At 36.8% G+C, this 57,671-nt stretch carries 34 protein-coding genes (2 of these 34 cut by a window edge); 26 read left to right on the forward strand and 8 right to left on the reverse strand.

Translation table 11 applies throughout. From position 1 onward, the window contains the following. From SLH52_RS01235 to SLH52_RS01250, 4 genes are all read left to right on the forward strand, one after another. On the forward strand, positions 1-1,091 hold the 3' end of the coding sequence (locus SLH52_RS01235) for an S-layer homology domain-containing protein (RefSeq protein ID WP_320207485.1). Its footprint begins 2,557 nt before the window's first position; the window shows 1,091 of its 3,648 coding nt (coding positions 2,558-3,648); the start codon falls outside the window, past its left edge; it ends in the stop codon at positions 1,089-1,091. 305 nt (positions 1,092-1,396) lie between these two features. Further along, positions 1,397-1,780: a hypothetical protein gene (locus SLH52_RS01240; protein WP_320207486.1), complete on the forward strand. Its 384-nt coding sequence runs from the start codon at positions 1,397-1,399 to the stop codon at positions 1,778-1,780. Positions 1,781-2,101: 321 nt separating this feature from the next. Next, a complete protein-coding gene (locus SLH52_RS01245) occupies positions 2,102-2,950 on the forward strand; it encodes a hypothetical protein (protein WP_320207487.1) in 849 nt (282 codons plus the stop codon). A gap of 236 nt (positions 2,951-3,186) precedes the next feature. Next, the gene (locus SLH52_RS01250; RefSeq protein WP_320207488.1) at positions 3,187-3,528 is read left to right on the forward strand and encodes a hypothetical protein; all 342 of its coding nucleotides are present in this window, start codon (positions 3,187-3,189) and stop codon (positions 3,526-3,528) included. Positions 3,529-3,981: 453 nt separating this feature from the next. Here SLH52_RS01250 and SLH52_RS01255 read toward each other — a convergent pair whose 3' ends face one another. The 3 genes from SLH52_RS01255 to SLH52_RS01265 form a co-directional block, all read right to left on the reverse strand. After that, entirely contained in the window at positions 3,982-7,176 is a 3,195-nt protein-coding gene (locus SLH52_RS01255) for an S-layer homology domain-containing protein (protein ID WP_320207489.1), read from the reverse strand. A gap of 123 nt (positions 7,177-7,299) precedes the next feature. Continuing rightward, positions 7,300-7,797: a competence protein ComK gene (locus tag SLH52_RS01260; protein WP_320207490.1), complete on the reverse strand. Its 498-nt coding sequence runs from the start codon at positions 7,795-7,797 to the stop codon at positions 7,300-7,302. An 85-nt stretch (positions 7,798-7,882) separates the two neighbouring features. Continuing rightward, positions 7,883-8,140: a helix-turn-helix transcriptional regulator gene (locus SLH52_RS01265; protein WP_320207491.1), complete on the reverse strand. Its 258-nt coding sequence runs from the start codon at positions 8,138-8,140 to the stop codon at positions 7,883-7,885. Between the two features lie 592 nt (positions 8,141-8,732). Here SLH52_RS01265 and SLH52_RS01270 point away from each other — a divergent pair. The 5 genes from SLH52_RS01270 to SLH52_RS01290 all read left to right on the forward strand — a co-directional run bounded on the left by SLH52_RS01270 (position 8,733) and on the right by SLH52_RS01290 (position 17,826). Continuing rightward, the gene (locus SLH52_RS01270) at positions 8,733-10,013 is read left to right on the forward strand and encodes an MFS transporter (RefSeq protein ID WP_320207492.1); all 1,281 of its coding nucleotides are present in this window, start codon (positions 8,733-8,735) and stop codon (positions 10,011-10,013) included. After that, entirely contained in the window at positions 9,970-10,587 is a 618-nt protein-coding gene (locus SLH52_RS01275; protein WP_320207493.1) for a TetR family transcriptional regulator, read from the forward strand. Before SLH52_RS01270 ends, SLH52_RS01275 begins: the two co-directional genes overlap by 44 nt. Before the next feature lie 270 nt (positions 10,588-10,857). Continuing rightward, positions 10,858-11,355, forward strand: a complete 498-nt coding sequence (locus SLH52_RS01280) for a hypothetical protein (RefSeq protein WP_320207494.1) — start codon at positions 10,858-10,860, stop codon at positions 11,353-11,355. A gap of 656 nt (positions 11,356-12,011) precedes the next feature. Then, a complete protein-coding gene (locus tag SLH52_RS01285) occupies positions 12,012-14,732 on the forward strand; it encodes a M4 family metallopeptidase (protein ID WP_320207495.1) in 2,721 nt (906 codons plus the stop codon). A gap of 1,039 nt (positions 14,733-15,771) precedes the next feature. Continuing rightward, positions 15,772-17,826 (forward strand): M4 family metallopeptidase, encoded by a 2,055-nt coding sequence (locus tag SLH52_RS01290; protein ID WP_320207496.1) that lies wholly within the window; start codon positions 15,772-15,774, stop codon positions 17,824-17,826. Between the two features lie 99 nt (positions 17,827-17,925). Here SLH52_RS01290 and SLH52_RS01295 read toward each other — a convergent pair whose 3' ends face one another. Together SLH52_RS01295 and SLH52_RS01300 are read right to left on the reverse strand one after the other, a co-directional pair. After that, on the reverse strand, positions 17,926-18,333 hold the full coding sequence (locus SLH52_RS01295) for a hotdog fold thioesterase (protein ID WP_320207497.1): 408 nt from the start codon (positions 18,331-18,333) through the stop codon (positions 17,926-17,928). A 248-nt stretch (positions 18,334-18,581) separates the two neighbouring features. Then, positions 18,582-20,315, reverse strand: coding sequence for an ABC transporter substrate-binding protein (locus SLH52_RS01300; RefSeq protein WP_320207498.1), 1,734 nt, complete (start codon positions 20,313-20,315; stop codon positions 18,582-18,584). 123 nt (positions 20,316-20,438) lie between these two features. On the opposite strand from SLH52_RS01300, the gene SLH52_RS01305 reads away from it, so the two are divergent. The 6 genes from SLH52_RS01305 (at position 20,439) to ssb (ending at position 28,272) form a co-directional block, all read left to right on the forward strand. Beyond that, positions 20,439-21,344, forward strand: coding sequence for a DMT family transporter (locus SLH52_RS01305; protein WP_320207499.1), 906 nt, complete (start codon positions 20,439-20,441; stop codon positions 21,342-21,344). A 140-nt stretch (positions 21,345-21,484) separates the two neighbouring features. Beyond that, a complete protein-coding gene (locus tag SLH52_RS01310; protein ID WP_320207500.1) occupies positions 21,485-22,375 on the forward strand; it encodes a GNAT family N-acetyltransferase in 891 nt (296 codons plus the stop codon). Between the two features lie 535 nt (positions 22,376-22,910). After that, positions 22,911-23,591, forward strand: a complete 681-nt coding sequence (locus SLH52_RS01315) for a response regulator transcription factor (RefSeq protein WP_320207501.1) — start codon at positions 22,911-22,913, stop codon at positions 23,589-23,591. Next, the gene (locus SLH52_RS01320) at positions 23,584-25,050 is read left to right on the forward strand and encodes a HAMP domain-containing sensor histidine kinase (RefSeq protein WP_320207644.1); all 1,467 of its coding nucleotides are present in this window, start codon (positions 23,584-23,586) and stop codon (positions 25,048-25,050) included. The genes SLH52_RS01315 and SLH52_RS01320 overlap by 8 nt, the downstream gene beginning before the upstream one ends. Positions 25,051-26,010: 960 nt before the next feature. After that, a complete protein-coding gene (locus tag SLH52_RS01325; protein ID WP_320207502.1) occupies positions 26,011-27,429 on the forward strand; it encodes a LysM peptidoglycan-binding domain-containing protein in 1,419 nt (472 codons plus the stop codon). A gap of 501 nt (positions 27,430-27,930) precedes the next feature. Then, positions 27,931-28,272, forward strand: coding sequence for a single-stranded DNA-binding protein (ssb, locus tag SLH52_RS01330; RefSeq protein WP_320207503.1), 342 nt, complete (start codon positions 27,931-27,933; stop codon positions 28,270-28,272). A gap of 276 nt (positions 28,273-28,548) precedes the next feature. Here the strand turns inward: ssb and SLH52_RS01335 are convergent, their stop codons facing one another. Further along, positions 28,549-29,823 carry a glycosyl hydrolase family 18 protein gene (locus tag SLH52_RS01335; RefSeq protein WP_320207504.1) on the reverse strand — a complete coding sequence of 425 codons (1,275 nt, stop codon included), beginning with the start codon at positions 29,821-29,823 and terminating at the stop codon, positions 28,549-28,551. A gap of 483 nt (positions 29,824-30,306) precedes the next feature. On the opposite strand from SLH52_RS01335, the gene SLH52_RS01340 reads away from it, so the two are divergent. Next, complete coding sequence (locus tag SLH52_RS01340) at positions 30,307-32,043, forward strand: ABC transporter ATP-binding protein (RefSeq protein WP_320207505.1); 1,737 nt, start codon at positions 30,307-30,309, stop codon at positions 32,041-32,043. Between the two features lie 1,174 nt (positions 32,044-33,217). Next, positions 33,218-36,976: a S8 family serine peptidase gene (locus SLH52_RS01345; protein WP_320207506.1), complete on the forward strand. Its 3,759-nt coding sequence runs from the start codon at positions 33,218-33,220 to the stop codon at positions 36,974-36,976. Between the two features lie 297 nt (positions 36,977-37,273). Here the strand turns inward: SLH52_RS01345 and SLH52_RS01350 are convergent, their stop codons facing one another. Continuing rightward, a complete protein-coding gene (locus SLH52_RS01350) occupies positions 37,274-39,148 on the reverse strand; it encodes a bifunctional metallophosphatase/5'-nucleotidase (protein ID WP_320207507.1) in 1,875 nt (624 codons plus the stop codon). A 254-nt stretch (positions 39,149-39,402) separates the two neighbouring features. Here SLH52_RS01350 and SLH52_RS01355 point away from each other — a divergent pair, with 254 nt between their 5' ends. From SLH52_RS01355 to SLH52_RS01395, 9 genes are all read left to right on the forward strand, one after another. After that, positions 39,403-41,478, forward strand: coding sequence for a 5'-nucleotidase C-terminal domain-containing protein (locus SLH52_RS01355; RefSeq protein WP_320207508.1), 2,076 nt, complete (start codon positions 39,403-39,405; stop codon positions 41,476-41,478). Positions 41,479-42,407: 929 nt separating this feature from the next. Further along, positions 42,408-44,702, forward strand: a complete 2,295-nt coding sequence (locus SLH52_RS01360; protein WP_320207509.1) for a S8 family peptidase — start codon at positions 42,408-42,410, stop codon at positions 44,700-44,702. 296 nt (positions 44,703-44,998) lie between these two features. After that, the gene (locus SLH52_RS01365; RefSeq protein ID WP_320207510.1) at positions 44,999-46,450 is read left to right on the forward strand and encodes an O-antigen ligase family protein; all 1,452 of its coding nucleotides are present in this window, start codon (positions 44,999-45,001) and stop codon (positions 46,448-46,450) included. 735 nt (positions 46,451-47,185) lie between these two features. Continuing rightward, on the forward strand, positions 47,186-49,954 hold the full coding sequence (locus SLH52_RS01370; protein WP_320207511.1) for an S-layer homology domain-containing protein: 2,769 nt from the start codon (positions 47,186-47,188) through the stop codon (positions 49,952-49,954). A gap of 261 nt (positions 49,955-50,215) precedes the next feature. After that, positions 50,216-52,066 carry an N-acetylmuramoyl-L-alanine amidase gene (locus SLH52_RS01375; protein WP_320207512.1) on the forward strand — a complete coding sequence of 617 codons (1,851 nt, stop codon included), beginning with the start codon at positions 50,216-50,218 and terminating at the stop codon, positions 52,064-52,066. 463 nt (positions 52,067-52,529) lie between these two features. Then, a complete protein-coding gene (locus SLH52_RS01380) occupies positions 52,530-53,684 on the forward strand; it encodes a polysaccharide pyruvyl transferase family protein (RefSeq protein ID WP_320207513.1) in 1,155 nt (384 codons plus the stop codon). Position 53,685: 1 nt separating this feature from the next. Next, positions 53,686-54,777 carry a glycosyltransferase family 4 protein gene (locus SLH52_RS01385; protein WP_320207514.1) on the forward strand — a complete coding sequence of 364 codons (1,092 nt, stop codon included), beginning with the start codon at positions 53,686-53,688 and terminating at the stop codon, positions 54,775-54,777. Between the two features lie 5 nt (positions 54,778-54,782). Then, entirely contained in the window at positions 54,783-56,315 is a 1,533-nt protein-coding gene (gene murJ, locus SLH52_RS01390; protein ID WP_320207515.1) for a murein biosynthesis integral membrane protein MurJ, read from the forward strand. 23 nt (positions 56,316-56,338) lie between these two features. Continuing rightward, the gene (locus SLH52_RS01395; protein ID WP_320207516.1) at positions 56,339-57,112 is read left to right on the forward strand and encodes an S-layer homology domain-containing protein; all 774 of its coding nucleotides are present in this window, start codon (positions 56,339-56,341) and stop codon (positions 57,110-57,112) included. A 137-nt stretch (positions 57,113-57,249) separates the two neighbouring features. Here the strand turns inward: SLH52_RS01395 and SLH52_RS01400 are convergent, their stop codons facing one another. Beyond that, positions 57,250-57,671 carry the 3' portion of a SpoIID/LytB domain-containing protein gene (locus SLH52_RS01400; protein ID WP_320207517.1) on the reverse strand. The gene runs 946 nt beyond the window's last position, so the window shows 422 of its 1,368 coding nt (coding positions 947-1,368); its start codon lies beyond the right edge, outside the window; the stop codon is at positions 57,250-57,252.

A 57,671-nucleotide genomic window follows, 5' to 3' on the forward strand; every position in this document is an offset into this window, starting at 1 on the left:
AGCGCCTTCTTGATGACGAGCCAGAAATCTCAGTAACTAGCGATGATGAAGGTAACTTAACATTTAACATTGTTGACTTAGATGTTACTCCTATCGCTCTACCAGATGCTGACGATGTAGTTGATGACTTTGTAGATGCTGATGCTGATGCTGGCGAATTACAAGGTGACATCACATTCACAACGCTTGATGGCGTAGCTTATGATGTAACTGTTGGAACATTTAATACTAATTTCACTGGAAACGGAAACGAAAGAACTGTAGCAGTACCAGCTGATACAGTTGCTGATTCAGTAGAAATCACTGTTTCAAATGGTGAAGGATATGAATTCACAGCTTCTTATGATTTATCTGAAAAAGATAATGATGACAATGTTGCTGCAGATGAACTAGTTCGTCTAGCATTAGAAGCAATTAATGAAGCAGCTTACGAAGGAAAATGGGATGGAGTAGACTTCAATACTTTTGGAACAGCTGAAATTACAGATGTAACAGCAGCTAATGAAGGTGATGTAAAAGAAGCTCTTGAACCAATTCGTCAAAGAGGTGGAGAGTTAACTGCTGCTGAAATCCAAGATGTAGTAGATGGAATAGTAGCACAACCAGTTATCGACGCAATTGCTGCATTAGATAACACTTCTGATCAAGCAACTGTAGATGCAGTAAGAGCTGATTATAATTTATTATCTTCAGCACAACAAGCATTAGTTGATGATACTGAATTAGTAGCACAAGAAAACAGATTAGCAGCAGATGCAACAGCTGTTTCAGATGACGCTTTAGCTCTAACAGCTCCTGCGTTCAATGTTGGTGCTGATCAACAAGCTCCATCATTTACACTTGTTGCAGCAGGTGCAAATGGAACTACAATTACATGGAGTGCTGGTGGTTCTGCTTTCTTAACAGATGCTGGTGTAGTTACTCGTGATACAGCTGGTAACGGAGATCAAACTGTTACTCTAACAGCAACTATCACAAGAGGTTTATCTACTGAAGATGTAACATTTGAAGTAGTAATTCCTGACCTTACAGATATTGATCTAGCAACTGGTGGAGATCAATATGCTCTTGTAACTGTAACTAAAAACTAATAGCTTTTTAATTAATAGCTAATTTTAAAAAACAGAGAGTCTAAGCTCTCTGTTTTTTCTTTTTATATATTTAGCCACACCCACTTCTAAAAAAGTAGTAACTCTCTTCTGTGGTATCATTCAGATATCCTAATATATATACCTCAATCCAAGTTGACTTAAAAAATAAAAATGTATAATATATTGTTCTTATATCAAATTAATAATGATGTATGTAATATTTATGTACATCCTTCCTAACTTTCCTGTAAAATTTTAATGCTACAATCTTAAAAATAACTACCATTGTTAAGGAGCGAAATCCATTGAATTCTAAACCTATTCTAATTATAGCTATTTTTGTTGTAATGTTATCCATTCTCACAGCATGCTCAGGAAATAGTACTAATGATAAGCTAGAAGGTGTAGATAAAACAGTTAAAGAAATGCTTTTGAACCATACAACATCAAATGGTGAAAATTTGCTTGATCTTTTTGATAAAAACTTTACTACTGTATCAGCAGAGCAAGCAAATGAAGAAGCTACTGTTTGGCGCCTGACTGGAAACTATGAAGGAACAGATTATCAATTTGTAGTAAGTGATGAAGAGCTCAAATTAGAAAAAAGTAAAGATGAACAGGCTGAGGCTTGGAGTCCAGCAACAGAAGAAGACTATAATCTCTTGTTAAATCAATTTACATCAAAATAACTCCATCACAAGAAGGAAGCCAGAGGGTGAAAACTCTCTGTGTTTTTTATGCTGACTAGGTCAATAAACCTAACGATCATGCCTTTTGTCTCAATTTACTCCATATAGATTGCCATCATAGGAAAACTTTGCTACTCTATTAATATTGGAGTGGACTCTTTTAATTAATCTACTCTACTTTATTACATGAGCAAATCTTTAGTATAAAGTATATTTTTCATATTTAGAAAAAATAGATTAACAATAGATAGTAGCTTAAATATACATATCTTAACTAGTAAAATCATATAGTTACTGTATTTCGATAGGGGGAATAACTAGATGGTCATGTTTTCATCAGCACCTATAGATGGTGTCATTTCTAATAATGGAATGTACGTAAGCAGCAATGAAAACGGTACAGAGCAAACAGAATGGAAGCAAGTCTTTGATGATGAGGCACGAAAGATTAATCCGCTGTTTGATGTAAAGGTGCAGCGTAATGATTTAATACTAGATTCTATTCAAAATAACGATTGGTCTAAGTACCACGATTTCCAAGCAAAGCAGCACCCAGCTTGGTACGAAACAGTAAACGGACAAGCTACACCAAATAAAGTGTATTATGGCATGCTTATAGAAAATAATTTACAAACGATAAAGGAAGCTGAATTAGCTGGGGATAGAGAAAAGGCTGTAAATTTTCAAAAGAATTTAGAAGAAAATATTGAGAAGTTTAATAACGCACCAGGCGTTGTGCCATACATCGTAGGTTTAAACAGCTCAAGCTCATTCGCTTCAAAATACGGTGTATCGGAGCCAAGTAGTGATTTCTTTGATAGCAAATGGAATTCTCCGCTCGTCGTTTCACAAGGTAAGTTTGAACAAAATATGTGGTATGATAATGCGTATATTGCTGAGAATTCTGAAATGAAAAATCATCTAGAAACATTGGTTGCAGGATCATTTCCTACAAGCCAAGATATTTCCGAGCCAACAGAAATTATTGCAGCTAGTGTGAAGGAAACAGACGTAGATAACTCTCAGCCTGTTGAAGATGATGTAGAAGTATCAAATCAAGATGTCGAAGATACGACTGAAGAGGTAGTGTTACAAAACCTATTACAACAAAAGCTACAATACAAGCCGAGCTTTGATTACGTCAAGGAACTTTACGAGCAAGGAATATAGTATAATCACTTTTAATAAATTGAATATGAATATGGAAAGATAGAGGGATTCTGCCTTCTATCTTTTTTTACTATAAATACTACTTATAAGCAAGGGTGTGTACTATGTGCTTTTATTACTAGCGAATAGTCTGAAAGTAACTTGAAATTCCATTAATATGAATAAATTGTAAAAAAAGCACTACAAAAACTCTAAAATATGGTAAATTATATATATACTATATAAGGAGGTAAACGATGAGTAGATTAACTGAAATGATTTTAGGTATTCTTGGTGGGTTACTAGGGTTTGGCGGTGCATTTTTAGCTTTGTTTATTGGAACAGTAGATGAAGTAGTTTCTGGATCTAGTGAAATTAGTAGTTTAGGTGTTAGTGCATTTTTGTTTAGTGCTCTTGCAATTATTGGCGCAATTGTCGTTAAATTTAAAGCAAAATTGGGCGGAGGCCTCATGTTAATTAGTGGAATTGCAATTTTAGTTTCTATTAGTTTATTTGGAGTTATTCCAGCTTTATTTCTTATTCCTGCAGGCTTAATGGGTATTTTAAGAAAATCAAAAAATCCAAATGTAGCTGTATAAGATACATACAATTAACAAACTATTATTAACATCCCAAAAGTTTTTCCTTCAATCTTAGAATCTACATAAAACTCTCCTATGTTTCAACAACTTAGACTCCGTTTCTATATCTAATGAGTGTTCTAATTCTTTCAAAGTAAGTACTTAATATTATATATACAAGGCAAATTCTCTATGCATAGAATTATTTGTTTAAAGGTCCTCTATTAATGTGTCCGTATTGGTTCAAATCCAGCAAAAGTTATGGGATTTGGATAATGATACGAAAAATATTGATTGATGAGACCTTTTTCTTGTGAAAAAATGTCGATTTTAGCGATATTAGTATTCTATCATTTTGAAAGTCGCAAATTGTTAAGAGAAGGTTGTATTCAAAGTTTATTAATATATGAAAAACACCCTAGAATAAGGCTTAACCTCGCATACTAGGGTGTTGCTCATTATCAACGAATATTAAGAAATGTCGTCCGTATCCTTCGAACCTTTCTCATCTTCAATCTTTACTTCGATATTATTTACTGTGTTATTATTTTTATCAGTGACTGAGTTTAATTGTTCGACATATTCACCGACAAGATCCTCAGGGTCGTCTCCGTCTAAGTCAACAACGAGATAAACAACTTCGTCAACGACTGAAGCTGACTCAACATCGTATGTTCCTCCCCCAACTTCAAACGATAGCCTAGATAGTGTATCTTCGTCCATGTTCTCGGTGAAGGTGATACTAATGATAGCTTTGTCATCATGATCTTTATGTTTATGAACATACACTTCTGCTTCATCATCATCAAATGCTATTTCAGGTGATATGCGATCTTCAACGAGCTCATCATTAATTTCTATCGTTTGTCCGAAACGGTTTGATGTGTATGGATCATCAATAGTTGTAATATAGATTTTGTCATCATTAATTTTAGCATCATGATCTAACTCATCATCATCATCTAAAATAATCGTTAACACCGTTTCATCATCTTCCATCTCGATGTCGTAATCATCGATTTCAAGAATTTCGCGTGCATCAGCATTGCGATCTCCATCCTCATCTACATACACTTCAAAGTCATCAATGTCAAAGTCATAGAGTGGTTCATCAAATGTCACTTGAATCGTATCTGTCTCTAGCGCAACAATCTCTTCACTACCAATAGCAAAGCTTTCTTCGGAATCCAGCTCAATATCGTTTGTTAAGCGTGCTGTACGCACACCATTATTATTTGCGACCATGGCAACGGATAACGTAATATCATCGACATCGCTATCTTCAATATCGTCAAAGATGTCATCTAAAAAGTCTTCATACGCTTCTGACAATATCCCTGTTCTTTTGATTACAATTTCAAGCATTTTGCCACCATCATATGGGTTTGTGCTTATTCTTACATTCTGTTCGTCATCTAGATCCTCCAATAGCACGGAATCATTTTTGTACGCTAACTCGTATTTGTCTAAATCTTCAATTGAATATTGCCCAGTTGTAGCCATTTTTTCATTGAAGTCAATGACGAAATATAGCGCATCATCATCTACGAATACATTTGCTGTAAAGTCTTCTGGTGGCACTTCACTGCCAGCCTCAAACGTATATTTGTTTTCATCTAATTCGTTTTCAAATAAATCTTCAATATCGTAAGCCTTTAACGTATATTCAGCTTTTGGTAATTCTCCGTAGCGTGTATCTAACGTAATGATAAACGTTTGATCATCATAAGCGTCTTCTTCTATTTCAACCCTCTTAATAAATAAATCATTGTCATCATCATCGTAAATTGAGAAGTTCTCCTCGTCTAAAGCAGTGTCGGTATTCACTGGTTCAGAGAACGTTACGAGCAGCTGGACATAGCTAGTAGAAGCATCCTCTTCGCTAATCATTTGTACATTCTCGATAATAGGTGATGTTTCATCATCGCTTAATGAAATAGATTCAACAATAGAACCATTCGGATTGCCCCATAAGTCAAAAATGGCATATGAATCAACGAAGATTTCTGTGTCACCTTCCATTAAATCATTCTGTCCGAAGATGACGACGATTTCTCTTTCATTCTTTTGATAGACTGTTTGTGCTTCGTGTGAACGATTCGTATGGTAGAAGCTTTCTTCGAAGTCTCTGTCTTCATCATCAAGCTGGATGTCTTTGTTAAAGACAAGTGTAAATTGGTTAGGCTGAATATTCGTCACTCGCTCTAATGTAGGGTCCGTATTGTCATAATCAACGTCAAATTCAAATGTAGAGCTTTTTACTTGATATTTTCCATAATCAAATAATTGATCAACTAGTGTTAACGTATGATCGCCTTCTTTAATCGTTGAATATAGCTCGATATTGACAGCTTTACCGTGATCAGTAACGGTCATCGATTTTATTGAATATTTGTCATCGTCGATTTCAAATGCTGATTTGATGTCTCTGTTAGTAATCTCTTCTCCGTGCAATGCATCAAAATCCATTGCTTCAGAGAAGCTGACTTTAATGTTTCGTTTGCTGATGGCGCTCACGTCAACAACTTCAGGTACCGTTGTGTCTAGGAATTCAACACTTTCTCCATAATCCTCTCCTGTAATCGTTTCATCAACAGTGACGTAAACGTCTGAGTTATTTTGTTGTACCTCTTCAAGCGTAATAATAATTTTGTCTTTATCAGCTCGAATTTGAGCGATCTCAATGTTATCATCCCGGTCATCAACGATGTCGTAATAACGCATATTTTCCACGATGTCACTATTATATCGATCATGATTTAAATCGATTTCTATTTGGCGTAAATTCGGTGCAGTAATATCTTTAATTGCTAACGGACCATCTTCAATAACAACCGTTGTATAGACCTTTTTATCGACGCCTGCAACTGAACCAATTAGTTCGTAGACTCCTGGTTTCGTAAAGTCAAAGTCTTGGTCATTCCAACTAACTGCTGCTTCTTCTGTTCTACCGTCGTAGTATGAAACTTGAACAGTGTCTGGTAAGACTACCTCTTCACTAATATCAAACGTCATGTCAGGTACATCTTCTACAGACTCTATTCTGAACATGGAACGATACATAAATGCTGCAAATTGTCCGCGTTTAACGGCTTCCGCAGGAGCGTATCTACCATCATCTTTACCTGTCGTAATGCCATTTTGGAACAGCACTTTAACAGCGTCAACGTATTCTGAACCGACTGTATGTAAATCTGTTAACGTAACATTGACATCAGGATTTGGCTTTAAATTAAACGCCTTCACAAGCCACATCGCCATAACATCTCTCGTTAGAGGTGCGCCTGCGTTAAATACGTTATCTCCATCCTCTTTTAAGAGGTTAGCACTTTTCATGGCTGCGACATAATCTGCGAATTCAGAGCCTGGCTGAATATCTGTATAGTCTGCGATGAGCTCGTCAACATTATTAGGAATATCGATGTCGAGCGCTCGGGTAAAGAGCTTTGCTGCTTGGCCTCTCGATAACGATTGATATGGCTTAAATGTGCCATCAGGATAGCCTGTAATGATTCCCTTTTCGACAAATGTTTGGACTTCTGTGTAAAAGGTTTCTCCTGCTTTTAAATCAGTAAAGTTTGTTTTTGCATGTATAGCAGCTGGAGTCGCTACACTTGCGACAAGGGCAGCAGAAATAGCTGAAGCGAGAAATTTCTTATTGTTCAAATGGAAATACCTCCTTATTTTTCGTTATAAACTATTAATTACCAATTTAAGAATACTATAAATCTAGCATGAATAAAAGGAATCTCATAGGTTTTTAGACAAAATTCTAGTGCTTTTTAGCCGTTAAAAATGTCGCATGCTGTCACGTTGCTGACTAGTGAATTGAAAAATACACATGGCTGTTCGATGCATTTGTTTTTCTAGTATATAATGTGACTCTTTCATCTGTAGCTGCTGGTCATACGTAAACGTAATAATCGACTGAATATCAGTGTTTGTGGATGATGTATAAGGTTGGATTTGTTTGATGTGGTGGTGAAAAATCCAGCTGTTTTCAAAGCGTTGTGGGGATTGCGTAGGAAAAGCGAAGATATGCTGTTGAGGGTTAATAGGAATGGGAACCTTCTGTCTTGAGCCAGTTAAGTGTGTCACAGCGGCACGCCTTCCTTCATAAGTAGCACCTCCGTCTAAGCAGGCTGCTTTGACGAGCTGTAACGGTGTTTTAGCGATAACTATTTGTCGCTGTTGCTCGTAAACAATGGTGTCATAGTCACAATGAGTAGCTGGTAATAGTACCATTGTACTTTGATTGATCTCATAATCTAGCAATACTTTTTCCATAGGAAATGACACTCCTTTATTGAGGGTAATAGCGGATAGGGGAAAATGCACGAATTTAATCATGTGAGCAGTGGGGGGTAAGGGGCTACTTGTTATTTTTATTTAATGCTTTTAGTTCTTCTGTAACTTGTTCAAAAAGGCTGTCAACACTCATATCTAGACCTTTATGAAGCTTATAAAGGGTAAATGTCGTCGGAATCTTTTCGCCACGTTCTATTTTTCCTAGATTTTTATCATCAAGGTCTGTAATTTCTGCTAGATCCTCTAGCGTTAACTTCTTACTAAATCTTCTTAACCTAACATACTTACCAACAGCTTTTCCGAAAATCTCTCGTTCTTCCAAGTGCTTCTCTCCTTTTTTAAAACTATTATCAAATGGAAAAATGAGAGAGAACACGTCCTATAGGACTCTAAATGTAAATAACTAGTAAAATTAGAGAAACTTTTTTATCAAGGTTGTTTTTGCATTGCTGGTTGTTACTCGTATGAAGAAGAATGCACGTATAGCGTTCACGACATACATCCATTCTCCTGAAAACATACAGTACAAAATTTAGTAACAATAGCTTTACGAAAAAAGCCTTTATAAAAGCTGTTTTCGCTTACTTGTTTTCCTAAAAAACCTAATCACAAATCTTTTCTTCTCTAAGACTATGACAGTCATATAAAACACCACAGGTACTTATATGAAAGTGAAGTAAGCAACAAAGTTTACGAAATGAGCCTTCATAAAAGATTGAACGGCTCCTCGTAAATACGTACCAAAACAAGGTTTAAAGCCATTTTCAGCGTTTTAACATATGTCTGAGTAAAAAATAACAAAAAATTGAAAAAAACACTTGAAAGTGACGATGTTGTCACTTATAATAAATGACAAGGTTGTCACTTAGTGACGATGTTGTCACTTTATAATAAATATGAGGGGGATTTTAACAATGGAAGCTACGAAGCAAAACAGTTTGTTAAAAAATAAGCAATACGTATATTTGATTGCGTCACAGCTCGTATCAAGCTTTGGGGACTGGTTAGACGTTCTTGCGTTAATGGCTTTAGTCGGATTGAAGTGGGAGGTATCACCATTACAAATGGCTGGTGTCATGCTCAGTATGGCATTGCCGATGATCTTGTTCGGTCCATTAGCTGGTGTGTTCGCAGATCGTTTTGACCGCAAGAAAATGATGATAATATCAGATATCGTTCGCTGTCTCGTTGTCATTGGTTTCGTCTTCGTTACAAGTCTTTGGCAAGTATATGTTTTATTATTTATTAAAGGGGCTTTCAGTAGTTTATTTGTACCAGCGAAAAACGGTAAGCTGAAGGAAATTGTTGATGATGAACAAATGCAGCAGGCGATGGGAATAAGTGGCATGATTGATAATGGAAGTAAAATTGTAGGACCGATGATCAGTGGTGTTCTTGTGTCAACGGCTGGTATCTACTGGGCATTTTATATTGATGCGGCAACATTTATTGTATCTGCATTATTACTTATCGGAATCAAAAGAAGTACTTACGAGAAGGTTGAAGCTAAGCCTGCTGAACAAAAGGTTGCTTTTTTCAGCCAACTGAAGGAAGGTTTCCAATTTCTAAAAGGTTTTCCGAGTTTGTTATTTGGTCTAATCGTGCTAAGTCTGTCACTATTCGTGCTACAAATTGCAGATTCGCAGCTCGTCATTTTATTTCGCGATATAGATGGCAATACGATTGATCTACTAGGCTATTGTATGGCTGCGAGTGGAGCGGGCATGTTCATCGTATCAGCGATTCTTACGCGGAGAAAGAAGTCACTACCAATCAATTTTGCGATTGCAGTAGGTGCGACTATTCTGGGCTTATGCTTTGCAGTGCTTCCGTTACTCATTCATTTACCAGCATCAATGATTATGGTTATCTTTCCAATCTTATTTTTTATTGCGGGTACATCAGCAGGAATCATTATCATTTCATTTAACGTTGGCGCTCAAAAAGCGACTCCTGTACAATTAAGTGGTAGAGTGTTCGGAACGATTAATAGTATGACGACGTTTGCCGCACTCATCGGTATGGCTATGGGTGGGCTGTTAGCTGAAGCATTTGGTGTAGTAAGTGCAATTCTTCTGTCAGGAAGCCTATTAACAGTTGTAGGAATCGCGACATTTATCATAACAAGATTTTTAGAAAGAGGGGATCGAGTTGCCAAAGGTCACGGACGATTACAAGGAGAAACGACGTCGTGAAATATTGGACGTAGCAGAAAAGGTATTTTGTGAAAAAGGATTTGGGTCAACGACGATGACTGATATCGTTAATGAGACAGAATTTAGTCGCGGAGGAGTATATAAATATTTTTCGAGCACAGATGAAATGTTCCAAGCCATTATGGACGACAGAGATAAGAAATTTAGCACATACTTTAATCAACTTGCAAGTGACTACGAAACGATATGGCAAGCCCTTTGCTATTATTTAGATGAGTTCGAAGGCAATTTGAAAAGCCTTAAAAGCGAATTCGGCATAGTTCAATCAGAGTATTTTATTATGAGCTCAAGATACAAGGAAAGAGGACCATTTTTACAGTTAAGAGTGGATAGAAATATGAAGGTCTTAGAAGACTTTTTACAAATAGGTGTCGACACAGGTGAGTTCAAGCCAATACAACCGTTAGAGGCTATTGTGCTCTTTCTTAGCAATATTACAGACGGCTTATACTTAAATACACATATGGTTGGCTATGAAAGAGCACATATCGTTGAGCAATTTGAAGGCTTGAAAATGTATCTTACACAAGCGTTAGGAGTTGCGAAGAACTAGTTTGGTTACTGGGAAGTGTTATTGCCGCTAACCGAGGAGATTGAATAAGTAGAATATTACGGGAATACATGAAGAAAATGCTATAAATAGTTAAGCTAAGAGCAATGCGAATAGGCATATGCTCTTTTTCGTGTGTTCTACTGAATGGTGGTTAAATAAAGGTATGTGTGGTAATTGTTAATATGCATAAACTGGTAAAAACTGTTTATATATGTGTGAAACTAATCTATATTCTTGACGTCTAATCATTGTAGATAGGGAGTGAATGATGTGCGGAAATTACTTGTTTCTGGAATATTGATGTTATTGTCATTCGGCTGCAACAACATAGAGGATGGCATGAACGTGATAGCAAGTGAAAAGGTTTTACCAACAAATTTTCAAGAAATTGCTTTTGAGAGACAAGAAACGCCATACAGGGATTATTTAGTGAGCAAAGTTGTTAATGAATCAGACTTTGAAGAAGCATGGAATTTATTCAACTTTGAGGATGATATGCCACTTGTAGACTTTAACGAGAAGGCGGTTTTTTTCATTGGACTTGCTGAGTCTGGTTCTTGTCCATACAACATAAAAAGTATGAAACAAAGCTCTAATAACAAATCGATCACAGTTTCTTTATCCTCAACGATGGGCCCTTGTACAGATGATGCAACACGAAGAACATTTGTTATTGAAATTAATAAAGAAATGGGCAAAGAAATAGAGAGTGTTGTTATTGATGAGGGTAGAGTTGAAACAAGCGTACCATTAGCAAAAAACTTATAAAAAAAATGATTTTATGACCGTAAAGAAGCGTAGTGCTTTTTCACTGGCTATAAGTCTATTATCACACATCCATTATGTTGAAATAATAGTTTGTGGAAATTCAAGCAATGTGTTCACATCATTTTGCTACAATCAAAAGGATGCTACATAAATAGATAAAATTCTTCACGAAACGACAAAAAACTTCAACAAGGTCGTTCATTGACGAGAGCAGTGCTATGATGGCGATTGCTCTTTTTTTTGTTCACTTTGTGAAACTACTGTCGTACTTTTGTGTATTAACGCCTCAATGCTAAAAACGAGGGAAAGGTGTATTGATATACAAAAGTAGAGTACGTTAACCGCTTAGTTTATGCCACTAAAACTGATGTCCAGTATGTCTATTATATATCTAGTATCAAACTAAATGACTATAAAAACAATGTAGAAATATGTCGAAAAATGTCTTTATAGGAGGAATTATTCAATTATGGCAAAATGTATTGAACAAATATTTTGAATTTTGTAAAGTTTACATGTGGGCTGATAATGTAAGTATTTATACATTTTCGGTAGTTCCAAAAATTATTACAGGTGTTATTCTTATTTTTCACATTTGAATACTTTGTAAAATCCTTTGAAGGGGCTCACTAATAAAAAGAGAAAAGAGGAGAAAAATGAAAAAGAACAGAAAAATTGTTTCATCAGCACTAGCAACAGGGTTAGCACTAAGCACAATACTCGTTCCTACAACAGGCACTTTATCAGTAGAGGCAAAATCAGAAAAAGTGTCTAAAGAAGAGAAGAAGGAGTCAAAGCAGAAAGAGAAACTAGACAAGATGCGTGAAAAAACCAAAAAGAAAAATGGAAAATTTAAGGTGTCATGGGATGAAGAAAAAGACGTTCCACGCCTCGTATCTGGTAAACTATCAGATGCTAATGTAGATATTACAACCTTCCTTGAAGAGAGTAAGGATATATTTAATATTGATGATGGGGAGTTTGATGTAAATAGTGTAGAAACAGATGAGCTAGGTATGTCTCATTATCGTACACAGCTTACTGTTGACGGAATTCCTGTATATGGTGCAGAGCTTCTCGTTCATACCGATGCTAATGGTATCGTTACAGCAGTGAATGGGCAAGTAGAACCGAAGCTAGGGAAGAAAAAATGGAGTAAGTCTGTCAAGCTATCACAAAGAGATGCGATTGAGGTGGCTGAATCAAACTTAAGCTTCACACCTGATGCAAATACGTATACGACTGAGCCGGTTTCCGACCTTTATGTGTATGAGCATGAAAACAAATGGATGCCAGTTTATATCGTTGAATTACAATTCCTAGAGCCATATTTTGGCCGTGAATTTTTCTTCATTGATGCGAAGAAAGGTGATGTATTGAGGTCGTTTAACCAACTTCAACATGCTGAAGCGACTGGAACAGGAACAGGTGTATTAGGTGATACGAAAACGATTAATACGTTTGAACAGAATGGAACATATTATCTATCTGATCGCACGAAGGCAAGTGGCAGAATTGAAACGTTTGATGCTGGTGATCAATGGGCGACTGGTTCACTTGTATCAGATAGTGATAATAACTTCAACTCTTCTCGTCACAAAGCAGCAGTAGATGCACATTATTATGCTGGTGTCGTCTATGATTACTTTAAGAATGAGCATAACCGTAACAGCTACGATGATCAAGGTAGTGATGTTATTTCAAGTGTTCACGTTCGTGACCCAGATGCATTAAATCGACCATGGAATAATGCGGCATGGGTTGGTACTCAAATGGTGTACGGTGATGGAGACGGCACAACATTTACAGCGCTGTCAGGATCATTAGATGTTGTTGCTCATGAGTTAACACATGCTGTCACTGATTTTTCAGCTGATTTAGTTTACGAGTTTGAGCCTGGTGCATTAAATGAATCATTCTCTGATGTGTTTGGTATTATTGTAGAAGCTGATTATGAAGGCTCAGCAGATTGGTTATTAGGTGAGGATGTATATACGCCTAATATAAGTGGTGATGCGTTAAGAAGTGTTTCAAATCCTACTCAATACAACCAGCCTGCTCACTATGATGATTTCGTCGTTTTACCAAATACTCGTGAAGGTGACTGGGGTGGCGTTCATATCAATAGTGGAATCCCTAACAAAGCCTTCTATAATATTGCGACAACGATTGGCCTTGATAAATCAGGGGATATTTATTACCGTGCGTTAACAAGATATTTAACGTCACAATCTCAGTTTATTGATGCGCGTAACGCATTGTTACAATCAGCTGCAGATTTATTCGGTGAAGATGGTACTGAGTATAACGCAGTTGCTGATGGCTTTGACGCAGTTGGAATCGGTGGCGATATTATCGTAGATCCTGATGATACGTTTGAACCAAATGATTCATTAAGCGAAGCATATAGTGTAACAAGTGGCGACAGATATACTTCTTACATTTCTTCATCAACTGACGAAGATTTCTATACGTTCACAACTGGTGGTGCTGGAGAAATCACTGTTGATTTAACGAATGTACCACAAGATTATGATCTATTCTTGCTTGACGAAAATGGCTCGACTTTGGATAAATCTGAAAACGCAAGAACGTCTGACGAATCAATTACTTTCTCTGCGTCTGGAGAGGATACATTCTATGTAAAAGTTATTGGTTATAACGGAGCAAATAGCTCAAGTCCGTATTCATTAACTGTGTCGTTCCCAGAAGAACCGACAACAGAAGGTGAATGGTACTATGAAGAAGCAAGCTATGATACACCACATCCATATTCAAACAACTTCACTGATACATTTACGTATCAAAAAGCGGGTGCTGAACAAGTAGCTATCCATTTCTCAGCATTTGAAACAGAGGCAAACTATGACTTTGTTCATATTACAGACGGAAATGGTGCAACAGTAGCATCATATGATGGTACACAAGATGCATTTTGGGTTGTAGTTGATGGTGATGAAATTAATGCGACATTAGATACTGATTTCAGTATTACAGCGTATGGCTATACAATTGATCAAGTTGGCTACTTTAGCGATACACCACTAGTACAAGGAGTCGACCAAGGTGAAGCAAAAGAAGCATTTTATGATGAAATAGAAGAAGCAGATAAGCCTGATCCAGACGCTTATGTTGCGCCAGTACGTGAGGAAAAAGAAGAAATAAGTGAAGGCGAAGAAAGTGGCGAGGATACTGGTGAAGAGAGCAGTGAAGAAGTAGGTAACGAAGAGGAAGAGGAAAGTAGTGAAGAAGTAGGTAACGAAGAGGAAGAGGAAAGCAGTGAAGAAGTAGGCAACGAAGAAGAAGAAGGTAAAGAGGAGGAAGAGGAAGAAGGAGCAGGTGAAGGCGAAGGAGAAGGAACTGGCGGAGGAAACTAAGGTTAATAAAATTGAGCTAGGTATACACCTTTTCTACTATGACAGCTTGAATAAGTTGGCGGTTGGTAAGCCGTTTATTCTGACCTACAAGTACGTTACGTACTTGTAGGTTTTTTACGTAAAGGGCTTCTAATAAGCTTTTACTGTATAAGTACATCAAGGCACAATTTAATGTAAATTCTCTGCTTGCGCAGGCGAAATAATACGCCAAGAAGTAAGACTCTTATTATTGAAAATGTTACTACATGAGAATACTAGAAACTGTTTGTGTGTACGGGCATCTATATGATCTTTACTATGAACAATAGGAAGTGGCTGTCTGATAATTATCATTCTAATGAAGAAAAGCAGTCATTAACGTTATTGGCAAGTGTATGAGATAACTAGTATGAATAATAACAATTGATAAGAAAACAGCCTACATAGCTATTGTTACTAAATGAGAACAGCTAGAAGGTGGTTAGGTAAAAACAGCCAGCTCTATTTAAAGAGAAGTTGCCAACATCATCTACTAGATAAGCAGAAATCAGTGTGAAAGTATTGTGGCGTAATCAACGCATTGAATGAGTAAAAATACTATATTACTTTATAAATATAACTATAAATATATTTATATAAGTCGTCAAAATAGTAAGAAAAATAAAGTAATCGTTATAGATAGTGCATATTTTGACGAATCATGACAAATTATCAGATTTTTTGTCGTGTATATTATTGTGATAATATATATATCCCGGGACCTATTTTTGAACAATATCTTTTATGTGAATGTTTATTTCCACGTAAAACGTTCCGTAATAGGTTTAAGAAAAATTGCTAGTTAACTAGAACTAAATGATGATTTTCAACTAATTCAGTTTAAGTATTTAACATGAGTATTATTGTGATAGGGGTTAATAGTGCACATTGATTATTTGCTTCAACATTGAGATATAAATAGGTATCGTTTTATATCCTAGTAATCACATAAATACTCTTGAAATTGACAATAAGTCAATGCAAGCAAGTACAGAGAAAATATACTGAGAGGAAGAAATCTATGAAAAAGAGGAAAGTTGTTTCAACCGTTCTAGCAGCTTCATTAGCACTTGGTACTTTGTTAGTTCCAACTACAGGGACTGTTGATGCAAAATCACTTACAGAAAAATCGACAAAGAAAATCGATAAAAAAATAAAACAGCTAGAGAAGCTGGAGAAAATGAAAGACAAATCAAACGGTAAATTCCGAGTTTCTTGGGATGAGAAGAAAGGTATTCCACGCTATGTCTCTGGTAAACTATCAGAACAAAATGTGGATGTGTTAGCATTCCTAGATGAGAATAGACAAGTATTTGACTTAGATGCTGGAGATTTTACGATTAAGCAAACAGTTACTGATGATCTTGGTATGACGCAATATCGTACACAGCTGACTGTTGATGGCATTCCAGTTTATGGATCAGAAATGCTCATTCAAGTTGATGGTGATGGTATCATCACTTCCATGATTGGTCAAGTAGAGCCAAAGCTTGAACAGAAGAAATGGCGTAATTTTGTGAAGCTATCTGCAGAGGATGCAATTCAGGTCGCTGAAAGCAAGTTAACTTTTACACCAGAAGCAGACACGTATACGAAAGATCCAGCTTCTGACCTTTATCTTTATAAGCATGAAAATAAATGGATGCCCGTTTATATTGTTGAATTGCAATTCCATGCACCATACATTGGTCGTGAATTCTTTTATATTGATGCAAAAAAAGGAGAAGTACTACGATCATTTAATAGAATTGAACATGCTGCTGAAGTAGGGACTGGAACAGGCGTGCTTGGGGATGAAAAAATAGTGAACACGTTTGAACAAGACGGGACATATTATTTATACGATACTTCGAAGTCTATGAATGGTGTTATCGCAACATATGATGCCGAAAATACTTTTAGCCCGTTGTTAAGAGTTAATCCATCACCAGGTGTATATGTAACGGATGATGATAACGTCTTTGATTCAGCTACTCAACGCGCAGGTGTTGATGCCCACGTATACGCTGGAGTTGTATATGATTATTTCTTAAATAACCATAATCGTGACAGCTATGATAATCAAGGTGGCAATATTATTTCTAGTGTACACGTTGGCACGAACTATAACAATGCTGCTTGGACTGGAACACAAATGGCGTACGGTGACGGTGATGGGTCACTATTTACATCATTATCCGGCTCATTAGACGTTGTTGCACATGAGCTTACACATGCGGTTACGGACACATCCGCTAATCTCATATATGAATATGAATCTGGGGCACTGAATGAATCATTTTCTGACGTGTTCGGTGTACTCGTAGAAGCAGAACAAGACGGAGCAGCTGACTGGCTGTTAGGTGAGGATGTGTATACACCTGCTATAGCGGGAGATGCATTAAGAAGTGTTGCAAACCCGACATTATATGGACAACCGGATCATATGGACGATTTCCTCGTGAAAAACGATGAAAACGCACTTGATTGGGATTTTGGAGGGGTTCACACAAATAGTGGAATTCCGAATAAAGCATTTTACAATATTGCATCTGCAATTGGTCTTGAAAAAGCTGGCGATATTTATTACCGTGCTTTAACAACTCATTTAACATCACAAGCGCAATTTATTGATGCACGAAATGCTTTATTGCAATCTGCAGAAGATTTATACGGAGCAGATGGGACTGAATATCAGGCAATAGAAAGTGGTTTTACAGCTGTAGGAATTGATGATACACAAGCAGCTTCTAGTGACAATTTTGAGCCAAATGATACATTAAGCACTGCACACGCTGTAGAAAGTGGAGAAATATATACATCTTATATCTCTTCTGCTGATGATTTAGATGTATATACATTCACTGCCGGAGCTAGAGGTCAAGTGACTGTAGATTTAACAAATGTACCAGATGATTATGACCTATATTTATTAAATCGTCGCGGAGAAACAATAACCGCATCACAAAATGTAAACACACTTGCGGAATCACTTACTTATACGGCAGCTGCTGGTGAAAAATTATATGTAGCAGTCGTCGGTTATGATGGTGTATTTAGTACAAGCCCATACACACTAACTGTTACTTATCCATAAAATGCTTAAAACCATAGGTAGGTAAGCCATATTGAACATACATGTCTAAGCCACCCCCTCATATTTTCACATATGAGGGGGACTTTTTTTTTGATGCTATTAGAAGCTTACTTTATCTAGTTCAACGATGGCCATCGTACATCTAGAAATACAAATTAATTTGTCTTGTTCATCCACAATTTTAATTTCCCATACATGTGTTTTTTTTCCTCGGTGTAACGGTGTTCCGATGGCGGTCACAACGCCACCTCTTTTAGCTCGTATATGGTTTGCATTAATCTCGAGACCGACACAGCCTTCTTTTTCCTGATCAATGAGATTGAAAGCTCCGAAACTCGCGACGGTTTCTGCTAGTGCTACAGAAGCACCGCCATGTAAAATTCCAAAAGGCTGGCACGTTCGTTCATCCACAGGCATTGTAGCGACAGTGCGCTCTTCATTTACTTCTACAATCTCAATACCGAGATGATTGACTAATGAATTTTCAAAATTTAATCCTTTGCTCATGAATTCTCCCCCTTATCCTCTTTCTTTTATTGTCACACAACTTATTATAATTTTCCAATTCTTTAACAGAATGTTTCGTTAAGATTTCTTACATTCGGTCATGTGGAACAATGTATTATCATTGGAAATAACGCGCTACTTAGCTTTCTCATTCAATAAGCATTGTTTTGGGGATGAAGGCGAGCACATAACATCACGTTTTGTAGGTGTAATTCTGTATAACAGCAAAGTATACGAAAAAAGTTACATTATTCTTTTTCTATCCATGATTTTCGAAAGTCATCATACCCAAAAGCTTCGAAGCGAGTATCTTGAATTAAATGGTGGAACTTGCGGTGAATGACTGGGTGATACCGATATACAATAAGATGCTCGTTTCTTAAATATTGTTCTACTTTATCTATCCATGCTTCCCGCTTTTTATAATTTGGTTCATACTTAACACGCTCAAGATAATTTTCAATGTAGTGTAAGTTTTTGCGATCAATAAACCTTTGGAAGACATTTGATTTGTTATAAAACGAATCTAAAAAAGATAGGTGAAAATCATCTGATGTCACCTCGCCTGCAAAAAGTAAATCGGCTTCTTGATCAATGGTTGCTGAATAGAAGTCATCCATATGAAAGTATATACACTTAAGATGAATACCTTCAGTTGCGGCAGCCTTCATAAACCATTGGGCCTGTTCTCTTTCATCACGTGTGTCTCTCGTATATAGTGTTATTGCTTCACCTTGATAACCCGATTTCTTTAATAGTGATTTTACGAGTTTCTTATCTTTACTGTCAGGGTGTGATTTCCATGGAAAATAACTGGATGCTTCTATTAAATTCTCTCTTCCTAAATCCTTCCACATTTGTTTCATATCTAATAAGTGAAATAGTGCTAACCGAAAGGAATGTTGTAGGACAATTGAAGAACGCCTAAGATTAAATGCAAGAAACCTAAAGCCTGTTATCATATCCTCTTTGCGGATCGTTGATTCTTCCTTCTCTTCTCCTTTAATTTGAATCGTCATCGTAAGATTTGATTCGCTCGGCAGAAGGTAAAATTCAATTTCATCAATTAATGGTCTTGCAAGAAAATATTGATCAAACGCCTCTAACACGATCATCGTATCAGTACGTTTTTTGAGTTGAAATGGACCCGTGCCGATCCACTTGTTTTCATCAAACGGTTCATCCTCTGGAAGAATTGAAAAGGGAATTGAGCTAATATAACGAATGAAAAGTGGATTTGATTGAGCCAATTGTATGCGAACGATGAAAGGCGAAACACATTCGATCATTTGGATATCCTGAACGATCCAATTAAGAGAAGATGTTCGGTCTTTTAGTCGTTCAATCGTATATTTCACATCACCACTATTCAAATTGCGTTGATGATGAAATTGCACCCCTTTCCTTAAGTAAAATGTCCAAGTTCGGTAATCATTGTCAACCTTCCAGCGGTGTGCGATGTGTGGGTTAATCGTATCAGCTTGTTGATCATAGGTAACGAGAGTACTCCCTAATTGTTGGATTAAATAGTTTTCAAAATCGATGGCAGAGGATTGTGGGTCTAAAGTGACAATTCTTTTTTCAACTGCTAATCTTAGCACTTCTTTCGATTGATTCGCCGATTGCAAACCAAATAGTTTTTTGACTTCTTTTGATACATTAGCTATCCATGAATTTGGAATTGGTAATTGTAATAACTGAAAGATACGTTCGATTTGGTCATGTTCAATACAAGTTAATACAGCCTGCTCAATTTCCTGTTGCAAGGGGTTTTTAAAGTTGATGCAAGAAGGGTTTCCCCTACCTCTCCCAGGATGGTAAATACATCTCCCATCCTCTTCGAATTTCCTAATTTTTATTTTTACATTTTTTTGATTGCAATACCATACTTGTTCAAGCTCCTTAAGCTTAAACGACACTGTTTGTTTTATTTCTCTAGGATATAAATACGCTCGCATTTGAAAATATGCCAAATCCTTCATCGTTTTCTCCTATCTAAAAGGGGTCGGTATTAGTTAGATTATACCCTTTTTATCAGCTTTTGGATAAAGCATAATAATTTGTAAGCAATTGTTATTTCTATTTTATAATAAGAAGGGGAAGCGATGGAATTAAAAACGATATTATCCATTGTAGTTACAGTGTTCTTTTGGGCATCTGCCTTTGTCGGTATTCGTGCAAGTTTGGACGATTATTCACCACAAAACTTAGCTTTACTAAGATTCTTAGTTGCTTCATTAATCTTTCTCGTTGTAGCTTTATTTAAGAAAATACGCATTCCCGAGAAAAGTGATTTGCTTCGTATTTTCCTCTCAGGGTTCATTGGTATTGCGTTATACAACTTTGCATTAAACTATGGAGAGCAAAGGATTGAAGCGGGCATAGCTAGTTTTATTGTCAACACAGTCCCGATCTTTTCAGCACTATTTTCTATGCATTTTCTTCGTGAGAAATTCTTTATGCGACAATGGATCGGATTTATTATAAGTCTGTGTGGAATTATTCTTATTGCCTATCGTCCAGAAACAAACTTCACCATTGGTATCAGTGTTTTTATACTGTTGTTTGCAGCTACTACACAAGCAGCGATGTTCACTTTACAAAAAACACTTACTAAAAAATATACTCCACTCGAATGTACCGCTTATGCTATTTGGAGCGGAACATTCACACTATTATGGTTTGGACCTGGCTTATTGGACGAAATCCTTGCAGCTTCAATGAGTAGCACTGTCACCGTTATTTACCTAGGGATATTCCCAGCTGCAATTGCCTACTTAACATGGGCTTATGTTTTATCAAAATTGTCAGTATCTGTTGCTGCAACATTTTTGTATTTTGTACCAATAGGAGCTACGCTCATTGGGTGGGTCTGGTTAGGAGAAATACCAACTCTATTATCTATTGGCGGAGGTATACTTGTCATTACAGGAGTAATCTTTGTCAACCAAAAGCACAACATGATTAAAAGAAGTGAAAAGGAAAATAAGATTCATGCTACATCATCTTAATGAAGTTAAAGATTAATATATTTTGTTGTGATTTTTTAAATAAAATTCACAGATATAGATGAAGTTTTTTTGTTCCCTAGTTATTTTAAAGGTGAGGCAGAACTCTTGTTGGTGAAAAATATAATAAAGGAGTGTCAATTATGATAACGATTAAACGTTTAACTGAATGCTCTTTGCAGGATGCCGTAACTGCTTGGAATGAGGGGTTTACAGGCTATTTTACAGATGCGCAGATGACCATTGATTCCTTTTTGAATCGTCTTGCTCAGGAAGGTTTGTCAGCCAACTATTCAATTATTGCTTTTGACGATAAGGAACCTGTCGGCATTGTCTTAAATGGCATAAGAATGATAGATGGCAAAAAGGTGTCATGGAACGGTGGAACAGGTGTTGCGCCACACTATAGAGGTACAGGTGTAGGGAAGAAAATGATGGATGCAACTTTAGCAATTTATGAAGAAGAAGGTGTTGAAATCGCGACATTAGAAGCGATAAAAGAAAATGAAAAAGCGATTCATTTGTATCAAAAGCTAGGGTATGTGATCGAAGATAATTTGCTCTTTATCGCCCATGAAGAATCATTTGGCTCGAATCCCTTTGAAAACCACCTAGCTACATACAACTTTATTAAAACTGTTCCTCCAGAAGTTCAAAACCTATCATTTTATAAAAGTATGTATTGCTGGCAAACGCAATTTAAGAGCGTAAGAGATGGAGAAGCTTTCATTGCGGTTGATGATCAAACTGGTGAAAGTATAGGTTATGCGTTATTTAAGCGTATTTTTAATGAAGAAGGCGTTCATGTCACTACAGCGCTATACCAATGTGAAGTAGCATCCAATAGACGTGATCAACACCAAATAACAGCAAGTTTATTATCGCAATTATTTGCACCGTTCGATCAAAAGCTAAAGCGAATTACAGTCAATTTAGCTGCTACGAATGAAACAGTGGTCTCATTACTTAAAGAGGCTGGTTTTGAGAAAAGCATAGAACAAGTATATATGAAGAAAATCATGCTTGAAGAATAAGTAGGTAAGTCGCTTATGTCTTAGTACGAGAAAAAAATGAATACGCAAAAAGTCAAAAGCTTATAAGTGGGACTTATAAGCTTTTGCTGTTATCACATAACATCACATAATTCTACAACATTTCTTCCATAATTATCAAATAGTATAGATGTATACAACATGAAAAGTATCGGATTGGAATACTGTTCACAAAATTAATGATGTCCGGCTTAACGTACATGTAGATGACTAGGCTCTTTGCATCAATTTTGTTGGGATTTTCCTCATTTGCAGAGGAGATTGTGGTTTTTACGCAATACCAATCGTTTTAAAAAAAGGATGTGACGAGCTCTAGTTTTAGGCGTCAATATATCTTAATACGAAAACAGTAACAAAATAAGATTTTGCATAGCCACTCGAGGAACTAGAAAAATTGAACAATATATACGAGGCATGAACACTAGTATCACATTTCAACATTACCGCGATGGGGGACGGTCCCCCGTTGTTGTAATGTGTTAAAGTGTAGCGCAACTGACCGAAAAGGCGGTGAAATATGAATACGGTTTTGTTAGTTGAAGATGAGGTGCCGATTGCACGAGTTCTTCGTGCGTATTTGAGTAAGGAAGGCTTTCAAGTGGAGCATACGAAGAAGGGTAAGGAGGCGCTTGAGGCATTTGAGGTGCATAAGCCTTCACTTGTGCTTTTAGACATTATGCTTCCTGATGTAGATGGCTGGCATGTCTTACAGATGATTAGGAAGACGAGTTCATGCCCTGTGATTATGATTACAGCATTAGGAGATATTAATCAACGGTTAAAAGGGTTAAACAACGGTGCAGATGATTACATTTCAAAACCATTTGTTGCTGAAGAAGTAGTTGCTCGAGTGCATGCTGTTTTAAGAAGATCAAAGTCTATTGAAGATCGCACGGTGAAGCACTTTGGAAATTTAGCGATCGACATAAGCTCACATCAAATTCTATTAAATGGAACTGAGGTTCACGTAACACCTAGGGATCTAGCATTACTCATATTTTTAGCAGAGCATACAAATCAAACATTTACGAGAGAGCACCTGATAGAGCAAGTGTGGGGTATTGATTATGAAGGAAGTGACCGGGCGGTAGATTTAGCAATTAAGCGTTTAAGAAAATCACTGAAAGAGTGGGATTCATCTGTAGGAGAAATTAAAACGTTACGGGGAATGGGGTATCAGTTAAGTGTTTATGAATAAAAATAAGCGCATTCCCTTACTGAACTATTTAGTAAGTAGGTATTTAGTAACTTTGATTATTGGGCTAACAGTGATCGGTATTGCTTCGGTTGTTTGGATTAAGGACGAAGCAATTAGAAATAAGCTAGAATTAGCACAATATCTCGTTGCAGATGTTGCAGACCGTTTAGTAACTGAAGATGGAAACATTGAAAGAATACAAGGTAGCTCTCCGTTATTTAACCGCGTAATAGAAGAAATCATTCAAGATCCTAAAAGATTAAACCGTTTGGATATTAGATCAATGATCATTATACAAGATGAAGATGGGCAAGTCGTTTATCCGAATTTTTCGCGTGGATTATCAAATATTTCTCCTGAAGAGCGTCAATTAAATTTGCTTGAAATGAATGAAGTTGAGAAAGTTGAATTCGATTTGTTAGGGTTGTCATATGTTATTTCGTCACCTATTGAATATGAAGATCGTTCCATAGGAGCAGTAGCCATCATTGTACCAGAAGAAGAATTTTCCACAATGGGAAGACAAATGGATGAAGAATATCGTTTACTAGCTATTCTGCTAGGAAGTTTAGCGATATTAGGTTTGATCATTATCTATTTGTTATCAAACAAAATTATATCCCCTATTCTACAAGTCTCTAAAGCTGCCAAACAAATTCAAAATGGGAATTATAACGTTAACCTAGCTACTGATACACAAGGCGAAGAACTTTATGACTTAATTGAATCATTTAAAGAAATGACTACCCGCCTTAAACAATTAGAGGTGATGAGAACAGAGCTGCTTGCAAGTGTGACACATGAACTGAAAACACCCATTGCATCAATTAGTGGTTTAGTGCAGGCTGTGAATGATCAAATTGTATCAGGTGAAGAAAAACAAGAATTTTTGGATATTACTTTAAATGAAGCTCACAGGCTACAGCTTATGGTGGAGGATTTACTTGATTTTAATTCATTTACTCTTGGCGAAATAAAAGTGAAGTGTGAAAGACTTGATATAAATAAGTGCATACAGGAAATGACTGATCAATGGAAAATGACCAATGATGAACATCATCTCATTCAAGTCAAAGTTTCATCATCTGAAAAACCTCTTTTTGCATACGGAGATCCATATCGTATTCAGCAAATTATCATAAACTTACTAAATAATAGTAAGCATGCATTCTCAAAAGAGATTGAAGTGAAGATATACGAGCCAAATAAAGATTTTATTGCGATTGATATCATTGATAGTGGTTGTGGTATTCCTGTGGAAGAACAGCCATTAATTTTCGAGCGCTTCTATAAAGGCAAAGCGCAAAAAAATACGGTGAGAGGCTTAGGTCTTGGCTTACCAATAAGTAAACTTCTTGCCAATGCTCAACAAGGAGACTTGTTGTTAAAAGAAAGCTCAAATGACGGAAGTACTTTTACCTTATTGCTTCCTCGAAGAACAACGACTAAGAGGGAGTAGTCATCATTTTTATCTACCCCCACAGTAATTAGCAAGTGGGGGTAGATAAGGATATAAAGCTAGCATCCACAGTTTAAATTGTCTGCATCAAGTGGGAAGTTCATCGTTTTCCAAGCTGCAATTCCTCCAGCTAATTCCTTCAATTTGAAGCTGTTATTTAGTAGGCGGATAGCTGCTTTTGCAGCAGTATTACACTAAGTGTACCAACAGTAGACTAGGTAACTCATTTATACGGGCTGATAATGCTGCGATAGGTATTTGCACTGCACCTTTCATTTTTTTCTTACCTCTTGGGCACCATTTCGTACATCAACTAATATGTAATCATAGGGAGCTTGTTTTGTAACTTGAACATAATCCATGGGACTAAACGTTGCTTCAACACGATTTTGAAAAATTGTTAATTCTTGTTTTATTTATTAGACACCTCTAAAATTTTTAACCCTCAATATTTCAGTGAAAGCACACAGATTTCCGCTTCTTATGCGAAGTCTTTTTTTGACACATCTTTTTGTGGGTTGCGCTCATTTAGCAAATATAACAACAAAAATATGTTAGTCCTCTTTTCCATTAAAAAGATTTTTTTTCTTCTGGAGTTAGTGGCTGTAGAATGTCATCTTGTCATCTTCTGTTTTTCTTAAGTGATGTTCACCTAATTTTAAGCATGTGTTGCCGTAAAATAATTTGTTAACTTAAATAATTAGTAAACACTGATTATTTGTTAAGTAAACATATATAAAAATTATTAGAGTTTAAATAATAAGTGTAATAATCACCGAATACATTATAATGAGTGTTCAAAAAAGGGACAGCAACTGAAGAGCAAGAAGTCGTAGAAAAGATGCTCAGAACACTAGATGCGAAAAGCAACAATTAATGCAAGAACAGCACAACAATCAATGTGTTAACAGCTTTTTTGAACAGTTGTATATAGGAGAATTGTGTGAAGGAGGATATGATATGCAAATCCATGTTGTACAAAGTGGGGATGCTTTGTGGAGTATTGCACAGCGGTATGGTGCTGATATAAACCAAATTATTAAGGCGAACGGAATCAAAGATCCTAATGTGCTAGTCGTTGGTCAAGCACTAGTTATTCCTTCGCCGACACGTCAACATGTCGTACAGCCAGGTGAAGATCTTTGGAGAATCGCTCAAATGTATGGTGTCAGTGTCCAATCAATCATTGATAAGAATGCGATTGCTGATCCAAACCGTATTCAAATTGGTCAGTATTTAACCATCCCTGTAGCTTTACACCATGTCGTACAGCCAGGAGAAATGCTTTGGATGATTGCGCAAAGATACGGGGTAAGCGTTCAGGACATAGCTGTTGCAAATCAGCTTGCGAACCCCGATCTCATTTTCCCTGGTCAAGTGTTACGTATTCCAGAAAGAGTAAAGCAGTTAGCTGATGTAAATGCGTACATTACTAGAATGGGGGAGAGAGGTGTCAAGCTCGTTGATGAAGTAGGAAATCTACTAACCTATTTATCAATATTTGAATATGCGATAAAAGAAGATGGTACGATCTCAACATTAAGTGATAAAGAAGTCATAGAGGCAGCTGAGAAATATAATATTGATTCCTTAATGGTTATTTCGAATCTTTCTGGAGGGAATTTTGATTCAGACCTAACTGCAACGATCTTTGCAAGTGAAGAATTACAAGATACATTGATTACGAATATTTTAGAAACGATGAAGGAAAAAGGCTATGCGGGGCTGAATGTTGATTTTGAATTTGTATACCCTGAGGATCGTGAGAATTATAATAATTTTCTTCGGAAAACAGTTGCAAGACTTCATCCTGAAGGCTTATCAGTGTCAACAGCTTTAGCTCCGAAAGTAACAGGCACAGAGTCAGATTTACTTCGTGCTGCGCATGACTATCAGGCTCATGGCGAAATCGTTGATATGGTCTTTTTAATGACTTACGAATGGGGATGGTCTGGTGGACCACCGTTGGCCATAGCACCACTCAATTCGGTGAGAAAAGTATTAGATTACGCAGTTACTGTCATACCGAGAGACAAAATATTGATGGGAATTCCTTTATATGGTCGAGACTGGAACATTCCTTTCGTCCAAGGTACGTCTGCGTCGACATTGAGTCCACAAGCTGCTGTAGAACGTGCAGGAAAGTACGGTGCTACCATTGAATATGATCCAACATATCAATCACCATTTTTTAGATATTACGATGAAGAAGGAGCACACCATGAAGTGTGGTTTGAAGATGCACGCAGCATCCAAGCAAAGCTAGATACTGTGAAGGAGTATCATTTAAGAGGTTTGTTCTACTGGGTTCTTGGATTGCCATTTCCACAAAATTGGTATGTACTTGATAGTAACTTTAAAGCCCACAAACATATATAGTAAACATTGATATGTCATTATTGAAGTGTAGCCGTGTAATAGGCTCCTTTCGTAAACTTTTTTACTAAGAATAAGCAGTATGATGAGTTTTTTTTGAGCTCAATCATTGTCAAAGTAGAAAGGATGTCACGAATGCTATAATGAATACGTGCTAATATCATAGAACGAAACGTATCAGTCTATACACAGCCAATTAAAAGGAACTCTTAGCGATTCTTGTTAAGAGTTTTTTGTTATGGTGTTTTTTCTTCCTCATTTCTCTTCGGTGATGGTAATTGAAAAATTTTAATTTCTGAAACAAACTTAAGGTTATTAAAAAAGATTTTTGATTGTGCTAATATTGTATTTTTATGTTTGTTAGACGTGAAAATAAGTCATTTTAACTTACAGAAATTGCATTTTCGACACGTTTTAGGCGATAAAAATGCAAAATTGGACATTTTACTTACATGCAACGGTTTAGATATGATGGGACTATCAAATAAGAAAGGAGCTAATGAAGTGCTAAATCAGGTCATACTTGTTGGGCGCATGACCAAAGACCCTGATATGCGGTATACGAATGATGGAACGGCTGTATTAAACTTTATTTTGGCGGTAAATAGAAATTACAAAAATGTACAGGGTGAGATCGACACTGATTTTGTTAATTGTACAGTATGGAGAAAAGCTGCTGAAAATACAGCAATGTATTGTAAAAAAGGGTCGATCGTTGGAATTACTGGGAGAATTCAAACGAGACATTACGAAAATCAAGAACGGAAAAATGTGTATGTAACTGAAGTCATTGCTGAATCTGTACGGTTCATGGATGGCAAAAAACCTGAATCAATTGCTCTTTAGTTGACAAACCCCTCAACAAAATATCCTCGCTTCACAATGCCTCACTCATTCTTCAACTTTCCTCTAGACAAAAAGTTTCTTCAACGTATCTCCAATATAAAATACCAACCTTTTGGTTGGTATTTTTTTTGAATTAGTTTCTATCTTCACAAAAAATGGATAGTAAAATAAGTTTATAAAAGTAGCAAAGATGCCACGAAGGATAGAAATATACGTGTTGCTATTTTTGTACGAAAAGCACTAATCAATGAGAAAATCACACCGTTAAACGATCACTTACAATATGTGTTCAACTGTAAACATCTCACTCATTAATGTTGGCAGCTGTGGAAACTCAAGTCTTAATTGCCAGAACCCTACCCCACCTAATCCATATTCACGAACTAACTTGAATTTTTCATTAATACTTTTAACATCCTCAAACCAGACAATACGCCTTTTGTTTTCTTCATCAACAAACTCGATCCATGGGGACGCTGATTCAACATCGTACCTAATTGGGATTTGATATTGCATTGCAATTTTTGTGACAGCATGTGAAGAAAGGGCGCGTGCACTCATTCCTTGTGTGAACGGGACTGTCCAATCATAGCCATAAAGAGCTGTTCCTAAAACGATCTTGTTTCTGGGGATTTGCGTAATAGCAAAGTCAAGCACTATACGTACTCGATTAATTGGTGCAATGGGCCCTGGTTGACTAAATCTCCAATGCCAATCATATGCCATAATAAATACAAAATCCATCGATGGTGCGATTGCTTGATAATCTAGCCCTTTATGCCATGCTTCAGATTCCTTTGCCAAAACCGCGATAGTCGTAAGATAGCCATCGGTCTTCATGCGATCGTTGAGCAATCTACAAAACTCGGAAAATGAATCTCTATCTCTTTCGGTTACTGCTTCAAAATCAATATTTACTCCAGAATAGTTTTTACTTGAAACAATTTGATATATATTGTCTATTAATCTTTGTGTGTTTTCTGCAGATGATAATACTCTATGAATCATGTCTGCATTAAATGCAGTCACAGTTGCTAATGGAGCAATTCGATTTTCACGAGCTGTTCGTATAGCACTTTCATCATCAAGGTCACTAAGGTTGCCACCTTCTTGTAACTGATAATCGAACAATGGTACATAATTCAGCCACGGAGCAAAGGTTGTTAATTCTTCTTCTAAAGGTATAGGATCTCTTAATGTTACATAGCCCATCTCGTCAGCTGTAATAATCGATTCATATCCAACACTGTCAGCTGAATAGCCAGGTATGTTTGGAAGCGTAAGTTGCATTCCTGGATTGATCATATTAGGGTTTTGGATTTGGTTTGCATCTATTAATGCTTGTGTTGAAACATTCGTCATCTCAGAAATTTTATATAAAGTATCCCCTTGCTGTACAATATAAACGTTTTGTTGAATAAGAAGAGACTGACCGGGAACGATATTACCATTTTCTAAACCATTTATTCTCATAATATCTTGATAAGAGGCTCTAAACTTTTGCCCGATGGAATATAGAGAATCTCCCTGCTTAACCGTGTATATAATCATTTCATAACCTCCCAATAACTTCATATAATCAAACAAAATCGTCTATTTCACGCAAAAAAGCACACAATAACCCATTTATCTTAAACTATTCATACCCAACAAAAATATGCCATTATTTTTGGGGTCTGTCCCCTGGTGAGTTAAAGTGATAACGGTTATTTTAGTGTGGAGTGTTCATATCTTTTGTGAAAATTTGCTAGAAATGGTTATAATACATACTAGATTACTATGCTAGTGGGCCAATTGATGAAAGTGTATAGAGGTAAACCTTCGTTACGGGAGGATAGGAATCAATGGTAAAGGATCTTTCTCAACATACTTATTTTCAAATGTAAATGTAATTGGTGTATTGAGCAGTATTAAGTTTATTTTTTATGAAACATTTTCTTCTTTATATACGTAGTAATTGTACATAACCATATGTAGTCGCTTTTATCAAAATGGTATTCGATTTTAAACATTTTATTGTAGGGAGTGCTTTAAATGGAAAAGAAAAGGGAGTTAGGAGATTGGAGGTTATTTTCAGCACTTATTAAGGAAACAAAACCGTCCAAATTATTAATTTCAATTGCGATGATGATGAGTGTTTTCTCGACAATTGTATCACTTGCTATTCCTCTTTTTACGAAAAACTTAGTTGATCAATTTTCGTTGTCGTCATTTAACCAAACCCATATTGTTTTGTTAATTGTAGCTTTCGTCATTCAAGCTATTGCAGGGGGACTTTCCCTTTATTTGCTAAGCTATATAGGTCAATCTATCGTAGCAAAGATAAGAGAACGGTTGTGGAAAAAGCTTTTAGTACTTCCTATACGATATTACGACCAAAACCGAACAGGTGACACAATAAGTAGAATGACTAATGATACTGCTGTAGTCAAGGAGCTAATTACGGATCACTTAACCAACTTTGTTACTGGAGTTATATCAATTATAGGGTCGGTTGCAATATTACTGTATCTTGATTGGAAAATGACCTTGATAATGCTGTTGGTAGTCCCAGTGTCCCTATTTGTATTACTACCATTAGGGAGACAAATGTATAAAATATCAAAGAATTTACAGGATGAAACAGCGAAGTTTACTACAGTGCTTAGTCAAGTGCTCTCTGAAGTCCGACTTGTAAAAGTCTCTAATGCAGAATCAATTGAGCTTGAAAATGGAAGAAAGGGCATTAATAATTTATTCAAATTCGGCTTGAAAGAAGCAAAAGTACAGGCATTAATTGCACCTTTAATGTCGTTCGTATTAATGGCATTACTCGTTGTTATTATGGGATACGGTGGTTTAAGAGTAGCATCTGGCGCATTATCAGCCGGAGATTTAGTAGCATTTATTCTTTATTTGATTCAAATTATTATCCCAATGAGTCAATTTACAGCATTCTTTACTCAGCTTCAAAAAGCAATGGGTGCGACTGAACGGATTATTGGCATCTTAAACTACGAAGAAGAGCATATTACAAGTGGATCATCTGTTACAAATGTTGATCAATCAATAAATGTGAAAAATCTTACCTTTTCATATGAAAATGGGGAGGACATTATAAAGGATATTAGTTTTACAGTAAAAGCAGGAAAAGTGACAGCAATTGTCGGACCGAGTGGCAGTGGAAAAACGACATTATTTTCACTTATTGAAAGATTTTATGAACCGTCGAATGGGTTCATACAGCTAGGAGAAGAACCGATAGATCAATTTTCATTAAAATCATGGCGTAATCAGATTGGTTACGTATCTCAAGAAAGCCCAATTATTGCAGGAACAATAAGGGAAAATATCATATATGGAACAGAAAATGAAATAAGTGAAACTGAATTACGAAAAGCAGCACAGATGGCATTTGCCGATCAATTTATTGAAGAACTTCCTCATAAATATGAGACGGAAGTTGGGGAGCGAGGAATTAAGTTATCGGGAGGGCAAAGACAAAGAATTGCAATTGCCAGAGCGTTATTAAGAGACCCGAAAATATTAATGCTTGATGAAGCAACATCTAGTTTAGATAGTAAATCGGAGATTGTCGTTCAGGAAGCATTGAAAAATTTAATGAAAGGTAGAACGACATTAATTATTGCACACAGGCTATCTACCGTCGTCGATGCTGATCAAATTATCTTTATAGATAAAGGTATCATGACCGGGAAAGGTACACACGCTGAACTATTTGAAACGCATAACATGTACCGCGAATTCGCCACACACCAGTTGGGGGTCTGACCCCCGACACTTTAAAGTGATAAAGAAGCAATGCAAACCTATATCTGCAAGAAAATTTTTTTGTCGAAATGTTGGATTAAAAAGTAGAGATATAAAGATGTGAACCTATGGCTAGGAAACATGGAACATGGTTTCCTAGAGCTTGTTATTACATAACGAGTCGCGGCAATTGTAAGCCAGCTCTTTGTCACGATCAGCAGCATATAACAAGTAGTTACCATCCCTCTCGGAAGCTCGTGAACCCTTTTACCTTCACCCATAGTCTTAATGACATATCCCATATTGTCTCTGTATACATTCTACGCAAGTGATACAGCCAACCAAAGCCAGTATCATTGGAGTAGCTATTCCTCATACATTCATTAAGAAAAACCTGTACATTAACAAAGAATATTGTCGTATTTTACAACACTTACAGACTATCAACAACAAGGCTCTTTTCGTCAACATTGTTGCTATTGTGACTATATTAGATTAGCAATAAATAATTTTACGCAATTGATCTCATTTTTTAACGAGAAAAGATGCCACGAATGCTTGATTTATAAGTACTTATTTCTTAGTACGGAAAGGAATAAATAATGAGAAAACAGCCAAAACAACAAGGCTGTTTTCGTCAACCCTTTTTCCTTGTTTTCCCTTACATTTGAGTAACTGTTGTGTATTTATGATTTTTATAGTCTTTACATAAGAAATGATGCCACGAATGCTTGGCTTGTAATTATTTATTTCTTAGTACGAAAAGGAATAATCAATACAAAAATAGCTAAAATCATCTTGTATGTGCAATGTTATCACTATATACTTCTTCCCCAATAATGAAAGGACAAAGGGATAGGAAAAGCAGCAAGTTCTTTACTCATTTCATTTGGATAAGGTGTAGCTTTTATCATAGCTGATGCATACCCTACTCATATACGAGTTTGCTTTTCTTAAAGATTTTTGTTAATTCATTTTTCGCTCTGTTAACAGAAAATTATTTATAATGTAAAAAATATTAAAATATTACAAAAAATTTCAAAAAAAGAAAAAAATTTCAGAATAATTGAATTATACTGAAAAATTGTTTGACTATGTTTGTACGAGGAAATAAAATAGAATTATTCCTACACTTAGCAATACAGGAAATATATTCACTTGTAATCTATTATTTTATTAAGAAAGGGGTTTTTTTGTGAGACTAAAGAAGGCATTTATCGTTTTCACAGCATTTTTTCTTATCTTGTCTAATTTTTCAATGGTTGCAGCAGCTACAACGAATAACTCATCTGATGAAACAGCATATGAACCAAATGAAAAAGTTCGCGTGATCGTAGAATTAGATAGTGAGCCAGGTATTACATATGCGAATAAAGCGCGTGTAAAGTTTGGCGATTTATCTGATAGTAAGCAACAAGAATTAAAGGATAAAGCGTTAAAGGAGCAGGCATTTGTTAAATCAGATATTGCTTCTAAAGCGATAGAAATTGATTATGAAGAAAGCTTTACTACAATACTTAATGGGTTTAGTGGAAAAGTAGATTACCAATCTATTGAAACCATTCAATCGTTAAGTAATGTTAAAAAAGTATATATTGCTAATTCATATGTACGTCCTGATATTAATGTAAGTCAACAGCAACCAAATATGGTATACAGTAAAGGTATGGTATCTGCACCTGAGACATGGGCTGACTATGGCTATCGTGGAGAGGGAATGGTTGTTGCTGTTATTGACAGTGGTCATGATGTGAACCATAAAGATATGGTTTTAAGTGACGATACAGTACCAGCATTAACACAAACAAGTGTAGAGCAACTTATCCAACAAAACGGTCTACCAGGAAAATATTTAACTGCAAAAGTGCCATATGGCTATAACTATGCTGATAGCAACGATCATTTACTAGATCTTGCTCCAGAAGGAGTGCATCATGGTATGCACGTATCTGGTACAGTTGGTGCAAATGGAAATGAAGAAAATGGCGGTATTAAAGGGATTGCCCCTGAAGCACAAATTTTAGCCATGAAAGTATTTGGGAATGACCCAGTATTGCCGACTACATATAGTGATATTATTGTCAAAGCAATTGATGATTCAATTGCACTTGGTGCCGATGTAATTAATATGAGTTTAGGAGATGCTTCTCAATTTGTTCGTGATGACGACCCTGAAAGAGCAGCGATATCAAGAGCTGTAGATAGTGGTGTTTTAGTCGCTGTGTCTGCAGGAAATTCTGGACAATTTGGCTGGGGTTCTGGCCTTAACCCGTTTAGTTCTAATCCAGATATCGGTGTCGTAGGATCACCAGGTTTGTTTCCACAAACTCTTCAAGTAGCAAGTATTCAAAATGATTACATTGACTTAGACGCTATACAATATGCAGCTGGTGAAGAAACTGGAGCAATATCGTTTATGTCAGCTTCATCGGTGCACCCAAACGATTTAACGACGAAAACTTATGATGTTGTGTACGCAGGGCTAGGTCGTTTGCCAGGTGATTCAGATGTTGATCCAGCAGCAGATGATTTCGCTGGTTTGGATCTCACTGGAAAAATTGCGCTCATTCAACGTGGTGAGACATGGTTTATAACAAAAGCATTAAATGCTCAAGCAGCTGGTGCTGCAGGTGTTATCATCTTTAATCACTCACCTGGATATGTAAGCATGACAAGTGATCCTGAAGTTATGATTCCACAATTGTTTATTTTGCAAGAGCATGGAGAAATTTTAAAAGGTCTGTTAGACGAAGGGCAGGATGTTTCGTTAACTTTCACAGGTGAAACGTTAACATCTGTAAACCCACAGGCTGGTGAGCTAGCCGAATCAAGTTCTTGGGGAGTTACGCCTAACCTTGATTTTAAACCTGAAATTACCGCACCTGGGGTAAGTATTCTATCAACCTTACAAAATGATGGATATGGTCTAATGACTGGTACGTCTATGGCATCACCACATGTTGCAGGTGGAGCAGCACTTGTATTACAGCATGTAACTGGTATGTATGATGTAGCAGGTCAAGATCGCGTTCAACTCGCTAAAATCTTATTAATGAACACTGCAAATATTATTGCTGATAAGGGTGTTTATAATAGTGCATATGGTACAGGAAATGCATATTCTCCTCGTCGTCAAGGCGCAGGGTTAATGAACCTACATGCTGCAATGAGTACACCTGTTGTAGTAACAGAAGTGAATTCGGGTGAAGCAAAGGTAGCGTTGAAGGAAATTGGGGAGAAAACAACATTTACATTAAAAGCAGAAAATATGTCTGACCTAGATGCAACATACCGTTTAGATGGTAGTGTATTGACTGATCTTGTCGGTGAAGGTATCAACCTACTTGAATCCCAAGGGATTTATAAGAATGGAACGATAGATGAAGTGGGCGTGGGGCAATTCCCAATAACTTATTCTTCTAGTCATATTACAACAGTAGAAGGAGAGCAACTTTTAACAGTGCCTGCTAGCAGTTCAGTGACATTTGATGTAACAATTGACCTTAACAATACCGTTGATTGGTTCTCTAATCTTCCTTTAAATGAAGTGTTTGCAAACGGTCACTTCGTTGAAGGGTTTGTAAAACTTGTTGATGTTACTGATATGAATCCAGAGCTAAGTATACCTTATGTAGGATTCCATGGAGAGTGGGCGGATGCACCGGTTTTAGATGAATTAGGTGGTTCTGGTTTATCTTACTATGGAGAAGCTGGCTTTATTTCAGGAAATAGTGAATTAGCTGGATTAGAAAGCTTCGAATATGAGTTTCTAGGGTATAATCCACATGATGGATTTGTTCATACTGATAAAATATCAATTTCACCAAATGGTGACGGTGTTAATGATGTCGCAGTCCCATATTTAACATTTTTAAGAAATGCTAAAGAAGTACAATTTTCTATTTTAAATAGTGATAAAGAGACTGTTCGTAAGTTAACAACTGAAAAAAATATTAAGAAAAATTATTTCGATAATAGTGGAGAGACGTTAGCTCATCTATTTGAGGATGCTGCTTGGGACGGTACTGTTAACAATGAGCTAGTTACTGATGGCTTATACTATTACGAAATCAAAACAAAAATTGATGACCCGGACGCTGATTGGCAAATCGTTGAAGTTCCTGTGTTTGTAGATACTACAAAACCATCAGTTATCGTCATTCATGATGATGAGAAAGATACACTATCTTTAAAATCAATTGAATACGGTTCAGGTATTTCACATTATGATATTCTTGTTAACGGAGTTTCTGTATTAGAACATCCGTTAGCTGCCGATAGAGATTTATATTATTTAAAAGGCGTATCGGATCAAGATACAATTAAAGTACTTGCATATGATTACGCAGGTAACGTAAAGAGTAATGTGGTATCAAGTGACGAGGTTATTCCTTTCATTATTGCGGACCTTCCAGAGCCTCTTAGTCCAATTGCATCAAGAACGATACCTGTTGCTGGATATGTAGCAGATGATGCAGATGTGAAAGAAGTAACCGTCAATGGAGCTAAAGTTGATTTGAAATGGGATGCAGTAAATAGTGTATTTGCATTTGAAACAGAAGTAACTGTTGAAGAAGACGGTGTACATGATATTTACTTTGGTGGTATAGATAGTGAAGGTAATGAAATCTCATTTAAGCGTACAGTATTTGTAGATACTTTAGCACCTGTTATCACTGTTGATGCACCTACATCTGTTGATATTGATACTGAAACAGCAACTGTCAAATTGACTGTAGAAGACAACTTTGATGAGCTACGTTTCTATATCGATGGCAATGAAGAATTCAAGCAAACTTTTGATTCGCCTCTAGAAATGAGATCTATCGTCTATGAAGTAGAGAAAGAGTTCCAGCTTGAAGAAGGGGAAAATGTTATTGTCTTAAAGGCGGTTGACCTTGGAGGCAATGAGACTGAAAAAGAGATTACGATAATCCGAGGCTCAGGTAACTAGACTTGATCTGTTGCTTTTAAAAGAAGCGCTACTCATGTTAGCTGACATCATGAATGAGGTATCCATTTAGCCAACTTGCTGGTTAATGGATGCCTCTTTTTGTACTAAAAGACTTTGTCAATAAATGCAGGAGTTGTAATGCAACATCTCGGTACTTTCATAAAACAAACTACATTTCGTCAGACATTGGGACCTTGATTGAAGTGAGCGGTCTTCTGATCGAAAAGATAAACAGTGCACATGAAAAAAGCATCTAATGAAATATTTTCATTAGATGCTTTACTGATTAAAAGCCTATTAGTTTGCTACGTCAACAATTCTTCCTTCAACAACTGGGCTTACCGTTTCACGGCTCATAAAACCTTCTTCTACAACTGAATATAATGTGAACCCTGTGTTAAACATTTCTTTGTTAGCGAACATTTCATATCCATCTCCGCCAACTCCAACGAAGTCATTTGTTGCTAGCTTATAAGTTTTTGATTCATCAAGTGCTTCTTCACCAACCTTCACTTCTACTACACGCTCACCAGCTGGTTTAGTAGAATCATAAGTGAAGGACATGCCAGCGATTTGTGGGAAGCGTCCTGCGCCTTCTTCAATACCACTAACACCATGCTCTAATGCTGCTTTTAACTCTTCACCAGTTACATCAATTACCACTAACGTGTTAGGGAATGGAAGAACTGTATTTAGCATTTTCTTCGTGATGTCACCAGCTGGAATTTCTTCACGAATACCGCCACCATTTGTTAAAGCAACATCAGCGTTATAGCCATCGATCGTTAATGTTTTCTCAAGCATTATGTCAGTAATTAAGTTTCCTAGATTTGTTTCTTGAGAACGAATTAAATCACGAGCACCATCTAAATGAAGATCAGTTGTAGCAATTGTAACATTTAATTTTTCATCAATTTCAGTTACGATTTTTTCAACCATTGCAGCTACTTCAGGATCAGCTTCAACAGTTTCATCATATTCTACTAACCCGCCGTCGAATGCAATGACCTTATCGTTGTAATAGTATAAGTCTGCACGCCCTAAAGATTTACCGTATTCCCAATCTTGAACAATATACGTATCATTCACTAATTCAGGTTCAGTAAGTGGTGTATGTGAATGTCCACCAACGATTAAATCGATACCGTCTACAGCTTCAGCAATTTCTCTATCAACTGTAACCCCTACGTGAGAAACGACAATTACGTTATCAACTTGCTTCTGTACCTCAGGGATTAACTCTTTAGCTACATCAACTGGACTTTTGAATGTTAAGCCAGCAACATTATCTGGATGAGTTAATACAGGTGTGTCTTCAGCAACAAATCCAACAAATGCAAACTTCTTACCAGCAACTTCTTCATAATGTACAGGAATTAATAATTCCGTTCCGTCTGGTTTGAATACGTTTGCAGAAATCATTGGATAATTCAATGCATCACGAAGCTTTAATGTTTGCTCGTAGCCAAAGTCAAATTCATGATTTCCAGCAGCCATCACGTCATAATCCAAATAGTTTAAGATAGGTAGAAGTGATTCACCTTTGTATTCATTCGCTAATACAGTTCCTTGGAACGTATCTCCACCGTCAAGTAATAAGAAGTTTTCGTTTTCAGCACGCCATTCGTTAATTAATGTAGAGATTTTTGCATAACCATATTCTCCACCAAAGCTATTTTCTTCAATGTGTCCGTGAATATCATTTGTATGTCCGATTGTAATATGGCTAACAACAGCTTCTCCAAGTGCTGTTAAAAAGTCTTCCCTTGTTACTTTTTTGCTATTTTCAAGAGCAAGCTCGTATCCTAGCTTACTAGCGATCTTTGTAACATCATCAGAAGATAGCTGTTTATGAGGAAATTTCGCTTGGTCATCAGAAATTGCATCATTTGATTTTGCCCATTGTATATACTCTTCAGCAAAGTTTTTGCCTGTAGATTCTTCTAGCCCCTCAACACCTTTTGTTCTAGCAAGAAAGATTAAAGCATCTGCTAGCCTAACGTGTTGATTCAATTTATAGTTCCCAGCTTGATTACCCTTTAAAATACTTTCTTCTTTCATCCAATCAACGTGATCAACTTCAATAGCTTCAGCAAAAGTAGTACTAGCAAACAAAGATGTAGATAGAGCTACTCCAGCTAAAACGCTTCCAACTTTACCAAATGTCTTCATATATTCTCCTCCAATCGAAAGTTAACTTAACTATTAATACTCTCAAACACTATCTATTATAAAAAATTCTATAGTTTACTACAATATAAATTTTATACTAACAGCAATTACCTCATTATAGTAAAATTATGAAAGTAACCTTAACTATGGATAAAATACCAAAACAATGGCTTTTTGACATTTATAAACTATATGCTATATTAATAGAGCAATAGAAAAACGGATAAAGAAAACTACATATGAGGTGAACTTTAATGAAGAAAAAGTTGACAACGCTTGTTGCATCTTCTGCACTAGCTTTTAGTATGATGGGGACTGATTTAGCTAAGGCAGACACAAACTTTGATGCAATCAAATTAGCTGATATTGAGCTATTGCAAACAAAAGGAATTGTAAAAGGCTTTAGTAACGGTGAACTTGGTGGTGACCAATTAGTTACTCGTGCCCAACTTTTGATCATGTTAGATAGAGCTGGTGAACTTGGTGAGGAGAAAGCTGAGTTATCTTTTAAAGATATTAATACTCAAGAACACAAAGATGTAGTAGCGAAAGCAATTGCTGCTAATCTAATAGAGGGCTTATCAGAAACTGAGTTTGGCCCAAATGACACAGTGAATAAAGAACAGTTTGCAAAAATTATTACTCTAGCATTAACAGACGGTACTATGCCTACTGTAGATGAGAGCGTTTTAAACAATTTTACAGATGTAGCTGATATTTCAGATTGGGCACGTCCTTATGTAGCTTATTCACTTCTTGCAGGTGTCTTCGATGTGAAAAACGGTGAAGCGTTTGGACCGCAGGATAACCTTATTCGTGAAGAAGCAAGTGATGCCTTAAAGCCTGTGCTTTTTGATGTTGTTGACATTCTTTCAACGAACGATATTCATGGAAATATTGAATTTGATGAAGCGAAGCAGCGTGGCGGTATGGCTGTTGTTGGTGGTATCGTTGATGCATTTCGTTCTGTAAATGCAGACGGAACAGTCGTGCTTGATGGTGGAGACATCATGCAAGGTACACTTATTTCTAATTCATTTGAAGGTGCTTCAACGATTGACACGTTAAATTCGATTGAATACGATGCTGCTGCAATCGGGAATCACGAATTTGACTGGGGAGTAGACGTTTTAAAAGAACGTATTGCACAAGCTGAATTACCTATTATGGGAGCAAATGTATTTGATGAAGCAACGAATACACGTGTTGATTGGGCTGAGCCTTATGTGATTTTGGAAAAAGGTGATTACAAAATTGGTGTAATCGGCTTTGCTACGCCAGAAACAAAATCTACTACACTATCAACACATGTAGAAGGATTAACATTCCCTACACCAGCATCGATTGCTGAAGAGTTAGCGAAGGAATTAAAAGATCAAGGTGTAGATCTTATCTTTGTTACTTCTCACTTACCTGGATGGGCAGAGGAAGAAACGAATGAAATCGTAGGTGAATTAGCAGATTTAGCTGATGCATCAGCGGGATCTTTAGATGCGATCGTAGGTGGACACTCTCATAAGCGTGTAGCAGGTATCGTTAATGGTATTCCTGTAATTGAAGCTGAAAAATATACGAGAGCAATAGGACATATTAAGCTATTCGTTGATAGAGACAGCAAAGAAGTTGTTTCACAAGAAGTAGGCTTGCTTGAAACAAATATTAATCTTACTGCTTTAGATGCAGATACTGATAGTATTGTAAAAGACTATCAAACGAAAGTGAAAGAAGTAGAAAATGAAGTTGTTGGTAGCACAAACGGTGAGTTAACTCGTGATTACTCTGAAGTTGATTTTGGAGTTAGTCAATTAGGAAATATGATTACTGATGCAATGCGTGAAAAAGCTGGAACACAAATTGCTTTCCAAAACTCAGGCGGAATTCGTGAAAACATCGACGCTGGTGAGATTAATTACGGTGAAGTATTTAAAGTACTGCCATTCGATAACTATAATGTAACAGCTGATATGACAGCACAACAGCTAAAAGTTATTCTTGAAGGCCCTGAAGACAGATTACTTCAAATTCAATTCTCGGGCGTAAAAGTCATTTTTGATGATGCTCGTGAAATTGGCGATCGTATTATTGATATTACGTTAACAGACGGAACACCAGTTTATACAAATGGTGAGTTTGCAGAAGGCACATTCTCTGTTGTGACAAACAACTTCTTATCGACAGGTGAAGGTGATGGCTATACTGCATTTGGCGAAGTGGAATGGACTGACTCAACTGACTTCCAACGCGAATTATTTGCTGATTATTTGCGTGCGATGACAGATGAAGTTGATGCAGCATCTATTATGGATGATCGCTTCATGAGAAATGAATAATTGTATTTTAAGGAGTTGCTAGTTTACTAGCAGCTCTTTTTTATATTGTCCAGCTCCAGTGCCAATCCCCTCGAGGTCACTTCACCATTTCTCGTGAAGGCAAAGAGCGCCTTCAAGTGAAATGCTTCCAGTGCTAGTCGGGGATGAGCGAGTCACTTCCGCATTTCTGTTTGTCTAGCTCCAGTGCCAATCCCCTCGAGGTCACTTCACCATTTCTCGTGAAGGCAAAGAGCGCCTTCAAGTGAAATGCTTCCAGTGCTAGTCGGGGATGAGCGAGTCACTTCCGCATTTCTGTTTGTCTAGCTCCAGTGCGAATCCCCTCGAGGTCACTTCACCATTTCTCGTGAAGGCAAAGAGCGCCTTCAAGTGAAATGCTTCCAGTGCTAGTCGGGGATGAGCGAGTCACTTCCGCATTTCTGTTTGTCTAGCTCCAGTGCGAATCCCCTCGAGGTCACTTCACCATTTCTCGTGAAGGCAAAGAGCGCCTTCAAGTGAAATGCTTCCAGTGCTAGTCGGGGATGAGCGAGTCACTTCCGCATTTCTGTTTGTCTAGCTCCAGTGCCAATCCCCTCGAGGTCACTTCACCATCTCTCGTGAAGGTAAAAAAGCCCCTTCAAGTGAGATAGGGGATTTTTATTAAGCTGCTACCGCATTTGTTTTAACCCTCACTTCGTTCTCCAATATTCAAGTATTTATGTATATTTCCACATAAAACTTCTATTCTATGTTTGTCAAATAAAAAATCTATCTTTAAAATTCCACACATACACAGTTTTATCCACATTAATAGTCAAAATAATTGCTTAGGAAATAATTTTGAAGTATTTGTCGATTTACTAAATTGAGAGATGAACAAACTAACCATTCAAATAGTGTTAAAGGTTGGTATAATAGAAAATAAAAGATTGCATGACAATAGGGAGTTTTATATGAAGGTTTTGTTACAACTAATCATGTTAAGTGTATGTTATTTCGGTACTATCATTGTCGTAAGCGCAGAGGAAAGTGCTGAACAGTGGCTGTTATATTTTGATAAAGAGGCTGATGTAGCTACATTCAAGGAAGATTATCGTCAACATGTTATAAATATTGATAAAAAAATAGTGAAAGCATCTTTTACTGAGCAAGAAATACAATTAATTAAAAAGGACGGCATTGTTAGCTTAGTAGAGCGAAATTATACGAAGGGTGCTGCGGCTGAACTTCAAGTTTCTGACCCATTAGTGACAGAGCAATGGGGATTAGCGAAAGTGAATGCTGAAGATAGTATGGGCAATTATATTCCCCAAAGAAATAATTTGCTTGTTGGTAAAGAGATTATTACATCAGCTGGAGCTGTACCGTATACTAATACACCAATAAATGAAACAGAATTTACGATTGTACTTAATCATGAACCGCTCTCACGTCTGTCAATTGAGCTTGCACACGTTAGTGGGATGTGGCAGCTAGAGGTGTTTGATAGCAGTGGGGAGAGGCTTGCGGTTAATGAAGGTAACTTACAAACACTCGATGTTCTCCTCCCGCGTAATGAAACGTTTGAGTCATTATCAGTGTCAATAAAGGCACAAGGGGACTGGCAAGCGCAACCGGTAGTCCAGCGCATTATTGGTGTGAATCATTTGCTTATTGCAGTAGTCGATTCAGGTGTTTCTCAACATGAAGATTTTTGCGGAAATGTATTATATAGTTTAGGGGCAGATTATACTGGCGGCAATGAGAGCGTTAGCGATGAGTTTGGACATGGCACACATGTTACAGGGATTTTGGCAGCATGTATGAACAATGGTATTGGCATTACAGGTTTATTAGCCAATGCCCCTGTAGATATATTGCCACTAAAAGTATTGGATGCATACGGTAATGGCAGTGATTTCGAGCTCGGTGTGGCAATTGCCGACGCTACTCGTCTCGGTGCAGATATAATCAATCTTAGTCTTGCTGGGAAAGGTGAGACTAAAATGCTGCGAGAAGCAGTGGACGGTGCGCTTGAGCAAAATATCGTTGTCGTGGCAGCTGCTGGAAATTGGGAAACAACAACAGACCAAATTTACCCTGCATCATACCCAGGCGTAATTACTGTTTCCGGAACAACCCCGTCTGATGAAATCCTCGCTGTCGCTGATTTCGGCTGGGAAGTAGATATTAGTGCACCTGGTTTTGAGATACTTAGTACGTATAAGGATAATACATATAAGGCATTAACTGGCACTTCGATGGCAACTCCTTACATATCTAGTGCAGTAGCATTTATGAAACTGGCAAACGATCAGATAGATGTGATTCAAATAAGAAACAAGCTTTTTACAACTGCGGCAGATATACATAATGAAAGCTATGATATATATTCTGGTGCTGGATTGTTACAAATGCAAGAAGCAGTACAATCGGAAACGTCAGAAGTGATAGAGTGGTTGACATTAAAGGATGGACAACCAGTCAATACAAAGGATGTACAGTTGGTAGGCTTATCAAATGGTTTAATTGGCTCACAATTGTACATTTTTAGTGAGGATCAGTTGCTACTTCACGAGAAAGCAGCTTCCAACAGAATAATAGTAGATTTAAATACTATAGTAGGTTCTGAAGAAAATATGACATTAACAGCTATTGCTACAAATGAACAAGGCCAAGTGATTGCTACTAACGAGATAACAGTAGTAAATTCGATAGAAGTAGAAAAAACTCCGTTTTCAGATATTGGAGAAGAATTTTGGGCATATGATGAAATCTACCGCTCCTACGAGTTAGGTTTTGTTAATGGCTATGAAGATGGAAGCTTTCGGGCAGATAATGAAATCACTCGCCGACATAGTGTTATGATATTGGCGCGTCTCTTCAACTGGCCTCTTCCTACTTCTATAACTAAGTCATTTAGTGATGTGCCGATGGAGCTTTCTGGCTCATTAGCCATTTATACTGCCGTTGCAAGTGGTATAGTGAATGGATACGAAAATGGTAATTTTTATCCTGAAGAGAATTTGACGAGAGGTCAAATGGCGGTGATGCTCTCAAGAGCACTTCAACACAATAACACTACTTATTCACATGAACGTAGTCTTTTTGAAGATGTTGATGAAAATCATTACGCCTACAATGCAGTGCAGCAATTGGCTAATATAGGTATTGTTACAAAACAAGCCTTTTATCACCCTGAAGCTAACATAACTAGAGCGCAATTTGCTGCTATGCTCATTAGGACCTATGACTTTTTATACAATTAAAAATGTACATTAAGTCGTAGGTGGATTTGTTATTTAATTGTAAATGACGAAACTGACAATTTGTAGTATGATTGTTCATAGTACTATTAAAACAATGTAACGATATCAATGCTAGATTAGCTATTTTTCCTATTGCTTTTATAAGTGATGTCACTTACCGATGAAGTGAATTCACGAGTTAATCCTCCGATACTTCGGATTCCTTGATTGAGTATTGTACATAACGTTGAGATGAAAAAATATCATTTGAAAAAAATCGTTAACAAAGAACGACAAAAACAGCGAGGGTTTATGTTATGGAGATGAATTTTAAATCGTATCGATTTTTATTGCTAGGTTTTTTAATATTGACGCTATCATTAACGTTAACACCAAAGCTAGCTCTTATTGCAATTACGCTTATTTTTGCGGTATATACAATTGTTAATCCGAAAAATGCGCTCTTTTTATTGTTGCTATACGTGCCTATAAGGCCACTGTATGCTGAAGCAAATTCAGGGCTGAAGTATATAGGTGACATTATCACCATTTTACTTTTCTTAATAACTATATATCAATTACGACATGATCTACGGTCTATCTTTCGCTTTAAACTGTTTGAATGGGCATTCTTTTTATTTTGTCTAGTAGGGGCAGTTTCAGCTTATATGACAGGTGTATCTCTTGTAGCGATCGTATTTCAGCTTCGTACTTTTTTAATTATGTACCTACTTTATTACATCGTATCTAGAATGAAGCTTGATAAGCAAGACTTCACGAAGTTTGCTTGGGTGACTGTTTTTGTCGCGATGCTTATTAGTGTTCATGGGATTATTGAGAAGCTATCATTGCGTACATGGTTATTGCCTCAGGCTTGGGTTGAAAGAATTATTTCAGAAACGAACTTTGCACGTATTTACGGAATGCCAGGAAATCCAAATACACTCGGTATGTATCTCGGCATTGCGATCGTTTTAAGCTTGTACCTCTTGCATCAGGCGGAGGGGAATGCGAAAAGGTTCCTATACGTTGCATTAACATTGTTTAATGGAACATTACTGTTAACATTATCTAGAGGAACGTTGATTTCAGTGTTTGTTGGCTGGGTTGTATTTTTAGCGTTAACAAGATATTGGAAGTCAGTGAAGCCATTCCTTATCACAATGCTACTCAGTATCGTACTTGTCTACCTTCCAACAAACGGGGGTGTTGCGCTAGTCCAGTATTTAAATGATCAGAATTATGGTGCAGGCGGCTTCCTTAATCGCTTTGAGCACACCTTCAATGAAGAGACACAAAAACTAACAGCTGAAACAGGGCGTATATATTTTGTCGAAAAAGGCTTTGAAGTGTTTAAAGATTATCCTATTTTAGGTTCTGGTTTTGCGACATTTGGTGATTCGGCAACCTTATCTTATTCATCGCCTATTTATGAAAAGTATAATATTTATTCCGATGGTTATGGTGAGGGTAGTGAAAATAAATATTATTTCCAAAACTTTTATACCGATAATCAATATATTCAGGTCATAGCTGAAACAGGCGTTGCTGGTGTAATTCTATTTGCTGTTTTCCTCTTAGGGATGCTAGCACTCTTCTGGAAGCGACGAAAAGAAGATATGTTTTCAAATGTAATGATTGCACTATGGTGGGCGACATGTGCTAGTGGGCTCTTGTATAATATATGGGAAACGAAGATTTATACTTTCTACTTCTTTATGATATTAGGGGCATATGCATCAAAGCATAAATTTGTGTTAAAGGATTAAGCTATATAAAGAACCTATCTCATCGTGAGATAGGTTCTTTAAGTTTTGTGGTGTTCATTCCTCGATAAAATCTTTCAAAATTCTTCAAAATTCAAGTATACTTGAATAACTTACACCAACTTTTATCATTGTTAGACTGACTTCAACAAATTACTAGATTTGGAGACATATAAACCTGTCGAATTTAATAAACGATTTACTTAATTGCACCCTCAAATAGGTATTGGTTCGTTCGTATTATTGTGGAAGCAGGGGTCTACTTTGTAAGATATATTGTCACAAAATCTTCTAGCGCGGTTACTTAATAGTGAGGTTTAAAAGAGAAACTTCATCACATTGGCACTTTTCGTAAACTTTGTTCCTTTTTATACTAAATTTCAGCAATTAGGTATGATTTTTACAGCTTTTATGGTAGAAAATGCAATGCATTCGTGCTTAGCATTTAGTACGAAAAGCAATAATGAAGGCGAAAATAGCTATTATTTAATCGTGATGTCAGTAGTAAGCAAGGAAAATTATGACGTATCTTACAAAAAAACGAAGTAATATGTTGATTAATGTAACTATTTTGTTACTATTTATCTCTCATTTGACTTTATAATATAATGGGGGATTGACTATGATAATGTCGAAAATAGTACAATAGATAGGTAGCGTTTCTCGACAGTATCTGCTAAAATATGTAAGATAATATGTAAGATTAATAACTTCGAAAGGAGTGTAGGAGGAGACAGCATGAGGAAAATAGTTACATCGATTACAGTACTAGTATTGATATTGCAAATGTTTAGTTTTAGCTTAGTTGCTCAAAAAGCAAGTGCTGAAAGCTATTCTCAAAACCTATTAGACCAGTTTCAAGTTTCACCTGGTGTTACATATAAAAATATGAAACTTCAATCATCATCAACTACACAGGTTGCAAATGTACTAGACATTCAGTTGAGTGACCCATTCACGTCGATTGAAGTAGGAATTCCATCACCTCTAGATAAATTAACTACTGTTTCTAGCAGTGCAAAAGCCAACAGTAGTAATGAGCATCAAGTAGTTGGGGCAATTAATGGTTCTTTCTATCATACTAGCAATGGTTTACCAGCTTACTTAATTGCTAAGGATAATCAAATTTACAACGGAGGCACGATTGCATCAGGACGTGAGAATTATGTCAATGAAGCAATTGCTTTTGGTATTTTAAGTAATGGACAAGCTTCAATAGATCATTACGAAGTTAACATATCTCTTGCACACAACGGATCCACATATCAACTAAATGGGATTAACCGCGGTCGTGACTATGAAGAACTGATCGTATATACACCTAGTCATTCAAATGGATACACGAATACGAATGAGTATGGAACTGAATTTGTTGTGACGACAGATCAACCGTTAGAAGGCTTACCGAGTTTTGGTGATGTCTACAATGGTACAGTTCAATCCATTCGTCAATATGGGGATAAAACCAATACTGCTATCCCAAAAAATGGCTTTGTTCTTTCTATGACAGGGAAGTGGAATGAACGACTTCAACATGTAAAAGTAGGGGACCAGCTTCAAGTATCATTAGGCATTGATTCTCAATGGCAGAACGCTAAGTATATGTTAACGTCTGGACCTATGCTAGTGAAGGACGGCAAACCGTACTTAACAATTGATGAAAACAGCTCTCGTGCAAAAGAAAAGGCACCTCGTTCAGCTGTTGCCATTGACAGTAGTAAAAATCGAGTGTTTTTTGTGACTGTTGATGGTAGACAATCTGGCTATAGTACAGGAATGAACCTTAAAGAATTCGCAGAGTATGTTGCGAGTCTAGGTGCAGATCGTGCCATCAACCTTGATGGCGGTGGATCAACGACGATGGTCGCTCGTGAGCATGGTGATCAATATGCATCAGTAGCAAATAAGCCATCAGATGGCAGAGAACGCGCAGTATCGACGTCACTTCATGTCGTAAGCTCAGCGCCAAATGATGTTCCTGCAACGATCGAACTTCATATGAAGGAGCAAGGAAAAGTTGTAGAAGGTGCTTCGGTGGAAGTTGTCTTTGATTATGTAATTGACAAATATTATAATCCATTATCCTACGATTCTACTAAACTTTCATTACAAGTAACAAATAACCTTGGTAGGTTTGAAGGAATGAAGTTTATAGCAGAAAAAAGTGGTACTGGAAAAATTATTGCAACATATGAAGGCGCTGTGAAAGAACTACCAATCACTGTCGTTGATACGATTGACAAATTAACGATTTCTCCTGATTCATTAGTCGTCGCTTCAGGACAGACTCAGCAAATGAATTTACAAGCTTCAGATTCAAATGGTGACAAGCTCATCTATAATAGTAGCTTAGTTTCTTGGTCTGTAACGGAAGGGATAGGTACAATTTCAAACAGTGGATTATTTACTGCAGCAGACGCTGAAGGGTCTGGAAAGATTACTGCAACGTTAGGAAAAACGTCAGTATCCGTACCAGTAACTGTGAACAATAAGCCGTTAAGCCTTGATAGTTTTGACGATGTATCAAAATGGGTTGCTGAAAGTGCTCGTGCCTCAGCATCTATTGCTAAGAGCAGTGAATCAGAACCGCGTCATGAAGGTTCTGCATCTCTAAAGCTCACCTATGATTTTTCAGTTGGTGAGGAAGGAGTAGCAGCTGCATATGTAACTGCCAAGCAACCGATCAAAGTATCTAGTAAACCATTAAAGCTAGGCCTTTGGGTTTACGGTGATGGAAATAACCACTGGTTACGCGGAAAAATCAATGATAGCACGGGTAAGACCCATACGATTGATTTCACTTCTGAAGGTGGTTTAACTTGGACAGGCTGGAAATACGTTGAAGCTGACATTCCACAAGATATTACAGCACCAATTGAGGTTAGTAAGGTATATGTAGCTGAAGGTGTAAAAGAGAAGCAAGGCACTGGTGAAATTTATTTTGACAAGCTTCAAGCTGTTTTCAGTGAATCGTATAACGAGCAATTATTTTCAGATGTTCCAGAAGATAGTTGGGCAGTAACAGAGATTGAATATTTAGCGAGTAAAAAGGTTATTAACGGTTATCCAGATGGTAGCTTCTTACCATATAGTAACCTAACCCGAGCTCATGCTGCAGTGCTGCTAGATAGAGCACTGAACCTTGACACAAGTAATATTACTAATCCGAACTTTAAGGATGTACCAACAGATCATCAATATTATAAAACGATTGCAGCTGTAGCAAATGCAGGAATTGTCAAAGGGAAAGAAGATGGCTCATTTGATCCAGAAGGGACTTTGACTCGTGCCCAAATGGCAGCCATATTACAGCGCGCTTATGATTTAGTTGGACAAGCAGGAACAGACTTTAAGGATGTCCCTGTAAATCATTGGGCTTATAAAGAAATTTCTGCATTAGCAGCAAATGGTGTGACGACTGGATATGAAGATCAAACTTTTAAGCCAAATAATTACGTCAATCGAGCACAATTTAGTGCATTTTTATACCGCATTTTTACAAAGTAAAGTTACTTCAAACGGGAGTTAGCTCTCGTAAAGGATTTTTCAAAGAGGGTTCTTTTTAGCAACGCGTGAACATTGATGTTTTCGATAGAGCGTAAGAGGAACCCTCTTAAACTATTTAACAAGGCGTGGAACAACGATTGAGGACAGTGATTACCTTTCGTCTCCGTCTTTTTTACATACTCAATATGACCAAGTATAAAAAGTTTATAGCCGACGCTAACTTTATTCGTTAAGCTGTCTGCTATAGAAAGGGTGTAATTCGTGGGGAAAAAACTATCTTTATGGATATTGATGCTTTGCTTCTCTACATTTTTCCTAGGTGCGCAAGTTAGTGCAGAGTCTGATCTTATTGCGACAAATAACTCAGAGCCTTTGACACAGGTTGATCCTGAAGATCCACCTGAGGACGAGGGAGAAGAACCATCGGACGAGGATACAGATGATTCGGTTGATGAGGAAGAGGAAGAAAGTAATGAAGAATCTGATGAGGAAAACGAAGAAGGTTCCGATGAAGAAACAGCAGAAAATGAAGAAGAAAATGTAGAAGGTTCTGATGAGGAAGAGCCAAGTAATGATGAAGAATCGGAAGAAAATAGTGATGATGAGAATGCAGATGAAGAAGAAACTGAAGAGGATCAAACGGATGTAAATGAAGATCCAGAAAATGAAGAGGAACCTTCTGATCAGGAAAACAATGAACAGTCCGATGATTTTGATCAGCCAACACTTGAAGATTTTGTTGGTCAAGAGCAAGTGTTTATCGATATTAATAATGAACATTGGGCTATGCCAAACATTCATTACTTAGTATCACTAGGAATAATATCAGGCTATACTTTAGAAAATGACGATAAGCAATTTTTGCCGGAAAACAACGTAACCCGAGCGCAGGCAGCGAAAATGATTATTGAAGCGTTAGGGGAAAGTCAACTTGAGGTAGCAGAGGCAACTTTTACTGATGTACCAACGAATCACTGGGCATCAGGCTATATCGAAAAGGCTGTGCAGTTAGGTGTCATTTCAGGATACGGTGATAAATATCAACCGAATGACACGTTGAAAAGATCACAGATGAGTAAGATTATTACAGAGGCTTTTTCTCTACAGCAAACACAAGCAGCGCAACAAATCGATGCAGTATTTACAGACGTAGACGCTAATTATTGGGCATCTGGTTACATATCTGCATTGTATTATCAAGGAATTTCAAACGGAAGTAATAATCAATTTAAACCAGAAAAAGCTGTATCAAGAGCTGAGTTTTCAGTGTTCTTATCGAGAACATTAAATGATAACTTTCGAATGAATGTACCGAAGCCAGCTTCAGAGCCTGAAAGTGAAACTGGAGAGCTAAAGGGAGTCGTTACTGTTGACACGACGTTAAATGTTCGACAGTCGCCGTCAACAGAAAGTGAAGTGGTTGGCAAGCTGTTGAATGGAGACATTGTTGATGTAATGGACTTAAACGGTAACTGGGCACATATTCAATTTAACAATGAAAATGGATATGTACACAAAACATATTTGAAGCTTCTATCAACAGATAAAAATAATATGATTGAAGGTCGCATTATCGTCATTGATGCTGGACACGGTGGAGAGGATCCAGGGACGTCTGGCCATAATGAACAAGAAAAGAATATAAATCTTAAAGTTGCTAAATTAGTTGAGCAAAGACTTGACGAATTGGGAGCTCATGTCGTTATGACGAGAGATGGTGATACGAAGCTAGAGCTTCAGGATCGTGTTGATATAGCGAAAGAAAATTATGCAGATATATTTGTTAGTATTCACTCGAATTCGGCGTCCAATGAAGATGCAAATGGTACTGAAACTTACTATGATACTTCTACGAATGAAAATGGAGCGGAAAGTAAATTATTAGCTAGTGCTATACAATCTGAAATTGTGAAAATTGTTGGGTCGGCTGATCGTGGTATTAAGGATAATGAATTATATGTAATTAAGCATAATGATATCCCGAGTGTTCTCGTTGAGCTAGGTTTTCTCTCTAACGAAATCGATGCTGCATTACTGCTAGATGATAATGTTTTAGTGAAGTATGCAGACGGAATTGTTTCAGGAATTCAGTTATATTATCAACTATTTTAATATCAACATAGCAACGAGCTGTTTAGCTCGTTGTTTTCTTTAGGCTCTTTTCTTTAGGGTAGCAAAATGAGGGTAGCTTGTGATATACGAACGTATTATAAGGCTGTATACAGACTGTTATTAATATAGTATCAAGCTACATACGACCTAAAAATATTAAGTAGAACGAGATTTAATTATATACGTGACGATATTATTGGAAGACATAGCATTAATTCGAAAACAGCCGACAAGGTGAACGGGTATTTATAGTGTTTATATTACGAAAAATAACAATTAATGCATATATTCGACAATCAATGTGTTAGTTTAAAAAAAATCCCTATGCACCTAGGTTTGGACATATCTATTCTTGTACGCAGAACTAGTAGATATAACCTTATTCAGTAGACCAACAGTTTTATTATGACATATGTATGGTATAATATTCGTGGTATTTTTAATAAGAAAAGGACGAATAGACATGAAAATTGGGATTGTGGGTAATTATGGGAATAATAATAACGGGGATGAAGCGATCCTGTTAGGAATTATTCAACAATTAACGACACATTTTGATGTAAATAGACAAGATATTACGGTCTTTAGTGATAACCCGGATTTTACAAAGCAAAAATATGGGACGCAAGCAGCCTCTCTTTATTATAAAAAAGGGTCTGCTGTTAAAACGTTATTACATACCGTGAAACATAATCGGAAAGTAATGAAAGGGTTAGATGTTGTCATTATTGGTGGTGGCGGCATTTTGATGGACTTATACAAGCGTGAAGCACCGTTGTTTGGAACGTACGGCTTGTTAGGGCGGTTTTATGGGGCTAAAGTGATTGTGTACGGCTGTGGAGTAGGCCCGTTGAATACGTCGATTGGTAGATTATTTATTAGACTACTTACGAGAGCTGCTGATAGTGTATCGGTGCGTGATCCTCAGTCAAAGGAGTTACTAAGGAAAATTGGTGTTAAAAAGGACATCGATGTCATAGGTGACCCTGCATTTTCAATCACTCCTGAAAAAACACACAAAAGTAGTGAGAAGGTAAAAAAAATTGGTGTAACGAGCTTGCCATATTATAACTTGAAATATTGGCCAGAAGCTAATGATGAAAAATATGAAATGTATGTAAATGGGATGGCTCAAAATTTAGATGCGCTTATTGAAGAAAAAGGAGTAGATATTACTTTCTTTTCTACAAAATTTCCACAAGATGTATGGATGACGCAGGAAATTTATAATCGGATGAAATATAAAGATCATGCTACTGTCATTGATGAGCATTTGCAACCACATCAACTGATTAATATATGTGCAGAGCAGGATGTTGTTATTGGAACGAGACTTCATTCAATTATCTTTTCATATCTTGTAGAAACACCTTCCATAGGCGTTGCGTATCATCATAAGGTTGAGCATTTTATGAAGATGATTGACCAAGAAAATGCTTGTATTCCAATAGATAATTTATCATCGAAGGATACGATATTTTTGTCATCGGTTAATGAAATGGAACAGAACTGGAAACAAACAGAATCAGTTGTTAAGAAAATATCCGTTCAATTAAAGGAGAAAGCAGCACAAGGGTTAAAGCAATTTCATATGTTGCCGAGAAAAGAGGGTAAATAGCATGAAGAAAAAAGTACTTGTACTAAGTAATATGTACCCTAATGATGACGGCATAACTTTCGGTATCTTTGTGAAGAATCAGGTGGAAGCACTGAGGAAGCAAGGATTAAACGTAGATGTCATTGCGATTAATGACCCAAGTAATCACAAAGTGAACGTCATAACAAAATATTGTAAGTGGTTGTTGCAAGCGTTGTGGACTTTACTGACAAAAGGAAGATCATATGATGTGGTCCATGCACATTATGTTTTTCCAACAGGGCTTATAGGTCTGTTATTTCAAAAAATTCACCGTACGCCATTAATTGTTACTGCACATGGCGGTGATATAGATCGCATGGCTAAGAAGAATCCACGCATTCGAAGGTGGACTCAAAAAATATTACAACGTGCTAATCATGTAATTGCTGTTGGACAAGGACTATATGATGAGATACACGAGCAATATGGAATTGAGAAGGACAAACTGTCGATCGTTAACATGGGCGTCAACAGGAAAGTCTTTGTCCCATACGAGAAACAAGCTATCCGACAACAACTTGGTTTGAAAGAACATGAACGCCCACTTATATTTGTCGGCAATATCATTCGTGAAAAAGGGCTTATCGAACTGATTGAAGCATTTGCTTTATTAAAAAAAGAACATAAGGATGCAGTTTTGTATGTAATTGGTCCAAGTCGGAACGAAAACTTTATGAATGAGTTACAACAGAAGGCTAATGAACTACAGGCAGCTGATATAAAATTTCTTGGTGCATTGACACAGCAGGAACTTGCTAAGTGGATGTCAGCTGGAGAGGTTTTTGTCTTACCATCTCATATGGAAGGGTTCGGTCTTGTAGCAGTTGAAGCGATGTCTTGTCACACTCCTGTAGTAGGTAGTGATGTTGGAGGTTTATCGTATTTGCTAGCAAATCAACATGGGATATTAGTGCAGCCACAAAATGCAGATGCGCTTTATGAAGGAATTAATGCAGTTATAAGTGATGAACAACTTAAACAGCAATTAATTAGCAATGGTGAGAAACGTGCAGAAGAAAATGACGAAGATACTCTTATCGATAAGCTAATAAGCATTTATCATAAAGGATGAAAGACATGAAGAATCAACTTTTTAAAGCGATTGGAATCGTTACGATTATTAATATTGTTGCTAGGCTTATTGGTTTTGCTAAAGACGCGGTAGTAGGTATGTTATTTAGCAAAACAGAAGCAGATGCTATATTTTTTGCCTATACGATTCCAAACCTCATTTACCTAGTTGTTGGTGGTGCAATAACAACAGCGTTTATTTCAATTTATAGCAAATTACCGACGAAAGAAGAAAAAACGAAATTTCTAAATATCGTATTTTCTTATATGACGGTTATTTTTATTGCTTTAACTATATTGTTAATGATATTTGTCGATCCAATCCTTAAATTATCCTTTAGGCAGCTTTCTAGTGAAAGCTTTGAAATAACAAAAAATCTTTATTTATGGATGACTCCATCTACCGTTTTATTAGTACTATCAATATGGCTAAGTGGAGTATTAAATGTTCATAATCGATTTAGTTTATCGACATTTTCAACGTTACTATATAATTTAGTATTTTTAATATTTGGAGTGGCACTTGTTCCGATACTCAGCTTTTATTCATATGGGTTTGGTGCGTTACTCGGTGCAGTTTTTATGATTTTAGTGCTTATATACGGAATAAAAAAAGAAAAGATCCAATTTCGTTTTCAATTTGCATATACAAATGAAATGAAACGATTAGTCAATATGACAGTTCCACTTATTCTAGGAGGGGCAGCACTACAATTTTACATTTTCATTCAACGTATTTATGCTGCACGGTTCCCTGAATTTGATGGGTTAACGACACTGTTGAATAATGCTTCCAAGCTTACACAGTTCCCTCAAGCTGTATTAATGACAGCTGTTACGACAGTTATTTATCCGTTGCTGTCTAAAAAGGTAGCAGCGAATGAGATGGATCAAATAGAAAGCTTATATCAAAGGGGCTTACGAGTCCTTAGGTTGATGTTATTACCGATCACAGTGTTTGTCTATTTTTACGCACAAGATATTGTAACGATCGTTTTTGAATATGGAAAATTAACAGCAGATGACACAATATTGACGGCTCCACTCGTGCAAATATTAGCTATTTCTATGTATGCTCTCGCATCAAGCGCATACGTAACGAGATTTTTCTATGCGATGGAAAATACATTTTTACCCGTTTTAATTAACGTTATTTCCGTATTTGGTGTAACAGTTCTCGCAACAAATATTCTTATCGACTATGAAGGCACCAATGCTATCGCCTGGGGAACGACAATAAGTGCTATCTCTAACTACATTTTACTTGTAATGTTTGGACGCTTTATCCTACGCTTAAAAGTATATGAAAAAGATATGAAACAATTAGGGAAGACGTGGCTTTTCATTTTAGTCTTAGGTACAGTTACATACGTATCTTCTTTATTGCTCTCATTTGCTTCTTCTTTCTTCAATGTAGCAATGGGATTAGTGATATTTGTAATCGTAGGTGCACTTCTTATGAAGTTATTGAAATTTCCTGAGCTTGAAATATTTACGCGTTACTTAAGAAGTAAGAGAAATAAGCAAGTTGCTGAATAATTGTGACGGGGGAGGGTAGCAGGATGCTTCATAAAAAAGGATTTTTATTATGTACCATTACCGGCTTATTAATCACGTCTGCTTGTTCACAGGAGCAAAAAACATATGCAGGTAAAAATAACGAAGTAGCAACAGCAGAGTGGACTGATCAAGAGCTAGGTGAAGTGACTGCAACTACACAAAGTGTAGAAGATAAAGTTACTATACTTGAGCAAGAAGTAGCAGACCTTTTAAATAGTTCAGAACAACCAATTGAACAGCCGGTTTTCAATGATGTGCAAACCGATTATTGGGCTTTTGGAGAAATTATGAAATTGTATAATGAAGGAATTATTTCAGGCTATCCAGATGAACAACTCTTTAAACCGGAAAATACAATTACTAGGGCACAAGCAGCAAAGATGATCGTCATAGCACTTGACCTCCCACTATCTGAAACACCGTCTATTTTCCATGATGTAGAGTCCGGTAATTGGGCAGAACAGTTAATTATGACTGCTTATGAACATGGGCTGATTGACGGTAACAACGGTTCATTTATGCCAAATGAACCAATGCAAAGAAAGCATATGGCTGTTGCATTACAAAAAGGTTTTTCTTTACAGCCACTAGATGTTGGTTTTACAGAATATGTGGATGTAAAGAATGATAACAGTGATAGTGACATATATGAAGCAGTAAAGATTGTTACCCAGCACGGCATAGCAACAGGAAGCGCTGGTTATTTTAAGCCAGATGAGCCAACGAAACGCTCTCAGTTTTCTGCTTTTCTTGTACGAGCATTGGAAAAGAATTAAACAATTTGTGGTTTTCATAAATAGTAGTAAATACACAACAGGTGAAAATTTGAAACAATATAGGGAAACATAAAGGAGACTTACGATTCGTAAGTCTCCTTGTTTATGTTTATGAAAGTGTTTAAGCGTTCATATTATCACTTAACTTCTATTCCTGTGTAATAATGCTTTAATATTTGGTCATATGTATAGCCTGCTGAAGCCATGCTTCGTGCACCCCACTGGCTCATACCTAGACCATGACCCCACCCGTCACCAGTAAATTGATACGCTTGAATAGATGTTGGATGAAGAGTTGTAGCCGTTTTAGTCTTTAATGTAATGTTGTCGTCAACGATTGTCTCTGTCGTATTGTCTGCTGTTTGCAACTCATAGCCGTAAAGGTTATCTACATTAGTCGTTGAGCCATCTGCAAGCATAATTTTTGCAGATGCATCACCAGTAACCGTAAATTTGGTGCTCTTTAAGTACTCTCCAAAGATGGTGCGGAATCCATCAGAAGAGCTTGTATATGCAGGCTTTAATGAAATGGAAGATCTAGTATTTGATTGATTGTCAT

The organism is Cytobacillus sp. IB215665 (assembly GCF_033963835.1).
Classification (GTDB): Bacteria; Bacillota; Bacilli; order Bacillales; family SM2101; genus Nanhaiella.

Bases quoted from the DNA above. Each gene is read 5' to 3' on its own strand.
- SLH52_RS01245 (WP_320207487.1), top strand. From the start codon at position 2,102: ATGGTCATGTTTTCATCAGCACCTATAGATGGTGTCATTTCTAATAAT.
- SLH52_RS01250 (WP_320207488.1), top strand. From the start codon at position 3,187: ATGAGTAGATTAACTGAAATGATTTTAGGTATTCTTGGTGGGTTACTA.
- SLH52_RS01260 (WP_320207490.1), bottom strand. From the start codon at position 7,797: ATGGAAAAAGTATTGCTAGATTATGAGATCAATCAAAGTACAATGGTA.
- SLH52_RS01270 (WP_320207492.1), top strand. From the start codon at position 8,733: ATGGAAGCTACGAAGCAAAACAGTTTGTTAAAAAATAAGCAATACGTA.
- SLH52_RS01285 (WP_320207495.1), top strand. From the start codon at position 12,012: ATGAAAAAGAACAGAAAAATTGTTTCATCAGCACTAGCAACAGGGTTA.
- SLH52_RS01290 (WP_320207496.1), top strand. From the start codon at position 15,772: ATGAAAAAGAGGAAAGTTGTTTCAACCGTTCTAGCAGCTTCATTAGCA.
- SLH52_RS01295 (WP_320207497.1), bottom strand. From the start codon at position 18,333: ATGAGCAAAGGATTAAATTTTGAAAATTCATTAGTCAATCATCTCGGT.
- SLH52_RS01300 (WP_320207498.1), bottom strand. From the start codon at position 20,315: ATGAAGGATTTGGCATATTTTCAAATGCGAGCGTATTTATATCCTAGA.
- SLH52_RS01305 (WP_320207499.1), top strand. From the start codon at position 20,439: ATGGAATTAAAAACGATATTATCCATTGTAGTTACAGTGTTCTTTTGG.
- SLH52_RS01310 (WP_320207500.1), top strand. From the start codon at position 21,485: ATGATAACGATTAAACGTTTAACTGAATGCTCTTTGCAGGATGCCGTA.
- SLH52_RS01315 (WP_320207501.1), top strand. From the start codon at position 22,911: ATGAATACGGTTTTGTTAGTTGAAGATGAGGTGCCGATTGCACGAGTT.
- SLH52_RS01320 (WP_320207644.1), top strand. From the start codon at position 23,584: ATGAATAAAAATAAGCGCATTCCCTTACTGAACTATTTAGTAAGTAGG.
- SLH52_RS01325 (WP_320207502.1), top strand. From the start codon at position 26,011: ATGCAAATCCATGTTGTACAAAGTGGGGATGCTTTGTGGAGTATTGCA.
- SLH52_RS01335 (WP_320207504.1), bottom strand. From the start codon at position 29,823: ATGATTATATACACGGTTAAGCAGGGAGATTCTCTATATTCCATCGGG.
- SLH52_RS01340 (WP_320207505.1), top strand. From the start codon at position 30,307: ATGGAAAAGAAAAGGGAGTTAGGAGATTGGAGGTTATTTTCAGCACTT.
- SLH52_RS01350 (WP_320207507.1), bottom strand. From the start codon at position 39,148: ATGAAGACATTTGGTAAAGTTGGAAGCGTTTTAGCTGGAGTAGCTCTA.
- SLH52_RS01355 (WP_320207508.1), top strand. From the start codon at position 39,403: ATGAAGAAAAAGTTGACAACGCTTGTTGCATCTTCTGCACTAGCTTTT.
- SLH52_RS01360 (WP_320207509.1), top strand. From the start codon at position 42,408: ATGAAGGTTTTGTTACAACTAATCATGTTAAGTGTATGTTATTTCGGT.
- SLH52_RS01365 (WP_320207510.1), top strand. From the start codon at position 44,999: ATGGAGATGAATTTTAAATCGTATCGATTTTTATTGCTAGGTTTTTTA.
- SLH52_RS01370 (WP_320207511.1), top strand. From the start codon at position 47,186: ATGAGGAAAATAGTTACATCGATTACAGTACTAGTATTGATATTGCAA.
- SLH52_RS01380 (WP_320207513.1), top strand. From the start codon at position 52,530: ATGAAAATTGGGATTGTGGGTAATTATGGGAATAATAATAACGGGGAT.
- SLH52_RS01385 (WP_320207514.1), top strand. From the start codon at position 53,686: ATGAAGAAAAAAGTACTTGTACTAAGTAATATGTACCCTAATGATGAC.
- murJ (WP_320207515.1), top strand. From the start codon at position 54,783: ATGAAGAATCAACTTTTTAAAGCGATTGGAATCGTTACGATTATTAAT.
- SLH52_RS01395 (WP_320207516.1), top strand. From the start codon at position 56,339: ATGCTTCATAAAAAAGGATTTTTATTATGTACCATTACCGGCTTATTA.